The sequence below is a fragment of the Gemmatimonadaceae bacterium genome, from assembly GCA_035606695.1.
Classification (GTDB): Bacteria; Gemmatimonadota; Gemmatimonadetes; order Gemmatimonadales; family Gemmatimonadaceae; genus JAQBQB01.
On the sequence record DATNEW010000039.1, the window covers coordinates 1 to 57,671 of the forward strand.

General features: G+C 63.9%; 53 protein-coding genes and 1 other RNA gene (1 of these 54 running past the window's edge). 19 read left to right on the plus strand and 35 right to left on the minus strand.

All coding sequences use genetic code 11. The features are described 5' to 3' along the window. Window positions 1-207: 207 nt before the first annotated feature. From VN706_20700 to VN706_20745, 10 genes are all read right to left on the minus strand, one after another. On the minus strand, window positions 208-1,611 hold the full coding sequence (locus tag VN706_20700) for a pyridoxal-phosphate dependent enzyme (protein ID HXT18062.1): 1,404 nt from the start codon (window positions 1,609-1,611) through the stop codon (window positions 208-210). Continuing rightward, window positions 1,608-2,021 carry an energy transducer TonB gene (locus tag VN706_20705; protein HXT18063.1) on the minus strand — a complete coding sequence of 138 codons (414 nt, stop codon included), beginning with the start codon at window positions 2,019-2,021 and terminating at the stop codon, window positions 1,608-1,610. Before VN706_20705 ends, VN706_20700 begins: the two co-directional genes overlap by 4 nt. 28 nt (window positions 2,022-2,049) lie before the next feature. After that, on the minus strand, window positions 2,050-4,647 hold the full coding sequence (gene mutS, locus VN706_20710; GenBank protein ID HXT18064.1) for a DNA mismatch repair protein MutS: 2,598 nt from the start codon (window positions 4,645-4,647) through the stop codon (window positions 2,050-2,052). Window positions 4,648-4,652: 5 nt separating this feature from the next. Further along, window positions 4,653-5,522, minus strand: coding sequence for an SPOR domain-containing protein (locus tag VN706_20715; protein HXT18065.1), 870 nt, complete (start codon window positions 5,520-5,522; stop codon window positions 4,653-4,655). A gap of 16 nt (window positions 5,523-5,538) precedes the next feature. Next, on the minus strand, window positions 5,539-6,600 hold the full coding sequence (holA, locus tag VN706_20720) for a DNA polymerase III subunit delta (protein HXT18066.1): 1,062 nt from the start codon (window positions 6,598-6,600) through the stop codon (window positions 5,539-5,541). 81 nt (window positions 6,601-6,681) lie between these two features. Then, the gene (locus VN706_20725) at window positions 6,682-7,224 is read right to left on the minus strand and encodes a zf-HC2 domain-containing protein (GenBank protein ID HXT18067.1); all 543 of its coding nucleotides are present in this window, start codon (window positions 7,222-7,224) and stop codon (window positions 6,682-6,684) included. A 216-nt stretch (window positions 7,225-7,440) separates the two neighbouring features. Further along, window positions 7,441-8,076, minus strand: a complete 636-nt coding sequence (locus VN706_20730) for a sigma-70 family RNA polymerase sigma factor (protein HXT18068.1) — start codon at window positions 8,074-8,076, stop codon at window positions 7,441-7,443. A gap of 287 nt (window positions 8,077-8,363) precedes the next feature. Further along, window positions 8,364-8,924 (minus strand): NUDIX hydrolase, encoded by a 561-nt coding sequence (locus VN706_20735; GenBank protein ID HXT18069.1) that lies wholly within the window; start codon window positions 8,922-8,924, stop codon window positions 8,364-8,366. Next, window positions 8,921-10,303, minus strand: coding sequence for a pitrilysin family protein (locus tag VN706_20740; GenBank protein HXT18070.1), 1,383 nt, complete (start codon window positions 10,301-10,303; stop codon window positions 8,921-8,923). The genes VN706_20735 and VN706_20740 overlap by 4 nt, the downstream gene beginning before the upstream one ends. Further along, on the minus strand, window positions 10,300-11,613 hold the full coding sequence (locus VN706_20745) for a pitrilysin family protein (GenBank protein HXT18071.1): 1,314 nt from the start codon (window positions 11,611-11,613) through the stop codon (window positions 10,300-10,302). Before VN706_20745 ends, VN706_20740 begins: the two co-directional genes overlap by 4 nt. A gap of 66 nt (window positions 11,614-11,679) precedes the next feature. Here VN706_20745 and VN706_20750 point away from each other — a divergent pair, with 66 nt between their 5' ends. Further along, entirely contained in the window at window positions 11,680-12,594 is a 915-nt protein-coding gene (locus VN706_20750; protein ID HXT18072.1) for an alpha/beta hydrolase, read from the plus strand. Here the strand turns inward: VN706_20750 and VN706_20755 are convergent. Continuing rightward, a complete protein-coding gene (locus VN706_20755) occupies window positions 12,551-13,162 on the minus strand; it encodes a YdcF family protein (protein ID HXT18073.1) in 612 nt (203 codons plus the stop codon). The genes VN706_20750 and VN706_20755 overlap by 44 nt on opposite strands. A gap of 94 nt (window positions 13,163-13,256) precedes the next feature. Here VN706_20755 and upp point away from each other — a divergent pair, with 94 nt between their 5' ends. Further along, the gene (upp, locus tag VN706_20760) at window positions 13,257-13,904 is read left to right on the plus strand and encodes a uracil phosphoribosyltransferase (GenBank protein ID HXT18074.1); all 648 of its coding nucleotides are present in this window, start codon (window positions 13,257-13,259) and stop codon (window positions 13,902-13,904) included. A 99-nt stretch (window positions 13,905-14,003) separates the two neighbouring features. Here the strand turns inward: upp and VN706_20765 are convergent, their stop codons facing one another. Next, window positions 14,004-14,657, minus strand: coding sequence for a DUF2225 domain-containing protein (locus tag VN706_20765; GenBank protein HXT18075.1), 654 nt, complete (start codon window positions 14,655-14,657; stop codon window positions 14,004-14,006). Window positions 14,658-14,851: 194 nt separating this feature from the next. On the opposite strand from VN706_20765, the gene VN706_20770 reads away from it, so the two are divergent. Then, window positions 14,852-15,790 carry a DUF2268 domain-containing putative Zn-dependent protease gene (locus VN706_20770; GenBank protein HXT18076.1) on the plus strand — a complete coding sequence of 313 codons (939 nt, stop codon included), beginning with the start codon at window positions 14,852-14,854 and terminating at the stop codon, window positions 15,788-15,790. A gap of 12 nt (window positions 15,791-15,802) precedes the next feature. On the opposite strand, the gene mnmE is transcribed toward VN706_20770, so the two are convergent. From mnmE to rpmH, 5 genes are all read right to left on the minus strand, one after another. Next, on the minus strand, window positions 15,803-17,206 hold the full coding sequence (gene mnmE, locus VN706_20775) for a tRNA uridine-5-carboxymethylaminomethyl(34) synthesis GTPase MnmE (protein HXT18077.1): 1,404 nt from the start codon (window positions 17,204-17,206) through the stop codon (window positions 15,803-15,805). Window positions 17,207-17,217: 11 nt separating this feature from the next. Further along, on the minus strand, window positions 17,218-17,994 hold the full coding sequence (locus tag VN706_20780; protein ID HXT18078.1) for an MBL fold metallo-hydrolase: 777 nt from the start codon (window positions 17,992-17,994) through the stop codon (window positions 17,218-17,220). Between the two features lie 10 nt (window positions 17,995-18,004). Further along, on the minus strand, window positions 18,005-19,714 hold the full coding sequence (locus VN706_20785) for a YidC/Oxa1 family insertase periplasmic-domain containing protein (protein ID HXT18079.1): 1,710 nt from the start codon (window positions 19,712-19,714) through the stop codon (window positions 18,005-18,007). 56 nt (window positions 19,715-19,770) lie between these two features. After that, window positions 19,771-19,983 carry a membrane protein insertion efficiency factor YidD gene (gene yidD / locus VN706_20790; protein ID HXT18080.1) on the minus strand — a complete coding sequence of 71 codons (213 nt, stop codon included), beginning with the start codon at window positions 19,981-19,983 and terminating at the stop codon, window positions 19,771-19,773. 396 nt (window positions 19,984-20,379) lie between these two features. After that, a complete protein-coding gene (gene rpmH, locus VN706_20795; protein ID HXT18081.1) occupies window positions 20,380-20,544 on the minus strand; it encodes a 50S ribosomal protein L34 in 165 nt (54 codons plus the stop codon). A 282-nt stretch (window positions 20,545-20,826) separates the two neighbouring features. Between rpmH and dnaA the strand changes: the two genes are divergently transcribed. The 3 genes from dnaA (at window position 20,827) to VN706_20810 (ending at window position 24,438) form a co-directional block, all read left to right on the plus strand. Then, window positions 20,827-22,212, plus strand: coding sequence for a chromosomal replication initiator protein DnaA (dnaA, locus tag VN706_20800; GenBank protein HXT18082.1), 1,386 nt, complete (start codon window positions 20,827-20,829; stop codon window positions 22,210-22,212). Window positions 22,213-22,555: 343 nt separating this feature from the next. Further along, the gene (dnaN, locus tag VN706_20805) at window positions 22,556-23,668 is read left to right on the plus strand and encodes a DNA polymerase III subunit beta (GenBank protein ID HXT18083.1); all 1,113 of its coding nucleotides are present in this window, start codon (window positions 22,556-22,558) and stop codon (window positions 23,666-23,668) included. Window positions 23,669-23,775: 107 nt separating this feature from the next. After that, window positions 23,776-24,438, plus strand: a complete 663-nt coding sequence (locus VN706_20810; protein HXT18084.1) for a DUF4126 domain-containing protein — start codon at window positions 23,776-23,778, stop codon at window positions 24,436-24,438. A gap of 56 nt (window positions 24,439-24,494) precedes the next feature. Here VN706_20810 and rnpB read toward each other — a convergent pair. Beyond that, window positions 24,495-24,954, minus strand: an RNA gene (rnpB, locus tag VN706_20815) — RNase P RNA component class A. A 145-nt stretch (window positions 24,955-25,099) separates the two neighbouring features. Here rnpB and VN706_20820 point away from each other — a divergent pair. Continuing rightward, complete coding sequence (locus VN706_20820) at window positions 25,100-26,005, plus strand: helix-turn-helix domain-containing protein (protein HXT18085.1); 906 nt, start codon at window positions 25,100-25,102, stop codon at window positions 26,003-26,005. A 39-nt stretch (window positions 26,006-26,044) separates the two neighbouring features. Beyond that, a complete protein-coding gene (locus tag VN706_20825; protein HXT18086.1) occupies window positions 26,045-26,821 on the plus strand; it encodes a hypothetical protein in 777 nt (258 codons plus the stop codon). Here VN706_20825 and pyrE read toward each other — a convergent pair. Beyond that, the gene (gene pyrE, locus VN706_20830) at window positions 26,750-27,307 is read right to left on the minus strand and encodes an orotate phosphoribosyltransferase (protein ID HXT18087.1); all 558 of its coding nucleotides are present in this window, start codon (window positions 27,305-27,307) and stop codon (window positions 26,750-26,752) included. The two genes, VN706_20825 and pyrE, sit on opposite strands and share 72 nt — an antisense overlap. 70 nt (window positions 27,308-27,377) lie before the next feature. Here pyrE and VN706_20835 point away from each other — a divergent pair, with 70 nt between their 5' ends. Continuing rightward, window positions 27,378-28,388, plus strand: a complete 1,011-nt coding sequence (locus tag VN706_20835; protein HXT18088.1) for a HAMP domain-containing sensor histidine kinase — start codon at window positions 27,378-27,380, stop codon at window positions 28,386-28,388. Here VN706_20835 and VN706_20840 read toward each other — a convergent pair. Next, window positions 28,385-29,296, minus strand: coding sequence for a serine/threonine-protein kinase (locus VN706_20840; GenBank protein HXT18089.1), 912 nt, complete (start codon window positions 29,294-29,296; stop codon window positions 28,385-28,387). The genes VN706_20835 and VN706_20840 overlap by 4 nt on opposite strands. A gap of 233 nt (window positions 29,297-29,529) precedes the next feature. On the opposite strand from VN706_20840, the gene VN706_20845 reads away from it, so the two are divergent. The 4 genes from VN706_20845 (at window position 29,530) to VN706_20860 (ending at window position 33,846) form a co-directional block, all read left to right on the plus strand. Continuing rightward, window positions 29,530-29,730, plus strand: a complete 201-nt coding sequence (locus VN706_20845) for a cold-shock protein (GenBank protein HXT18090.1) — start codon at window positions 29,530-29,532, stop codon at window positions 29,728-29,730. A 139-nt stretch (window positions 29,731-29,869) separates the two neighbouring features. Next, a complete protein-coding gene (gene polA, locus VN706_20850) occupies window positions 29,870-32,845 on the plus strand; it encodes a DNA polymerase I (protein HXT18091.1) in 2,976 nt (991 codons plus the stop codon). A 286-nt stretch (window positions 32,846-33,131) separates the two neighbouring features. Further along, window positions 33,132-33,521: a prepilin-type N-terminal cleavage/methylation domain-containing protein gene (locus VN706_20855; protein ID HXT18092.1), complete on the plus strand. Its 390-nt coding sequence runs from the start codon at window positions 33,132-33,134 to the stop codon at window positions 33,519-33,521. Window positions 33,522-33,546: 25 nt separating this feature from the next. Beyond that, on the plus strand, window positions 33,547-33,846 hold the full coding sequence (locus VN706_20860; GenBank protein ID HXT18093.1) for a hypothetical protein: 300 nt from the start codon (window positions 33,547-33,549) through the stop codon (window positions 33,844-33,846). Between the two features lie 15 nt (window positions 33,847-33,861). Here VN706_20860 and VN706_20865 read toward each other — a convergent pair whose 3' ends face one another. Together VN706_20865 and VN706_20870 are read right to left on the minus strand one after the other, a co-directional pair. Next, entirely contained in the window at window positions 33,862-35,244 is a 1,383-nt protein-coding gene (locus tag VN706_20865) for a lysophospholipid acyltransferase family protein (protein ID HXT18094.1), read from the minus strand. 4 nt (window positions 35,245-35,248) lie between these two features. Beyond that, window positions 35,249-36,697, minus strand: coding sequence for an MFS transporter (locus tag VN706_20870; protein HXT18095.1), 1,449 nt, complete (start codon window positions 36,695-36,697; stop codon window positions 35,249-35,251). Window positions 36,698-36,885: 188 nt separating this feature from the next. On the opposite strand from VN706_20870, the gene VN706_20875 reads away from it, so the two are divergent. After that, window positions 36,886-37,734, plus strand: a complete 849-nt coding sequence (locus tag VN706_20875; GenBank protein HXT18096.1) for a hypothetical protein — start codon at window positions 36,886-36,888, stop codon at window positions 37,732-37,734. 11 nt (window positions 37,735-37,745) lie between these two features. On the opposite strand, the gene VN706_20880 is transcribed toward VN706_20875, so the two are convergent. From VN706_20880 to mnmG, 10 genes are all read right to left on the minus strand, one after another. After that, window positions 37,746-38,660 carry an ABC transporter permease gene (locus VN706_20880; GenBank protein HXT18097.1) on the minus strand — a complete coding sequence of 305 codons (915 nt, stop codon included), beginning with the start codon at window positions 38,658-38,660 and terminating at the stop codon, window positions 37,746-37,748. Further along, on the minus strand, window positions 38,657-39,601 hold the full coding sequence (locus VN706_20885; protein ID HXT18098.1) for an ABC transporter permease: 945 nt from the start codon (window positions 39,599-39,601) through the stop codon (window positions 38,657-38,659). The genes VN706_20880 and VN706_20885 overlap by 4 nt, the downstream gene beginning before the upstream one ends. A gap of 1 nt (window position 39,602) precedes the next feature. Further along, the gene (locus tag VN706_20890) at window positions 39,603-40,787 is read right to left on the minus strand and encodes an MFS transporter (protein HXT18099.1); all 1,185 of its coding nucleotides are present in this window, start codon (window positions 40,785-40,787) and stop codon (window positions 39,603-39,605) included. Between the two features lie 44 nt (window positions 40,788-40,831). Continuing rightward, a complete protein-coding gene (locus tag VN706_20895) occupies window positions 40,832-42,301 on the minus strand; it encodes an ABC transporter ATP-binding protein (GenBank protein ID HXT18100.1) in 1,470 nt (489 codons plus the stop codon). Then, window positions 42,298-43,071: a Nif3-like dinuclear metal center hexameric protein gene (locus VN706_20900; GenBank protein HXT18101.1), complete on the minus strand. Its 774-nt coding sequence runs from the start codon at window positions 43,069-43,071 to the stop codon at window positions 42,298-42,300. Before VN706_20900 ends, VN706_20895 begins: the two co-directional genes overlap by 4 nt. Window positions 43,072-43,074: 3 nt before the next feature. Further along, a complete protein-coding gene (locus VN706_20905; GenBank protein HXT18102.1) occupies window positions 43,075-44,094 on the minus strand; it encodes a BMP family protein in 1,020 nt (339 codons plus the stop codon). Between the two features lie 119 nt (window positions 44,095-44,213). After that, window positions 44,214-45,158 carry a ParB/RepB/Spo0J family partition protein gene (locus tag VN706_20910; protein ID HXT18103.1) on the minus strand — a complete coding sequence of 315 codons (945 nt, stop codon included), beginning with the start codon at window positions 45,156-45,158 and terminating at the stop codon, window positions 44,214-44,216. Beyond that, a complete protein-coding gene (locus VN706_20915) occupies window positions 45,155-45,967 on the minus strand; it encodes an AAA family ATPase (protein HXT18104.1) in 813 nt (270 codons plus the stop codon). Before VN706_20915 ends, VN706_20910 begins: the two co-directional genes overlap by 4 nt. 188 nt (window positions 45,968-46,155) lie before the next feature. Then, a complete protein-coding gene (locus VN706_20920; GenBank protein ID HXT18105.1) occupies window positions 46,156-46,878 on the minus strand; it encodes an SIMPL domain-containing protein in 723 nt (240 codons plus the stop codon). Between the two features lie 87 nt (window positions 46,879-46,965). Continuing rightward, a complete protein-coding gene (mnmG, locus tag VN706_20925; protein ID HXT18106.1) occupies window positions 46,966-48,906 on the minus strand; it encodes a tRNA uridine-5-carboxymethylaminomethyl(34) synthesis enzyme MnmG in 1,941 nt (646 codons plus the stop codon). Window positions 48,907-48,957: 51 nt separating this feature from the next. Between mnmG and VN706_20930 the strand changes: the two genes are divergently transcribed. Beyond that, window positions 48,958-49,248, plus strand: coding sequence for a hypothetical protein (locus VN706_20930; protein ID HXT18107.1), 291 nt, complete (start codon window positions 48,958-48,960; stop codon window positions 49,246-49,248). 252 nt (window positions 49,249-49,500) lie between these two features. Here the strand turns inward: VN706_20930 and VN706_20935 are convergent, their stop codons facing one another. Both VN706_20935 and VN706_20940 read right to left on the minus strand, forming a co-directional pair. Then, on the minus strand, window positions 49,501-50,031 hold the full coding sequence (locus VN706_20935) for a hypothetical protein (protein HXT18108.1): 531 nt from the start codon (window positions 50,029-50,031) through the stop codon (window positions 49,501-49,503). A gap of 50 nt (window positions 50,032-50,081) precedes the next feature. Then, window positions 50,082-51,311, minus strand: coding sequence for an alpha/beta fold hydrolase (locus VN706_20940; GenBank protein ID HXT18109.1), 1,230 nt, complete (start codon window positions 51,309-51,311; stop codon window positions 50,082-50,084). Between VN706_20940 and VN706_20945 the strand changes: the two genes are divergently transcribed. Genes VN706_20945 through VN706_20955 form a run of 3 tightly spaced genes read left to right on the plus strand, consistent with a single transcriptional unit; the run spans window position 51,286 to window position 55,717 of the window. Next, window positions 51,286-51,612 (plus strand): ArsC/Spx/MgsR family protein, encoded by a 327-nt coding sequence (locus VN706_20945; GenBank protein HXT18110.1) that lies wholly within the window; start codon window positions 51,286-51,288, stop codon window positions 51,610-51,612. The two genes, VN706_20940 and VN706_20945, sit on opposite strands and share 26 nt — an antisense overlap. Next, window positions 51,609-53,555, plus strand: a complete 1,947-nt coding sequence (locus VN706_20950) for an ABC-F family ATP-binding cassette domain-containing protein (GenBank protein HXT18111.1) — start codon at window positions 51,609-51,611, stop codon at window positions 53,553-53,555. The genes VN706_20945 and VN706_20950 overlap by 4 nt, the downstream gene beginning before the upstream one ends. A 23-nt stretch (window positions 53,556-53,578) precedes the next feature. After that, on the plus strand, window positions 53,579-55,717 hold the full coding sequence (locus VN706_20955) for a hypothetical protein (GenBank protein ID HXT18112.1): 2,139 nt from the start codon (window positions 53,579-53,581) through the stop codon (window positions 55,715-55,717). 12 nt (window positions 55,718-55,729) lie between these two features. Here VN706_20955 and murB read toward each other — a convergent pair whose 3' ends face one another. Continuing rightward, complete coding sequence (gene murB, locus VN706_20960; GenBank protein HXT18113.1) at window positions 55,730-56,686, minus strand: UDP-N-acetylmuramate dehydrogenase; 957 nt, start codon at window positions 56,684-56,686, stop codon at window positions 55,730-55,732. Here murB and VN706_20965 point away from each other — a divergent pair. Continuing rightward, window positions 56,685-57,671, plus strand: the 5' portion of a protein-coding gene (locus VN706_20965) for a pitrilysin family protein (GenBank protein ID HXT18114.1). 465 nt of this gene lie beyond the right edge of the window; the window shows 987 of its 1,452 coding nt (coding positions 1-987); the start codon lies at window positions 56,685-56,687; its stop codon lies off the right edge, out of view. The genes murB and VN706_20965 overlap by 2 nt on opposite strands.

Here is a 57,671-nt window from a genome sequence, read left to right on the forward strand (position 1 = left end):
CTCCGGTCGGAGTTCCGCTTGGTGAGCTCAGTTGCTCCTCCCTTCGGCGCTGCGCACCTCCGGTCGGAGTTCCGCTTGGTGAGCTCAGTTGCTCCTCCCTTCGGCGCTGCGCACCTCCGGTCGGAGTTCCGCTTGGTGAGCTCAGTTGCTCCTCCCTTCGGCGCTGCGCACCTCCGGTCGGAGTTCCGCTTGTAAAGCTAGTAAAGATCATCTCGCCATCAGGTAGTTGAGCATGTCCGACCGCGTCACGATACCCTGCACCGCGCCATTCGAGCGCACGAGCACCGCGGGATTCGACTTCGAGAGCAACTTGGCGACCGCGTCGACCGGCTGCCCAACTTCGACCACCGGGAAAGGCGCGTCCATGATCTGGCTCACCGTCGCGTCGAGCAGTTTCGTGTCATCGAGACTCTTGGCCGACAACGACCAGTCGCTCACCGAGCCCACGCAATTCGTGCCGTCCATGACGGGCAGCTGCGACACATTGTGCAGCGACATCAGTCGGAGCGCCTGACGGACGGTCGTCCCAGGCGCGACACTCACGATCACCGGCGTGTCACCGTCGCCGCGTGACTTGTGCTCGAGAAGCATCGACAACGTCGTGCGATCGGCCTCGAGCAACTGATTTTCTCGCATCCACTCGTCGTTGTAGAGCTTCGAGAGATACCGCTCGCCCGTATCCGGCAGCGGCGCCACGACGAGCGCGTTCGGATCGTCGAGCCGCCGCGCGACGTGCAGCGCCACGTGCACGATCAATCCGCTCGATCCGCCGACGAACAATCCTTCCTCGCGCGTCAGCCGGCGCGCCATCGCGAACGACTCCTTGTCGCTCACCGTCATGAAGTCGTCGATCACGCCCATGTCGAGCGTCCCGGGAATCTTGTCCTGGCCAATCCCCTCGACCTTGTAGGGGACGCCCTCCGGCTTTCCTTCGCCCTTCGTGCGCCACATCTCGGCCAGGATCGACCCGACCGGATCGCCGGCGATGATTTGAATTCTTGAATTCTTCTCTTTTAAATACCGTCCGACGCCGGTGATGGTACCCCCGGTGCCCGCCGCGTAGACGAAGTGCGTCACTTTGCCCTTGGTCTGCTCCCAGATTTCGGGACCGGTCGTCTCGTAGTGCGCGCGCGGATTCGCGTCGTTGTAAAACTGGTTGGCGAGAATCGCGTTCGGCGTCTCGTGCGCGATGCGCTTCGCCATCATCACGTAGTTGTCGGGATGATCCGGCGGTACCGCCGTCGGCGTCACGATCACCTCGGCGCCGAACGCCTTGAGCAGCCGCACTTTCTCCTGCGACATCTTGTCGGGCATCGTGAAGATGCACTTGTAGCCCTTCGCGCGCGCCGCGAGCGCGAGCCCGATGCCCGTGTTGCCGCTCGTGCCTTCGACAATCGTACCGCCCGGCTTGAGCCGCCCCTCGACCTCCGCCTGCGCGATGATCGGCGCGCCGATGCGATCCTTGATCGAGCCGCCGGGATTGAAGATCTCCGCCTTCGCATAGACAGGCGTGCGAATGCCGCGTGTAACGCGCGTCAATCGAATGAGCGGCGTCCAGCCAATCAGGTCGTTGACGTCGTCAAAGGGCGTGAGATTGCGGGGTGGTGTCATTGGTTTAGGATCGTGTCGCCCGGCAATGGCCGCGCCTCGGGATGGCGGAAAAACACCGGAAAGAGCACCGTGACCGGCACCGCCTCTCCGTGCAGCTTGGCCGGCACGAATCGCAACTCGCTCGCTCCGCGCAACGCCGCGCTGTCGAGCGCCGGAAATCCACTCGGCTCCTCGACGCGCGTCGAGTCGGCGGACACACGACCGTCGCGATCGATGAACAGCTTGAGCGTCACATTGCCCTGCACCTTTCGCGCGTAGAGCGCCGCCGGATACTTGAACGGCAGCCCGGACGCAACGAGGGCGGGAAGCTCGTCGGGCGCTGGGCGTTGCGTGCTGGGCGATGGGCGATGTTGGTCGCGCTTGCATGCCATCGTCACGCTCAGCAGGGAGAGAACGGCCCATCGCATCATAGCGGGAAATCTATCCCGCCCCCGACGCTCAGCGCGAACGCTTCGCCTCGTCCGCCAGGCGCGCGAGAATCGTCAGCGCGTCGATTGGCGTGATCATATTGACGTCGAGCGATGCCAGCCGTTCGACAACAGGATGCGGTGCCGCGAACAGGCCGAGTTGGTCCGAGGGCGCCGGCGGGTTTGCGCGGTTCCGAATGCCCGTTTCGCGTTTCCCCACCAGATGCTCGCCCTCCAGCACCGCCAGAATCTCTCGCGCCCGCTCGATGACGCCGCGCGGGAGTCCGGCAAGGCGGCCCACCTCGATTCCGTACGATCGGTCGGCCCCGCCCGCCTGCAATCGATGCAGAAACAGAATCTGATCTCCGACTTCGCGAACCGCGACGTTATAGTTACGAAGTGATACTAATTCGTCGGAGAGTTGGGTAAGCTCATGATAGTGCGTCGCGAACACGGTTTTGCAGCCGACGCCGTCGTGCAGGTGTTCCGTCACCGCCCAGGCGATCGACACACCGTCGTACGTCGCCGTGCCGCGGCCGATCTCGTCGAGCAACACTAGACTGCGCTTCGTCGCCGTGTGCAGGATCGCGCTCGTCTCGCTCATCTCGACCATGAACGTCGATTGGCCGCGTACGAGATTGTCGCTCGCGCCGACGCGCGTGAAGATGCGGTCGCACACGCCGATCGTGGCCGCGCTCGCCGGCACGAAGCTGCCGATCTGCGCCATCAGCACGATCAATCCGATCTGTCGCAGCACGGTGGACTTGCCGGCCATGTTCGGGCCGGTGAGGATGATCATCCGCGCGTCGTCGGTGAGCGAAAGATCATTCGGGATGAACTTGTCGCGCGGCATCATGCGCTCGACCACGGGATGCCGCCCCGCCGTGATCTCGAGCGCAAATTCATCGCTGATCACCGGGCGCACGTAGCCTTCACGCGCCGCCACATCCGCCAACGTGCTCAACACGTCGAGCTCGGCGATCGCGCGCGCGATCTGCTGGAGCCGAGCAATCTCCTTCCCCGCCGCGGATCGCACGGCGTCGAAGAGCTCGCGCTCGCGCGATTCGATCCGCTCCGCCGCGGTCAGCACGCGCTCCTCGTACTCCTTGAGCGCCGGCGTCACGAATCGCTCGCCTGACGTGATCGTCTGCCGCCGCTGAAAGTCCGGCGGCACGAGATGCAGGTTCGAGTTCGTGACTTCGATGTAGTAGCCGAACACTTTGTTGAAGCCGACTTTGAGCGATGCGATACCGGTGCGTGTGCGCTCATCGGCCTGAATGCGTGCGATCGCATCCTTCCCGCCGTCGCGCAAGTCGCACAATGCGTCGAGGTCGGCGTCGAAGCCGCGGGCGATCACTGCATCCTCGCCAATCGCGATCGGCGGGCGCTCGACGAGCGTCGAACAAATACGCGACGCCAATTCTGCCGCATCGTCCCATCGCTCGAGAATGTCGGCGAGACGTCCGCTTGCCGCGACGCGATGCAGCGTATCGGCCACCGCGGGTAACGCACACAGCGAGTCGCCCAGCGCGCGGAGCTCGCGCGGCGTGCTGCGTCCGGCGGCCGCCTTCGCGCCAAGTCGCTCGATGTCGCGCACGTCGTCGATGGCGTCGCGCAGCGCCTGGCACGCGATGACGGTGCCGGCGAACGTCGAGACGGCATCCAGACGCGACTCGATCGAGGTACGCTCGGTGAGCGGCGCGAGAATCCATTGCCGCAGCAAACGCGCTCCCATCGGCGTCGCGGTGCGATCGAGCACCGACAGGAGCGTTCCTTCCGTTCCGCCGCCGCGCAGGGATTCCACCAGCTCGAGATTGCGCCGTGTCATTTCATCGAGCGGCATCACGCCGCCAGGCCGCTCGACGATCGGGCGCGCGAGTTGCGGCACCCCGCTCGGCTGCAGCTCGCGCAGGTAGCGCAGCAACGCACCTGCCGCCCCCACGACGAGCGTGTCGTCCGCGGCGAGACCGAGTCCGTCGAGCGACAGCACGCCGTATTGGCGCGTGAGATCTTCGCGCGCGAGAGGTTCGTCGAATTCCCACGCGTCTCGTTCCGTGACGAGAGCGTCTTGCCGGTAATCGGGAATCGGGAGTCGCGAGTCGGTTGAGACGAGGATTTCGCGCGGCGAGAGGCGCGCCATCAGTGCATCCATGTCGATCGCGCGAGCGAGGATCAACCGCAGCTCGCCCGTCGAGATGTCGGCTGCGGCAACGCCGACGAAATCACCGATCGCCGACTTCAACGCCACCACGAAGTTGTTCCGCGCCCCATCCAGCAAATCATCCGAGAACGCCGCGCCCGGGGTCACCGTCTCGATGACTTCTCGTCTCACCACGCCTTTCGCGACTTTCGGATCTTCGACCTGCTCGCAGATGGCGACACGAAAGCCTTGCTGCACGAGCCGGCGGACGTAGTCGCCCGCTGCCTTCACCGGCACGCCCGCGAGCGGCACGTCGGATGCGCCGCCGTTGTTCCGCGACGTCAGCGTGAGACCGAGGACGCGGGAGGCTGTTTCAGCATCCTCATAAAACATCTCATAAAACTCGCCCATGCGGAAAAACAGGATCGCGTTTTGGTGGCGGCCCTTGATCTCGCGATACTGCTGCATGAGCGGCGTCGGCGACGTCATCGTCGTCACTTGTCGTCGCGGCCGATGTCGGTGACGAACGTCGTGATCTTTTTCTCTTTGAGCACTTTCTGCTCGGTGGCCGCGGCCGCGCGCGTCGGATATCGGCCAATGCGCACGCGATACAACTTCCCGCTCGGCACCACGCGCGCGTCGAGCTTGCGTGCCTTGAGCCGCTTCGCGAGCGCCTCGGCATCCGCGCGCGACGTGTAGGCGGCCACCTGGAGCGTGAACTTCGCTGTCGCGTCCGACCGCTCTCGCCGCCCGGTATCTCGCGACGGAGAAGAGACCGACGGCGGCGCGATCGGCACCGCGCCCCGCGGACTCACGTCGTTTGCGATGCAGCGCGGTGAGTAGTACTCGAGCTTGTTTCGATTTTCAACGTCCGACCGTGGTACTTCGCTCAACGCATTTCGCAGCGCCGAACACGCGCTCGGCAACCGATTCAGATCGAACAGCATCGGCACCAGCTGCATGTGCGCGCGCTGTCGATCCGCGGCCTTCGGATTGTCGAGGAGATACTCCTGCAGATGTTCGGAGGCTGAGATCCGATCGCCGCGCGCGGTCTCGAGCTGCGCCAGCTGGAACAGCGCATCCCCCGTCTTCGATGCCAACGGATACTCGACGACGAGCCGGCGATAGTCGCGCTCCGCGTCCTGCGGCGTCGCGGCGAGCGCGGCCCGCCAGTACAGCGCGTCCGCGTACACGGGGCTGTCCGAATTGTTCGCGGCCAGTACCGAGTCGATGAGCACGCGGCCGGCGGCGCCGTTGCCGCTTACCACGAGCTGTTTGGCGCGCGCGAACACCGCGTCCGCGCCGGAGGATGTTTGCGCGCCGGCGATCGACGCGGCTGCACACAGGAGGACGACGAAACGCATGCGTCTGTTCAGGTGTTCAGGCGGCGCGGCGACGCGATGGCGCGCCGCACAATGAGAGCACGAGATTGGAGAGGAGCTGTTCTTCCGACGACAGGCGCGTCTCCTTGAGCATCGCGTCCGCGTTGAGGAGGGCGTCCAGCGCGTCGTCGATCGCGCGCGGCGACCAGCGCTCTGATTCCCGCGCACACGTCGACACGAACTCGGACCATGATCGGCCCGTGTATACCGATCCGGATTGTTTCAAGAGCTCGAATAGCTCACTGCTCAGCCGCGCGGGATGCGTGCCGCGATCTCGTGCCGCCTGCGCCCAACCCATGACGAGCGTTTGCGCGGCGAGCGCCATCACCGTCGTGACGCCGCTCGCTTTCGGTTGCTGCAACACGACGGGTAACATCGTCAACGCCGACTTCGCGTCACGCCGCGCGACCGCGTCGAGGAAGTCGCCCATCGTTTCACCCGGGCGCACGCCGACGACCGCCGTCACCGCCGCTTCGTTGATCGGACCGCCGCCGGTGTAGCTGATCAACTTGTCGAGCTCCACCTTGAGCTGCGCCAGGTCCGTGCCCGCGGCTTCCTGCAACAGCGTGACGGCGCCTTCGGTGATCGTCGCGCCGAGATCGTGCTCGACGTAGTATGCGATCCACTTCGGAATGCGTGCGCCGCTCAACGGTGCGTACTCGATCGCGACCGACATGTCGGCGAGCTTCTTGTCCACTTTCACGCCGGCCGGCGCGACCATCAGCAGCAGGAGGTCGGGCGCGGGCCGCTTGAGATACCCGTCCAGCATGGCGCGCGCGTCCTTCTTCAGCGCGGTGACGTCGCGAAGCCACACCACGCGGCGGTCCGCCATCATCGGCGGAGTGCTCAGCACGGAGCCCAGCGTTTCGGCATCGACGTCGCTGCCGCGAAGCGTCTCGAAGTTGAAGTCGCGCGTCGCGGCATCGACCGCGACGGCGAGCACGCGCTTCACTTCTTCGTCTTTCAGGTAATCGTCTTCGCCAAAGAAGTAGTACGCCGGCGCGAAGGCGCGCTCCTTGATTGCGGTGCGCAGAACCTTGGCGTCGGAGACGGGCGACATGGCGCTGAATATAGGCTTTCGCGCGTCGATTCACACAAAAAAGCCGGCTCGCGGCCGGCGGTCTTTCGCCCTATGGACGCTCTAGCGTCCCAACTCCGTGTCGCGCGTCTCCATGCTCGCAAAGCGCATCGGCGCCTGACCAACCATCCAGACCGCGGGCCAGACGGGAATGCCAGTCGGCACGGATGCGAGCGCGGCATTGGCCATCGACGCCGTGCCCGGCATCGGATCCTGCGCACCCGTAAACGCCGTCGCAATGCCTACGCTATCGCTCGGCGCGAAGTAGCGCGTCGTCTCGACCGTCATGTACGCAACCGCAACCAAGCTCGCGGCAAGCGCGGCGACCGCGGCGATCGATGTGTAACTGGGCCGCGATTGCACGACGTCGGTCCGCGAAATCGGTCCGAGCTCCGCGAGGCGCGCGTTCAACCGCGCCATGAAATCGGGCGACGTCTCGATCGGCGGAAGATTGTGCACCAGCAGCAAGCTGCGCCGAACCCGCACGTCCTGTCGCGAACAACCGGAACAAACCATCACGTGTCGCCGCATGGCTTCCATCTCGACCACAGGCAGCAGGTCGTCCACGAATGCAACGTGTTTGTTCCGAAACTCACGACAGTCCATCAGTCAGCTCACAACGGTGGGTGATTCGTTCGCCCTTCCGTACCCGGTGTCGTAGATGCGGTTCCAGAATATGCGTTAGGGCCGCGTGGCGGGAGGGGTTGGAGGGGTTGCGTGGGAATCGGCGACCGGGACCCGACAACGAAAAGGGGGAGCTGCCGGCGTCAGCCGCAGCCCCCCCTCGCTACCCCCTCGCTACCCCCGACGATGACTACCGATTCAGTCGATCTTCGGCTCGATGATCGAGGCAAATGCGTTCCGCGCCCGGTTCAACCGCGACTTCACCGTGCCGAGGTTGCAGTCCGTGATCTCGGCGATCTCTTCGTATGACTTGCCCTCGAGCTCACGCAGCACGAAAACCTGGCGATGATGCTCCGGCAGCTTGGCCACCGTGTCTTCGACGAGCTCGCGGAGATGACGCTTGCGGTACATGTCATCCGGTCGCGACGACGAATCCTCGAACTGCAGAGGACGGTCCTCGTCGTCCCAGTTCGCCCTGATCGTCTGGAACAAAACGAGCGGATTGCGCGAGCGATTGCGCAGCTCGTTCTTCGCAAGGTTGGATGCGATCGTGTAGACCCACGTCGAGAATTTCTTCGTCCGATCGAATCGGTGAATATGCCGGTAGACGCGAATGAAGACTTCCTGCACGAGATCCTCGGCCTTTTCGCGATCGCCGATCGTGCGGTATATGAAGTTCACGAGGCGCGTTTGATAGCGCTCTACGAGTTCCTGAAATGCGCGCTCTTCACCGCCGAGGAAGGCAGCGACCACCGTCGCGTCATCCTGCGAACGGAGCCTCTCTCGCGTCGCCGAACCAGGCAACGCTGCGCGCTTCATTGCGAGCTCAGCCATGATAGCCGGTGCCCCCTTGGCACTACAAAAAGGAAAACGCTGGGACGAGTCAGAAGGATTCGGCGTGCCGCCTTCCAGTCCCCGGGCCGTGAAAAAGCAGATCGTATGCCCTATTAGACGCCGGCGATCCAATAGCGTTAAGTGCTTGTTGGTGAATGTTTTAGGCACTCTCTAGCATTCGGCGCGACAGGGGCGGGTGTCTCAAAATGGCGACACCGGCGGGAGACAACTGTCTACCGCTGTCTCCAGTTCGACACGCCGTCCAATGCTCGAGGTTGCTAGTGCTTCTACCGGCCGGCGCGGAACCCGGCGGCGAACAGGATGCCCAATGCCGTCTTCGCGTCCTTGATCTGGCCTTCCTTGATCAACTGGAGCGCGCGCGAAAGGGTCATCGTCTCCATCGTCATGAACTCGTCGGCTTCATGACTGGTCTCGCCATGCTGGAGCCCGCTGGCGAGGAAGAGGTGGATCTTCTCATCGGTAAAGCCCGGCGTCGTAAAGATGGTCGTGAGGAACTCGACCGTCTGCGCCGTACAGCCCGTTTCTTCCTTGAGCTCGCGAACGGCGCACGCCTTCGGATCTTCTCCCGGATCCAACCGTCCGGCGGGAATCTCGTAGACGTACCCATCCGCGGCGTAGCGGTACTGCTTGATCAACAGGATTTGCGGATCATCCCCGGCAGCGTCGCTCAGAAACGGGACGACCGCGCTCGCGCCTGGATGCCTCACCATGTCCAGCTCGCCGATCGTGCCGTTCGGGAATCGAACGGTGTCGCGGTCGAGCGTGATGATCTTTCCCGTGTGTAGCCGCACGCTGCTGATCTTGCCGGGCTCGATTTCGTCGGTCATGCGACGGGCTGTCCCGATGCGTCGTACACCGTCAGCGGTCCGAACTGCATTTTTTCGAGCGATAGACGCACGCTCGATGGATCGCCGACCACGACCATTTGCAGTGCGTCGGGATGCAGATACGTCTGTGCCGCGCGGAGGATCTGGTCGGTTGTCATCGATCGCACGCGTTCGCGATAGCGGTCGTAGTAGTCTTCCGGCAATCCGTGAATGACGAGCACCGACAGCGCGGCCGCGATCGCGGCGGTCGTTTCGAAGCGAATGGGAAAAACGCCTTCGAGATAGCTGGTTGCCAATGACAGTTCGTCGTCGCTCACCGGCGCCGCGCGAATGCGGTTGATCTCGAGCAGAATCTCCTTCGCCGCTTCGTGTGTGATGTCGGACTTCACAGCGGTGTGCACCACAAACGGACCTGCTTGGCGACGCCAGTCGAACCCCGAGAACGCGCCGTATGTGTATCCGTGCGCTTCGCGCAGATTCAGGTTGATGCGCGAGTTGAACAAGCCGCCAAGCACGGCGTTCATCACGTTCGTCGGAAAGAAGTCCGGGTGATTGCGAGGAATACCGACGTGACCGATTCGCAGCTCGGATTGCGGCGCATCGCTTTTGGCGATGAGATGCACCGCGCGCTCGCGATGCCCCGGAAGATCGTCCGCCACGATTCGCACGCGCTCGCCACCGCTCCAGTCGCCGAGCGCGCGTCGCGTGAGCTCTTCGGCGCGGTCCACCGTGATGTCGCCCGTGACGATGACCGTCGTTGCCGCCGGAACGAATCGCGACTCGTAAAACGCGACGATGTGCTCGCGCTCGACGGCATCCACGCTTTTTTCGTCGCCGCCATCGGGTCGTGCGTAGCGAGAAGTCGGCACGTACAGAAAGCGTGAGAATAATTCGTCGGCGAGTCCGCGCGGCTCCGCGCGCAACTGCAGCAGCTCCGCCAACCGCTCGGCCTTGAGTCGCTCGACTTCGCGCACACGAAACGCGGGCGTTCGCACGACCTCGCCGAGTAAGTCGAACGCGGCGGGCAGGTGCTCGGCAAGCGCCGTCATGGTGACGGCGGCGGCGTCCCAATCAGCCGACGCATCGACCGACGCGCCGAGCGACTCGAAGCGCTCGATGAGCTCCGCGCCTTCGCTGCGCTCGGTTCCCTCGAGCAGGAGTTTGGCGGTGAGTTGCGCCGTGCCTTCGCGTCCAGCGGGATCGCAGACGGAGCCGGCGTCGACGAGCACCACGACCGTCGCGAGCGGCAGCTTCGTTACGGGCGCGACGACGAGATCGAGTCCGTTCGCGAGTTTCCGCCGATGAAAGCGAGGGAAGTGATATTCGCCGGGCGGTCCCGGAACCGGTCGCGGCGACTTACTCGTTGCCGGCGCGGTCATTTGGCCTCGCTTGCGGCGCCGCTGCCGACGAGCTCACCCGGTCGTTCTTCGCGCGGGACATAGAGCAGGCTCGCGCGGTTGTTCTCGTCGAGCCGCGCACGCACGAATTCGTTGACACCGTCGGTCGTGACCGCGCGATACAATCCCACCTCGGTGTTGATGCGCTCCGGATCGCCGAAATAGGTCGCGAACATCGACAACCGGTCGGCGCGCTCCGAGGCCTCTTGAATACCGGCAACGAACATCGTTTGAATGACCGCGATCGCCCGCTGGACTTCGTCGTCCGTCACGCCGTCTCGCACGAGTGTGTCGATCTCGTACGCAACTTCCTGCTCGAGCTGCTCCGCGCTGATGTTGGGGCGCGCGGTGACGTCGACGACGAAGAGATCGGCGCCCTTCGACAGATCATACGTGAACGCAGACGCGTCGGCGGCGACTTGTCGTTCGCGCACCAGCCGGCGGCGTAGACGACTGCCGTTGCGAAGACCGAGCACGGCACCGGCAACGCTGGCTGCATAGTAGTCGTCGCTGCCGAACACCGGCGAGCGGAAGGCCATGAACAGACGCGGCAGCATCACATCGTCGGGGACGACTTCGCGCTTCCACTGTCCGAACACGGGCGGCAGCGACATGTCCGGCAGCGGCGGCCGATTCGTGCCGGCGGGGATGTCGCCGAAGTGCTTTTCGATCAGTCGCCGCGCTTCGCGGGGATCGAAATCGCCGGCGATCGACAGCACTGCATTGTCGGGCGTGTAGTACGTCGCGAAGAACTGCGCGACGTCGGTAAGGCTCGCCGCGGTGAGATCCTCCATCGATCCCATCAGCGAGTGATGGAACGGATGCTCGGAAGGAAATGCGAGCGCCGGCAATTTTTCCATCCAACTGCCGTACGGCTGATTGTCCATCGTCCAACGCCGTTCGTTCATCACGACGTCGCGCTGGGTATCGAGCTTTTGCTGCGTCATCGCCGGCAGGAGCTTGCCCATGCGATTCGCCTCGAGCCACAGCGCCAGCTCCAGTTGATTCGACGGCAGCGTCTCATAGTAGTTCGTGCGCTCGAGCCACGTCGATCCGTTCAGCGTGCCGCCGGCGCGCTGTACGAGCTCGAAGTGTTCGTTCGCCTCGACGTCCGCCGATCCTTGAAACAGCATGTGCTCGAAGAGATGCGCAAAGCCGGTGCGGCCTTCGGGCTCGTTCGCCGAGCCGACATGGTACCACAGATTTACCGCCACGAGCGGGGCGGTGTGGTCCTCCGACAGCGTGACGAAGAGCCCGTTCGACAATCGGAATGTTTCGATCGGAATGCGCATCGCTCTAAATTGCACTCGCCCGGAATGCACTGGAACCCTGTCGCCAGGACATCGGCTCGAACACGCGTGACCTCCGTTCTCGTTCTCGTCGCCTGCGGCTTGATGCTGCTGTACGTTGGACTGCTCGCGATGCTCTGGCGAATCCAGGAGCGCATCGTGTTTCAGCCGCCGGCGCACCCGCCTGAAACACATGTCGACGCGACGCGCGTGGACTACCGCGCGTCGGACGGCGTTTCCTTATTCGCCTACGTCGTCGGTGATTGTCGTTCCGCGCGCACCGTACTACTCGCGTTTCACGGCAATGCCGATCTCGCGCGCTGGTTCGTGCCGTGGGCGACCGAGGTCGCCCGCCGCACCGGCGCGTGCGTCATTCTTCCCGAGTACCGTGGATACGACGGCCTCCGGCCATTTCCCTCGTACGCCACGTCCGCCGTCGATGCACGCGCCGCATTCGACTACGCCCGCGAGACGCTCGGCGTTCCCCCGTCCCGCATGGTTTTCTTCGGCCACTCGCTCGGCAGCGCGATCGCGGCAGAGCTTGCCGCGGTCGAGATGCCGCATTCCCTCGTGTTGCAGAGCCCATTCTCGACGGCGCGCGACATGGCGGCACGCATGTTTCTTCCTGGATTGACGCTGTTTTGGGGTGCCGTATCTCGCGTACACTTCGATACAATTGCGCGCGTCCGCGGTCTTTGCGCGCCGGTGTACGTCGCGCACGGCGACGCCGACCTCATCATCCCCGTGCGCATGGGCCGCGAAGTGTTTGCCGCGGCCGCGTGCCCGGGCGAGTTGTTGATCGTGCACGGCGCTGGACACAACGATGTCGCCGGTGTTGGTGGAGGGGCCTACTGGGAATGGCTGGCTCGTGCGATACGCGGCGAGGTCGCCGGCGCTACGGGTCCCGGCGCTACGGGTCCCGGCGCTACGGGTCCCGGCGCTACGGCTCCCGACGCTGCAGCAGAAACGCGATCGGCACCTTGATCGATTCGGCCAGCGTGTACTTCCACGCTTCGCGGCGATTCATCGAGATGGGGCTGGTTCGCGTCGGCGATGTGTGCGGAATGAGTCCCAACCGGCGCGCGAGAATCGATAGGCGCAGCATGTGGAACGGATCACTCACGAGGATGACGTCGCGCGTGGGCTCGGCGTCCATGAGTGACGCGACATGTTCGAGCGATGCCGACGTCGTTCGGCCGGAATTCTCGATCATGATCGCGCGCGCCGGCACACCATGCTCTATCGCGTAGCGCTGGCCGACCGCCGCCTCACTCGTCGTATCGCGATCGCCGAAGCCGCCGGTGAAGATGATCTTCGGTGCCAGGCCGCGACGCCACAAATCGATCGCGTGATCCAGCCGCGCACGCAACACCGGCGACGGCCGGCCAACATACTGCGCCGCGCCGAGGACGACGATCGCCGACGAAGGCTGCGCGGCGTCGCGGCGCTCCCAGACGATGACGCCGGCCAGCGATACGACCCACGCGCCCACCATGAGCGCGCCCAGCAACCAGCCAAGCTGCCACCAGTTCGCTCGTCGTCGTGGACGCATCCGCGCGGCGCGGCGCCTACACCGGCGCCAGCGACATCGTACCGCCGGATGCGTGGGATTCTGTCATGGTCGCGAAATTAGTAGTTTGCGCGCCATGGACACCACCCCCGCATTTCCGACCCTGCGCATCGTCTCGCACCCGCTCGTGCAGCACAAGCTGAGCATTCTGCGCGATCGCGAGACGCCGACCAAGATCTTCAAGGAGCTCGTCGACGAGATCGCGATGCTCATGGCGTACGAGGCGACGAGCGATCTCGCGGTCGAAGACGCGGTGGTCGAGACGCCGCTCGAGCGAACGGTTGGACATCGCGTCAGCGGCAAGAAGCTCACGCTCGTTCCCATTCTTCGCGCCGGTCTCGGGATGGTCGAAGGCGTGTATCGCATCATGCCTGGTGCGCGCGTGGGGCACATTGGTCTCTATCGAGATCATGACACGCTCGAGCCGGTGGACTACTACTTCAAGGTGCCGAGCGATGCATCCGAGCGCGATTTCTTTGTGCTCGACCCGATGCTGGCGACTGGCGGCAGCGCCGCCGCCGCGGTGAGCTCACTCAAGCGCGCGGGCGCGACGCGCATTCGCTTCATGTGTCTGGTCGCGGCACCCGAAGGAGTGAAGCGGCTGGCCGGTGTGCATCCCGACGTGATGATCTACTGCGCGGCGTTGGACCGCGAGTTGAACGAGCATGGGTACATACTGCCGGGACTCGGCGACGCGGGAGACCGGTTGTTCGGAACGCGGTGAGCGATGGGCGCTGGGCGGTGGGCGTGAAATCAAAAGGCGACGGAATCTTCTCCGTCGCCTTTGCCGTTTCGCCCAACGCCCAGCGCCCACCGCCCAGCCCTACCCGAACCACTCCCGCGGACAATCCCGCTGCTGTCGCGCCGCGTCGATGACCCACTGCTGCGTCTGCGGATCCACGATTTCGGAGACCACCCGATTGAACCAGGCGCTTGCGAGCTTCGTGTCCCCCACTCGCCTCCACAGTTCGCCGACGAGATACGTCAGCACCGCTCGCTCGTCGCGCGCCACCCCGTCGAAGCTTCCGAGCGCCTCTTCGAATTTCCAGCCGGCCTTCCGCCGGAAGAACCGCTCCGCTTCGATGTCCCCTTCATCCACACAGCACCACGCGGCGCGCAGCAGCAGATCCGCGACATGTCGCGCTTCCATCCCCTGCCACTCCGCGACCTTCGCGGCGGCTTCGTACTTCTCGGAGCCCGTGAGTGTGCCGCACGTCACACACGGCGCGAGCTCATTCCACACGCGCTCCTTCAGCCCCGTGGAGACTTCAGTCTCATCCGTGAAGTCGCGATCGGAGCCCGAATAGCCGCAGCGATTGCACGTGTGAATGAGATAGGGCAGCGGCTGCGTGCCGGCCGCGCGCTCATGAAAGTCGGTGCGCTTACCACCGAACGAATTCGTCGACACCACCGTCTGCGAGCGGAATCGCGTCTCGCAAATGGGGCACTGGAGTTCAACTTGCTGTAGCGTCGTCATCGGTGCATCTCCTCTTCCACTTCCGCTATCCCCGCCTCCCGGAATGACGTAGAAGGGAAAAACTGTGCCATTTGCCGAATGAGTCGTCGTTTGGTCGCATGTTCTACTTGTTGGGGTATCAGCCGCTTACTATCATTCGCGCGTCCGAGTAACACGGAATTCGTGTCGCGACGCCCTCCCCGCGCCCGGTCGAGATGCTGATCAACCTGCTGCCAGACTTCTTCACCGTTCTCGATAGCACCGACCGACTCGCCGCCTACCAGCGCTACTTCGCCAGCCACCGCAAGCTCCTCGAGTCGTACTGGCACAACTACGTCATCGATCCCGACAGTCCGCATTTCACGGACATCGCGCGCTCGACTGTCAACGCGAATCGCGCGGATCTGCGTACCATGCTCGAGCGCACGGACATCGTATCGCTCGCGCGCAACACCGAGCAGCAGTGCCGGGAATTGCTTGCGATGGATTGTGACGTCGACGTCGTGATCATGGTCGGCGTCGGCGCCGCGAACGCGGGTGAGCTCGTCGTCGACGGCCGCGGCATCGCGTTCGTCTGCCTCGAGCACTTCACCGGACAAACCAATCCACAGACCGAAGGCTTGGGCCTCGATCCGGAGCTCGTTCCTCTGTGGCTCGCGCACGAGATTGCGCACGTCGTGCGCTACACGTCGCCGACGAGCCGCAGCGAGATGAAGGAGATCATCGAGCAGGCTGCCGGTTACTACTCGTACTGGGACACCGGCCGGCGGGCCACGCTACGCGAGCTGCTGGTCAACGAAGGGCTCGCGGTGAACGTCGCGCGCACGATCAGCCCCGGACACGCGGCGTGGGAATACTTCGGGTACGAGCGTCGGCAGTACGCCGACGTCAGGCAGCTCGAGTCGGTGATGTCGAAAGCGATCTCGCCGGATCTCGATCAGTCAGGCTTGGGCCTGCGCCTTCGCTATCTGTCGGGCGGCATGAGCGACGAGGCGCGCACCGTCGATCATTACGTCTTGCCCGAACGCGCCGGGTATTACCTGGGCGCGCGCATGTGTGAGCCGGCGATCGCGGCGAACGGACTGGCCTGGGCTCTCCGCGCCAACGCGCGCGAAATCACCGCACTCGGCCACATGGCGGCAATGACCGCCTAGCGCGGCCTCGCGTCATTTCCCGACACAGAACCTCCGAAAGACTTCGTCGAGCACGTCCTCGACGTCGACGACGCCAATCAAATCTTCTAACGCACCGACCGCCGCGCGCAGGTGAACCGCCGCAACCGGCGCGGGCACGTCATCGTTCGTCCACCGATCGCGAAACGCGCGTACTTCGTCGAGCGCCGCACGAATCGCAAACGCGTGACGTTCGTTCGTCAGGATCGGTGCATCCGGCGTAGCGGTCTCTGCCCCGTGCGCGGCAAGCGACGCGGCGACGTCGATCAGCTCGGTCAAACCTTCGCCGGTTTCGGCGCTAACCGCGACCAACGGGCGCTCGCCGATTTCGTATCCGCCGCCGATCGTCTCGCCCGGGCGCAAGAGATCGCTTTTCGTGCGAACCATCACGACCGGCGTATCGTCGCGCTCAGTTCGCTCGGCAAGCGCTCGTTGGATGTCGCGCAGCGACTGCTCGTCGTCTCCGCAAGCCAGCACCACCGCCGCGCGCGCGATGTATGAGGTGCTGACTTCGACGCCGAGACGCTCCACCGGATCCACCGCCTCGCGCATGCCTGCCGTATCGACGAGCCGCAGCGGCAAGCGCGGCGTGTCGATGACCGCCTCGATCGCATCGCGCGTCGTGCCGGGAACATCGGTCACGATCGCCCGCCGTTCGCCGAGGAGTGCGTTGAACAGCGAGGACTTGCCGACGTTCGGCGCGCCGGCGAGAACCACGAGCGCTCCCTCGCGCACGAGCTCACCGGTGTGCACGGTCGCGGCCAAGCGGGTCAATGCGTCGACGACGCGATCGGTTGCCGCGATTATGCGCGCCGGCGCAATAGGACCGTCGTCTTCCTCAGGAAAATCGATGTCGTACGCGATCAGCGCCTCGAGCCCGACCAGCTCGTCGCGCAGCGCCAGAATGCGCCGGCTCAAACCACCATCGAGTTGCGTGAGCGCCACCTGCTGCGCCGCGCGCGACGTCGCCGAGATCAGATCACCAACCGCTTCCGCCTGCAGCAAGTCGAGCTTGCCGTTCAACAACGCGCGGCGCGTGAATTCACCGGCTCGCGCGAGTCGAGCGCCGCGTGCGATCAGCGCTCCCGTGATCGTCACGGGCACGAGCAATCCGCCGTGGGTGATGATTTCCACAGCATCTTCGCCGGTGAACGAGGCCGGTGCGTCGTAGCGAATGACGATCGACTCGTCGAGGAGAACGCCGTCGGCGCCGTGAACTCGCGAGAGCGTCGCGATGCGTGGCAGGTTCGGCCACCGCTCGACGGCGTTGCGCGCGATGTCGTGCGCACGCCTTCCGGAAACGCGAATCACCGCGAGTGCGCCGCGGCCGCTCGCCGTCGCGTTGGCGACGATCGTGTCGGAGAGATCGAACGGGTTGTCGGTGACGATGGCGGACATGCGCGGGCCGTTCAGGCGGCGCCGATGCTCAGCGATTCACCCGGCTCGATGATCTTGACCGCGGTCGCAAGGTGGTGCGTCGCCAATCGCGCGCGCAGGCGGCGAATGGCGTCGTGCGCGGTCGCCGTCACGTGGCGGAAGGTGCCCCAGTGGTAGGGCACGAGCGTTTTCGCACGAAGACGCTCGAAGAGTGTGAGCGCGTCTTCGTGCGTCAGATGACCCTTTCGAAATCCCGGCTTCCACCAAGGCGCGTACCCGATCGGCAGGAGCGCGAGATCGAGCTCGCGCCCGTTCTTCCACAGCACGCGCTCGACCAGATGATGTGTATCTTCGACCAACGCCGTGTCGCCGGCGAAGAAGATCGTTTCGCCGGCGTCGAGCAAATACATGTTCGCGTCGCTGCGCCAGCGGTCGAAGCCGTAACGATTGCCGCGATGTGTGGCGCTCGCCGCGTGAATTTCGACGTCCTTCACGCGCACCGAGCCACCCGGCGCGATATCGACGGCGTGATCGAACCCCAGACGGCGAAGCCATTTCGCGATCACCGGCGGCGCGAAGAGCGGAATCTTTCGCGACAATCGCTCGAGCGACTCGAACGACAGGTGATCAGCGTGCGCGTGCGTGAGCAGCAGCGCGTCGAGCGACGGCAACTTGTCGAGCGCGATACCGGGCGCCGAGACTCGCGGAAGCAGCCGGCCCAGCTTCGGATCGAAGTTGGGATCGGTGAGAATGGTGGCGCCCCCCAGCTCCAGGAGCAGGGTGGCGTGGCCGATGTAGGTGACTTTCACCCGGCCGATCTCATTTTTTTCCGCGTCCGGGATCGGGCGCTTTGACGCCCGACTTCGCACGCTCGCGCGACAGCACGATCTGCTGCGGCAGCGCCGCGATGTTCTGCACCGCGTAATACAGATTCAACCCCGATGCGAAATTCAGGAACATCATCGTAAACATCGCCGGCATCATGTAGCTCATGACCTTCGCCTGCGGATTCGGCGGCGCAGCCTTCATGCCGATCCACGAGAGCAGGAACATCGATGCGCCCATGACGAGCGGAATGATGTAGTACGGATCACGCAGCGAGATGTCCGGCAGCCACAGGAACGACACGCCGCGGAATTCAATCGTGTTCTGAAAGACGAAGTACAGCGCGAAGAGCACGGGCATCGGCAACAACATCGGCAGACAGCCGAGCATTGGGCTGAGCGGGCTCATGCCGTGCGATGCGTACAGCTTGACGAGCGCTTCGCGCTGCTTCTCGGGCTCGTTCTTGTACTTCTTCTGAATCTCCGTGAGCTCGGGCTGCAGGCGCTGCATGCCGATGCTCGTGCGCATCGCCTTTTGATTGAGCGGCCACAGGATGAGCCGAATGCCCACGCCGAACAGCACGAGCACCCAGCCGTAGTTCACGTGGAAGTTGGCCTTCATCCAAAGGAGCACGCGCATCACGATCGTCGCGAACGGCTGCACGATGCCGTGGAGCCAGCCGGCGTACGGATTCACATTCACGAGATCGTTGTCGAGCGCACGCAGCTCCTGAAACGACTGCGGCCCGATGTACATGTCGAATGCGATCTGGGCAGTGCCCGCGGCGAGCGGATAGCTCGTCGTCGCATAGGCCGTCGGCGCCACTCGACCAACGCGTACACCGCCGCGCATCACGAGGCCGCGAAAAACGCCCACGGGTTTTTGCGCGCCGACGGGCTGCATCAGCGCCACGAGCCAATACTTGTCGCGCGCATTCACCCACTGGAACGACCCGGTGTCGGTGCGCACGGTGTTCACGTCGAGCTTGCTGAACGGAACGCTCGTCGGATCGCGAAGCGGCAGCTTGTAACCGAAGGCGAAGTGCCGCTGATCGTCGAGCGTGTCCGCTTCGTTCGACCGAAAGGTCGAAGGAAGATCGATCAGCAGCGCGGATCCCGGCGGCGCATTCGTCACTGTGCCGCGCACCTCGGTGCGCAACCCGTCGCCGACCGGCGTGTACGCGAGCGTGATCGCCGGCGAGCTCGAGGTAAATGTCGTCGTCGCGCCGCTCGTCGCCGAAGTGAACGACACCGTATCGAGCGCGATCGTATCGGCGCCGAGTGCGAGGCGATAGTGCAGCAGTGCGGAGCGCAGTGGTGCGATGATCAGCGTCCCGCCTTTGCTTCCGGGCCTCAAGCTGTGGAACCCCGTGACCTCGACGCGCGCCGGTGCGGCGCCGGGATTGGCGTAGACCTGCTGCGTGCGCGCGCCCTGGACAGTGACGCTGTCGACGGGGCGCTGCGGCCGCGGTTCGCTCATCGAGGGTCCGACCGTCGCCGTCGTTGTCGCCGTCGTGGCCGACGCAGGTGTCGAGGCGGCTGCCGCGGTGCTCGGCGCATTTGTTGGGGCCGGCGGTTCCGCGGCTGTCGACGGCTGCGCCGACGTATCCGGCTTGACCGGACGTCGTGCGGACGGGAAGAGAATCGGCGTCACGACGATGACGATCGCCATCAACGCGAGTGCGAGCAGAGTGCGTCTATCCATTTATCGAGATGCGATTGGTGCTAGGCGTGCTAGGCGTGCGATGCATGCGATGCGTGCTACGGCACTGGGTCGTATCCACCCGGGCGAAACGGATGGCAACGCGCGAGACGACGAATGGCGAGCCAGCCGCCGCGCATCGCGCCATGCTTTTCCAGCGCTTCGATGGCGTAGGCGGAGCAGCTTGGATAATAGCGGCACGATGGCGGCAACATCGGACCCAGCGTCACTTGATATCCGCGCACGATCGCCACGAGAATCGTACGCATCATGAGGGGCCGCCAGTTTCGTTCGCATGCTCCGCCGACGGTGCGAATCGTGTCGCGACTGTAGCAACGTCGGTCCCGAGTTGTTCCATGGTGGCGGCGTAAGCCTCGCGTCGCGCACGGATGGCGACGTCGGTAGACACACCGGTCGCGCTCGCCGATCGAAGCGCGGGCAGCAGCGCGAGGCGCGCCCATTCGCGCAGGCGGCGCTTGAGCCGATTCCGATCGACCGCGCTGTGTTGGTGTCGAGGGACCACGATGCCAATGCGAGAAATGCCGAGAGGGGAAGCGAGGACTCGAACGTCGAGATGTTCGGTCCGAATTCGCTTCCCCTCTCGAATGACGGTCTGAATATCCGGACCCCGCGTGAGCCGGTGCTGACGCGGAAAGTCGAAGCCGTCGTTATGCGCCTGCGTACTTGTCTGGCAGTTTGACGGTCAGGCGCTTGCGCCCCTTCTTGCGGCGGCGGCTGAGCACTTCACGTCCCCACTTGGTTTCCATGCGTGTGCGGAATCCATGCGTCTTGATGCGGCGCTTGTTCCGGGGACGATATGTCGGCTTACCCATGAGCGACTCCAAAAACGGTGCGTGCGAGCGACGGCGAACAATTTCGAACTGCAATGCAGTCGATAAAGCTATCTAGGGAAGGGAGATAGGGCAACCGGCGATGGGCGTTGGCGGTGGGCGTTGGGCTCGAGCCTGGCATGGCCGTCAGATTTGTGATTCCGCCGCTCGCCAAGCCGCGTTGTTGCGCCCAGCACCCATCGCCCTCCGCCCATCGCAATTGCTTTTTCCACATTGCATCTCTAGCTTCGCTCCCCCGCCTCGTTTTCCACAGTACTACGCGAGATGACGCTGACCGCCCACGACGCCTGGAGCCGCCTGCTCGACCGCGCTCGCCACGAGCTGCCCGAGCAGACTTTCAAGACCTGGCTCGAGCCGACCGAGGCGCTGTCGCTGGAAGGGACGACGATCCTCGTTGGCTGCCCCGACCAATTCGCCGCGGACTGGAACGAGTCGAAGCACGCGGAGCTCTTGTCGGGCCTGGCGCCGATTGCGTTGGGTCACCCGCTGTCGGTGATTTTTCGTGTGACGGAAGAGCGGCGTGCTCGCCCGCAGATGGATCTTTTCGTCGCACCCCCGCCGCAAAAGCAAAACTCGGCGCAGAGTGGCGCCACCATCTCGCCACCACTAAGTGATCGATACACGTTCGACTACTTCGTTATCGGCAAGTCGAACGAACTCGCCGCCGCCGCCGCTCACGCCTGCGCCCAAGCCCCCGGAAAAGTCTACAACCCCCTCTTCATCTACGGCGACACCGGACTCGGCAAAACTCACCTGATGCAGGCCATCGCCCACGAGATCGTCCAGCGAAAGCCCGAAACCCGCATCACCTTCATCGGCACCGAGCAGTTCACCAACGAGCTCGTCGCCGCCATCCAGAGCCGAACCACCGCCGACTTCCGCCGCCGCTTCCGCGAAACCGACCTCCTCCTCGTCGACGACGTCCACTTCCTCAAAGGCAAGGAAGCAATGCAGGAAGAGTTCTTCCACACCTTCAACGCGTTGTACGAAGGCGGCCGTCAGATCGTGCTCACGAGCGATCGCCCACCATCCGAAATCCCAGGCCTCGAAGCCCGCCTCGTCTCCCGCTTCCAATGGGGCATGGTCGCGGACATCGAGCTCCCCGACCTCGAGCATCGCATTGCCATCCTGCGCCAGAAGGCACATCTGGACCACCTCGAGCTCACGATCCCCGAGGAAGTCATCCGCTTCATCGCCGAAAATGTTCGATCGAGCGTGCGCGAGCTCGAGGGCTCGATGATCAAGCTGCTCGCATACGCATCGCTCAAACACCGCGAAATAACGGTCGACGTTGCCCGCGACGCGCTGCGCGACAAGCTCAAATCCGCCGATGGAACTCCCGCTGGCGGTCCGGCCCTCAACACCTACGCCATTCAAACCGCCGTGGCGAAGGAGTGGGGCGTGACCACCGAAGGCCTTCGCTCCAAAACCCGCACCAAGAACCTCACCATCCCGCGCCAGGTCGCCATGCACTTCATGCGCGAGCTCCTCAGCATGCAACTCGTGGAGATCGGCGCCTCCTTCGGCGGACGCGATCATTCGACCGTCATTCACAGTCTCGAGCGCGTCAACGCGATGATGAAAGAAGATCCGGCGTTCGCGCAGCGCATGGGAAAGATTCAGGCGGCGTTGGAAAGCCTGCGCGATTGAGCGACATCGCCTCTTTTTTCCACACCGTCAACCGAGTTGTACAGAGTTGTACAGAGTTGTTGCGGAGTTTTCCTGAGATTTTCTCATCGACTCCACCCGCACGAGGCACGGCATCTGGACAACGTTGCTTCCCCACATGAGATCCACAGCCGGACCTATAGGCGAACTGATTGATCTGGTGTAAGTTCCAGCGGTTTTCCACGCCTCCACAGTCTCTACTACGACTACTAGTTAATAGCTCTTATTTAGGGTACTACTAGGGCCCGCCGTTTTTGCACAATTGGACGAAAGTCCAATGCTCGACTCGCCGACGCACCACGCACAGGACGTTAGAGGAGCCGCGATGCGGTTTACGATCTCCCGGGAAAAGTTGCAGGAAGGTCTGGCCGCGGTCACCGCGAGCATTCCAGCCAAGACGACGCTACCGGTGCTCGCCAATATCATGGTCGAAGCGACGGAAAAAGGAATCCGTCTCTCCGGCACCGATCTCGATATCGCCGTCACGACAGAAGTCGCGGCTGATGTCGAATCAGCCGGCGCCATCACCATCCCCGCAAAAAAATTGAGCGAGATCGCCCGCGAGCTGCCGCCCGCGCCGGTACGCATTGCGGCGGCAGGTGAGCAGCGTGTCACCCTCGACTGCGGCCGCTCACATTTCAAGATTCTCGGACTTCCGCGCGACGAATTTCCCGCGTTTCCGAACGTGCGCTTCAACGAAAGCTGGCGCATTCGCTCCGGTGACCTGCAGAAGCTGATTCAGCACACCTCGTTCGCCGTCTCCACCGAAGAAAGCCGCCCGATTCTTAACGGCGTCCTCTGGGAGCTCGAGCCCGAAGTGATGCGCATGGTCGCCACCAACGGCCATCGTCTCGCGAAGATGGACATGCCCGTGAAGTCCAGCGGCGCTCCATCGGGCAACTTCATTGTGCCGCCAAAGGCGCTCGAACAAATCCGCCGGCTGTTTCCCGAAGACGAAGAGCTCGAAATCGCCAGAGGCGAAAATCATCTTGGCTTCCGCTCGCCGTTCACCGCGGTGTACACGCGATTGATCGAAGGACCCTACCCGCCGTACCCGCAAGTCATTCCGAAGGACAACAATCGAGTGGCGATCGCGGACCGCACTGCGCTGACCAGTGCGCTGCGCCGCATGTCGATCATCGCGTCCGATCAGACCCATCGCATCCGGTTGTCGTTCAATGCCGGCATGCTCAAGCTGAGCGTGCAAACTCCGGATTTGGGCGAGGCGAACGACGAGCTCGCAATCCGCTACACCGGCGACCCGCTCGATATCGGCTTCAATGCCAACTACCTGCTCGAGGTTCTGCGCTACATTCCAACAGAAGAGGTTCGAATGAGCTTCAAGGCGCCCGAGCGCGCCGCGATGCTCGAGCCGGAAGGCTGGGCCGATCCGGCGTCGTACCTCTGCATCGTCATGCCGCTACGGCTGCTCGACTGAGCTCGGCGACGCTCCCGCCGAAAGGGAGCTAGCTACGCGGAATTCCGAGTAGAAGCGCGAAGCGCCGAAACGAGGAAGACCCGGCGTAGCAAGGGAGACCGGTCGAAGTGTTGAGTCTGATCACGCTCGTACAGGGCCTCGGACTAGCGTACGCGGCCGGTCTCAACCTATACGCCGCCGTTGCCATCACAGGCTTGGCCGTGCGATTCGGGTGGGTGCACAACGTTCCAAGCACGATCGACGCATTCGGCAATGTCGGCGTCATCGGCGTTGCGCTCGCGCTGTACGTCATCGAGTTCGTCGCGACGCTCATCCCCGGCGTCGCCTCCGCGTGGGAAACGCTGCACAGCCTCATTCGGCCGCCCGCAGCCGCAGTGCTTGCCGCCGCCACCGCGTGGCACGCCGACCCCATCATCGTCCTCATCGCCGCGCTCCTCGGCGGCGGCCTCGCGATCACGACGCACACCACCAAGCTCGGCCTCCGCTACGCGATCGACGCGTCGCCGGAGCCCGTAACCAACGGCGTCGCGAACATCACCGAGCTCGCGCTCGTGAGCACCGTCGCCATCGCAATCTGGTCGCATCCGATCATCACGCTCGCCGTCGCCGTCGTGTTGCTCGCGTGCCTGGTGATGATGGTGCGCCTCATTTGGCGCGCGCTTCGCCAGGTGTTCTCCGGCCGCTGGATGCCAGCGCCGGGTCTCATGCAGGCCCCGCGCGTGATGGAGCAGCGAGGCCGCGGCGCCGCTTCGCCCGACGATCTGGATTGACCACGGACAACGCCTGAGACGTGCAAAGAGACGGCGCGCCCCCGAGAGAGCGCGCCGTCGATCGCGAACCTGTAAGCCGGGTTCTGTGCGGCGAATGTGCGTTACGCTGATCGTTCCTCGCTCCGGCGCGTTGCACCATCGCTCGGAATTCCGCATACCACCTTCCGCCCGGTAGTCATTCCTCTCGGAGCGCGGTCGCCCGCGCCCTCTAGCAGCCTACCCGGAGTGTCTTGGTCGAGGTGGGCACCTCTCACTCCCTATTTGGCCTTGCTCCCGCTGGGGTTTACCCTGCCGCGTCTGTTACCAGCCGCGCGGTGAGCTCTTACCTCACCTTTTCACCCTTGCCGTCACCGAAGCGTACCAGTGAGTAGGCGGTGTCTTTTCTGTGGCACTGTCCGTCGCCGCTCGGCCGAAACCGCTCGACGCCCAGGCGTTACCTGGCAGCGCGCCCAATGGAGCCCGGACTTTCCTCGATCAGCGTTCAAGAACGCTAATCGCGACTACCCGGTAGGCGATCTCAGCGAAATATAATCGTTCCGCCGCATCCGGCATCGCATTGCTTCGACGCATGACGAACGCATGACGCCGCGTCGCTACTCTCGCCACAGTCGCGACCGCCGCAGGTCCCACCTTGTCGTCTCCATGCTGACCGAGGCTCGTCATGCACACCACCCACCCACACTCGCCGGCGACGCACTGTGCCGTCTCCGTCGCCACCATGCTCACACCTGCCGAGCGCATTCGCGTCGACGCCGCAGGGGAAGGATCGTATCGCACCCTGCACCGCGACACCGTCGCCGAGCTCGTGCAGGATCTCAAGAGCAATCGCGCGAACGCGGTCGTGGTCTCCGTCACGCGATGCGACCAACAGTCGCGAGCGGCCGTCGCCGCGCTGGTGCGTGAGTTTCCGCGCATTCCGACGGTCGCGCTCCTCACCCAGCTCGATCGCGGGACGCCGCATGCCATGCTGTCGCTCGGCACGACGGGTGTTCGCCAAATCGTGGACGTGCGCGAGGCCGAAGGGTGGCGCGAGCTTCGTGGCTATCTGCTCGGCAGTCGCAGCGACGACATTCAGCGCGAGGCGATCGGCCAGCTCGCGATCGATCTCAACAACGTGCCGTCCGACTGCTGGCAGTTTTTCGAAGCGCTGTTCATGCTGCCGGCGCGCGTTACGACGGTGCGCATGCTGGCGCGGCGCCTCGACGTCCTGCCCAGTACCCTCATGAGCCGGTTCTTCCGAGCGAAGCTGCCGCCGCCGAAACGCTATCTCGCAACGTCGCGACTGGTTCGCGCGGCCCGCTTGTTCGAGAACCCGGGCTTTTCCATCGCGAACGTGTCGAACCATCTCGACTATTCATCGCCACAAAGCTTTGGCCGTCATGTGCGCACGTTGATGCAGCTGACCGCGGTGCAGTTTCGCGCACGCTATGACGGCGAGTCGATGCTGCGAGAGTTCCGCGAGGTTCTCGTCGTTCCGTACATCGACAAGCTGCGACAGCTGCATCCGCTTGCACCGACCTGGGGTGCGTGGCCCACACGCCTCGATTCGCATCGAGTCGACTGCTGAAGAAACGTTTGGCAGAGTTGGTGCATTTACGCGGTAGACATGACGGACAACGATGCACGGTTCGAACGGGCGGTGGTGCTGGCGGCGCTGTGGGCGGCGACTCGTGGATCGCAGAACGAACGCGTTCGGTTGTCGGTGTTGGCTGCAGCCGCCGGCTCACGACAGGCCGAGGCCGAAGGGTCCCTGGCCGCGCTGCTGCAGGAATACGATGCGATCGAAGGGATAGTGCTCGAGAAATTGGCAGACACCGCGGAGAGTATCGCGAGCACGACGATCCGCTCGGCCGTGTCTGATGCACGGCTCATTCACGACTGTTGCGCTCGCATGCGTGCGGCGGCGACGGCGGGTTTCGCGCACGCCGCCGCGAGTGCCGCGCGCAAGCGGGCTCGCGCCGCGCGTCACGACATTGTGAACAACATCGGTACCGTGCGAAACGCGATTCTCTTGATGGACGATGAGCCCGATGATGCCGCGCGCGAACATTTCCGCGCGATCGCGAAGCGCAACTCCGTCGCGTCGGAGCAGCTCGTGCGCACGCATCTCTCGGACGAGTCGGCCTGCAACGGCGCGCGAGCGGCGTCGCCAGGCGATGCTGAATTCCTCATTGCATCGGAATTGACGACGTGCGCCGACCGCGGCATAGGCGCCGATGCGGCGGATGCGCTGCGTGAGTTGGCCGCGCTGACCGGCGTCGCGCTTCAACGCGACGAGGCCAGCGGTCAGTTTACGATCGCGGGCGCGGGGTCACGCCGGGATCAACGGCACGATGTCGGACGCGCGCGCCAGGGCGATGACGCCGACACCCTCAGCCTCTAGCGCCTCGCGACCACCTTCTTCGCGATCGACCAAGGCTAGTACGCCGATGACCTTGCCGCCCGCGGCACGGACCGCGTCGATGGCCTTCTTTGCGGATCCGCCGGTGGTGATTGTGTCCTCGACGACGACAACGCGGTCGCCTTCGCGGAATGGCCCTTCGATCAGCCTTCCGGTGCCGTGTGTCTTCGGTTCTTTCCGCACCGAAAAAGCGCGCAGCGGCGCGGAGCTCGACGCGCTGGCGTAGCTCACCGCGCACGCGATCGGGTCTGCCCCCATCGTGAGGCCGCCGATCGAATCGGCGCGCCACCCGGCATCATGCAGCGCGGTAAATCCGAGCGGCCCGATCAACGCGAGGCCGTCGGGGCTCATGGTGGTGATTCGCGCGTCGATGTATAGCGAGGACTGTCGTCCGGATGCTAACGTGAACGTCCCGCGTATGGCGGAGCGTGTGGCGAGGAGTTGAGCGAGTTCGTCTCTTCGTGACATGGCGAATGCGTGCGATGGCGATGAAGTCGTCGCGAGGAAATAACTGCCAACAGCCCCGGCACGAAAGGCGATGCGCGAATTCCCGCCACAATTGATCGTCAGCAACGGCGTGTCGCCGGCGGTGCTCGGCGTCGTGTTGCTCGTCGTCGCGGGGTTCGTGGGTTTCTTGCTCGCGCGCGAGCGCCGGCGTCGCCTGCGCGCTTCCGAACGTTCGGCCGAGCTCGAGCGCTTGTACCACGAAGTGGCGCGGGCCAATACCGCGAAGAGCGAGTTCCTCGCGAATATCTCGCACGAGCTTCGCACACCGCTCAACGCCATCGTCGGCTTCGTCGAATTGCTGAAGGACGGTGTTTACGGCGAGCTCTCACCGCGACAAGTGCCGCCGGTCGATCGCATCGCCGCGTCGGCGACGCATTTGCGACATCTCGTCGATCAAGTCCTCGACATCGCCAAGATCGCCGCCGGCCGCCTGGAAGTGCATTCGGAGACGCTCGTGCTGCGGCCGTTCGTGCTCAACGTCGCGAGCGAGCTCGAATCGCTCGTCAACGAGCGCGGGCTGAGTTTTTCGATCGCGGTCGGCGCCTCGTTACCGCGTATCCGCACCGATCCAACGCATCTGCGGCAGATTCTCGTGAACCTGATCGGCAATGCCGTGAAGTACACACCGTCGGGTGGCGTGGCGGTTCGCGCGCGTCTCGTCGGTGCTACGGTGGCGAGGTCGTCACATCGGCCGACGCCCGACGATCCCGTGCTTGCGCGCCAATCTCCCGACATGCGACAAGTGTGGATCGCGCTGCAGGTCGTCGACACAGGCGTCGGCATCGCACCGGCGGATCAGGTGCGTATCTTCGACGAATTCGAGCAGGTCAATGCGGGCCCGCGCAGCGAATCCATGCAGCGCGGTACCGGGCTCGGGCTCTCCATCTCGCGGCGGCTCGCCCAGCTCCTCGGCGGCGATATCGGCGTGGACAGCCAGCTTGGAAAAGGATCGACGTTCACGCTGTGGCTGCCGGTGCACCCGACGGACCTGGAACCTTCGGGCACGGATGCGGCCGCGCCGGCGGCCGTCAACGACGCCTAGTCTTTCTTCTTGAACATCGACGCGAGCTTCGAGACGAAACCCGTTTGCTCCTTCGCGGCCGGGGCGGACGCCGATTCACAAAACTCTGATGCGAATGCGATCACGTCGGCATAGCGCTTGGATGGTTCCTTGCTCAAGCCGCGCATCACGACCCCCTCGACCGCCGCGGGAAAACGCAGACCGGGTTTCGCGACGTTGAGCGCGATCGGCGGCTGCGACAAGAGTTGCGAGAACATTTCGCGCGGGGTCTTGGCTGGGAAGGGAAGACATCCCGTGAGCAGGAAGTACGCGATCGTCGCCAGGCTGTACTGATCGGCGAGCGGCCCGACCAATTCACCCGACAGCGCCTCGGGCGCCACGTACATCAACGTGCCGACGAAGAAGCCGGCGCGCGTCAGCCGTTGCTCGGGTGCGATGTCCGTATCCGTCGCGATGCCGAAGTCCAGCAGCTTCACGAGACGTGTCGCCGGATCGTACATGACGTTGTCCGGCTTGAGATCGCGGTGGACGATACCAACCGCATGCGCGGCATGCACCGCGTCGGCGATCTGCTTGACGATGGCACACACTTCGTCGATCGGCAGCGGCCCTTGCCGCTTCGCATACTTCTCGAGGATCTCGCCCGTCGCCCATTCGATCGCCAGGAAGTGCATTCCCGGTCCGGCTTCGCCGATCTCGATTGTCTGCACGACGTTCGGGTGCTGCACGCGTTCGCCGTAGCGCGCTTCGCGAAGAAAACGCGCGACGGCCGTGCGATCCTGACGCAGTTTCTCGCGCAACACTTTCACGGCAACCGTCCCGTGTTCCGCATGTTGCGCGCGAAACACGGCGGAGGTTCCGCCTTCTCCCACTTCACTCTGCAGCGAATATCCGGCGATCGTCTGTCCGACGAGATTTTCCCGAGGCACGCGGCGAACCTAACCCGAAGGGCCGGGGGCGGGAAGAGGCACGGTCCCGCGCGACGCATCGGTGCGGTGCACCATGAGCACTTCTCATCGATTACCGCGCACGGCGCATGCGCTCCCGAGCTTCGGTTTTCTTGACAAATTGACAAACTGTTCCTATATAGGGCCCCGCAAGTCGGGTCGGCTTGCCCAGCACCGCAGTGCAGGATCGATTCACCCCGTAGGAGGCAGCTCGAATGGCCAGAGGGAAGGTGAAGTGGTTCAATGATGCCAAGGGGTACGGCTTCATTGAGCAAGACAGCGGTGAGGACGTGTTCGTTCACTTCTCCGCGATCAGTATGGAAGGCTTCAAGACGCTCGCCGAAGGTCAGGAAGTCGAATTCGAAATCCGTACTGGCGAGAAGGGGCTTCACGCCGCGAACGTGACCCGGGTCTAACCGCCCGCCTCCACGCACGAGTCCCCCTGCATCCGCCCGCCCGCAATGGCGGGCGGTGCTGTTTTAGCGATGGACGTTGGACGGTGAGCGATGGCGCGAGCAGTTGAATGCGACTCGACATTGCCTGACCTTACTAACAATGACCACGCCCATCGCCCAACGCCCATCGCCCAGCGCGATCGAGCCGCCTCCACCCCCAAGACTGTTCCTCGTGGACGGTTACGCGCTGATCTATCGCGCGTTCTTCGCCCTCATCTCGCGCCCCCTGACAACCAGCCGCGGCGAAAACACCTCCGCGGCATGGGGCATCGTCAATTTTCTGCAACGATTGTTGCAGACCCATAAACCTGACTACCTGGGCTGGGTACACGATTCCGGCCTGTCGTTCCGCCACGAGCGGTATCCTGCATACAAAGCCACCCGCGAGAAGCTCACCGAAGAGCTGCAGTCCGACTTCGATCGCGGCATGGAACGCATCTGCGACATCCTCGATGCGTACCATATTCCAATTCTGGCATTAAAGGGCTATGAAGCCGACGACGTCATCGGCACCCTCGCGCGTCAGGGCGTCGAAGCGGGCATGAACGTCGTCGTCGTCTCCGGCGATAAGGATTTTCAGCAACTCGTGCGGCCGGGCCTCTGGCTCCTCAATCCGGGCCGAGGCGGACCGGCGAGCGTCGAGGAACAATGGGTCGGCGTCGAGAACGGCAGCGAACGCCTCGGCGTTCCACCCGCGCTCGTCACGGATTACCTCGCGCTGCTCGGCGACGCCTCGGACAACGTTCCCGGCGTGAAGGGCATCGGCGAAAAGACGGCGCAGGAGCTCGTCAACTCCTTCGGCAGCGTCGAGAACATTCTCGCGCACGCGTCGGAGATCACGAAGAAGCGTCCGCGCGAAGCGCTGCTCGAGCAGGGTGACATGGCGCTGCTCTCGAAGGAGCTCGTCACCATTCGCCAGGACCTGGCCGTCGATCTCGACCTCGATTCCATGCGCCTGTCGCCGCCCGACCTCGCGCGCCTCCGCGCGATGTACGTCGAGCTCGAGTTTCACACCCTCGCCAAGAACATCGCGGCGGTCGAAGCCGCGGCGCCGGTGGCTACCGACGATGCGTCGTCCGCGCCGCCCGAGCCGGCGATCAAGACGAACTATGTCACGGTGGACACCGTCGCCGCGCTCGAGAAAGCCGTCGCGCGCGCGCGGCGGGCGCCGTACATCGCGGTCGATACAGAAACTGTAATCGATCCAACCGCCCCGCAGGACGTCGACCCGCTGCGAAGCTCACTTGTTGGCGTCACGATCGCTGTGGCGCCAGGCGAAGCCTACTACTTCCCGCTCGCGCATCGGCACCGCGCCGACACGCAGGTCGGTCTCGACCTGGGCGACGAACCGCCGTCCTCCGACGATGCACCGCCCAAGAAGAAGGCGCGCGCGAAGAAGGCAAGCGAGCCGGCCAGCGTTGCCGCACGCTTCTTCGCGGCGGGTACGGAACAACGCGTCAAGAATCTTCCGCCGATCGACAGCGCCGAAACCGTACCGCTCAAGGCATTGCTCGAGGACCCGGCCGTGAAGAAAACCGCGCAGAACGCGAAGTACGACATCCTCGCGCTGCGCGGCGCCGGCGTCACTGTGCGCGGACTCGATTTCGACACGATGATCGCCAGCTACGTGCTCGATCCCGGCCGGCGCACGCACGGCCTCGATCTGCTTGCCCTCGAGTTCCTCAACCACAAGATGACGAGCTTCGAGGAACTGTGCGGCAAGGGCAAAGAGCTGATTCCCTTCGATCAGGTGCCGATCGAGTGCGCGCGCGATTACTCATGCGAAGACGCCGACATGACGTGGCGGCTCCGCGAGATGTTCGAGCCGCAGCTCGAAGCCCTGCAGCTCGCGCGGCTCTTTCACGACGTCGAAATGCCGCTCGTCGAAGTGCTCGCCGAAATGGAATGGCAGGGCATCACGATCGACGTGCCGTGGTTCGCCACGCTCAAGGAACGCTTCGAGCGCGAACGTAAACGCGTCGAGCAGGAGATCTACGTGTCAGCCGGCGAGGAGTTCAACATCAACTCCAACCCGAAGCTCCGCGAGATCTTGTTCGAGAAGCTGCAGTTGCCGGTGCTCAAGCGCACGCCGACCGGCCCCTCGACCGACGCGAGCGTGTTGCAACAACTCGCCGACGAGGGACACCAGCTTCCCGTGTTACTCATGGAATACCGCGAGCTGTCCAAGCTCGAGAGCACGTACATCGACGCCCTCCCGACGTACGTGCATCCCCGCACCGGCCGCGTGCACACGTCGTTCAGCCAGACGACGGCGGCGACCGGCCGTCTATCGTCCAACGAACCGAATCTTCAGAACATTCCAATTCGCCGAGAGCTCGGGCGCGACGTGCGCCGCGGCTTCGTGCCGCGCAAAGGCTGGACGCTGCTCGCGGCCGACTACTCGCAGATCGAGCTGCGACTGCTCGCGCATCTGTCGAGCGACCCCGCGTTCGTTCAGGCCTTCCAGTCAGGCGGCGACATTCATCGCCAGACGGCCTCGGTGATCTTCGGCGTGCCGGTCGAAGACGTCACCAAGGACATGCGCGCGCGGGCGAAGACGATCAACTTCGCGACGATTTACGGACAGGGGGCGCACGCACTCTCGCGCCAGCTCAAGATCGCGCACGCCGAAGCGAAGCAGTTCATCGAGTTGTATTTTCAGCGCTTCAGCCGCGTACGCGAGTATCTCGACTCGATGGTCGAGTTCGCCCGCGAGCACGGCTACGTGCAAACGATCTTCAACCGCCGCCGGTACATCCCTGAGTTGCGCGAACGCAACTTTAACATCCGCGCGTTCGGCGAGCGCGTTGCCTCGAACGCGCCCATTCAGGGCTCCGCGGCCGATCTGATCAAGATTGCGATGATTCGGATTCATAACGCGCTCATCTCGCGCGGACTGAGCACGAAGATGCTGCTGCAAGTCCACGACGAGCTCGTGTTCGAGGTACCGGGGCCCGAGCTCGACGAGATTAAACAACTGGTGAAGACCGAAATGGAACATGCGGCGCAGCTCTCGGTCCCCCTTGTGGTCGACATGGGCCAGGGCAACGATTGGCTGGCTACGAAGATGGATTGACCGCGAAACCGGACGTGACCAGGGTCACGCTCGGTCAGTTCGTCGGAGTCGCAGCTTGCGAGACTCGCCGCAATTCGTCGCTCTACGACGCTGGAAATTTGTGATAATTGGTGTACATATACATCGATAAGTCATTGTAAATCTTCGTGTTCGGCGTTTCAGGCAAACCCGGCACCGCCCTTGCTTTTTCTCGGCGGTCGGCGACGCAGCCGGGCAAGCACTTTGACCGATGTCGACTGGCCCCTCGTCGTTTCAGCACGACCGACCCCCCACCCGGTTGATTGCGATGGCGCGTACAAGACTCCGCCAAGGATTCACGCTGATCGAACTGTTGATCGTCGTCGTGATCATCGGCATCCTCGCCGCAATGGCGATCCCGAAATATCAGAGCACCAAGGGCAAGGCATATTTCGCCGGCATGCGCAGCGATCTGCACAACCTGACGACCGCGCAGGAGTCGTACTTCTACGATGCCTCGAAGTATTCGACCGATCTCGACTCACTGCACTTCACGCCGTCAAAGGGCGACGTTGTGACCGTGACCGAAGCCACCAAGACTGGGTGGTCGGCGACATCGTCCAATCCCGACTCCTATCCGCACTTCTGCGCCATGTTTCTCGGCGACGCCTCGGCCGTCGCACCCGCCACCGCCGCGGGGGTCGTCGCCTGCCAGTAAGCGGCGCTCTCGCAGACGCGCTCACGTGAGTCCGTCGCGAGAAGTGCCGCTCTTTCGTGAATTCGCCAAACGCCGCGACGGAATGATCTACGCCATGGACGGCGGCCTCTGGTTGCACCGCCACGTGTGGAAGGGTCGACGAATGGCGCACCTCGTTTCGACCGACAAGCCCAAATTGCTGGCGTACGGCGCCGCCGCTGGATTACCTGCCGAGCGGCTGCAATTCAAACCGCTGAAGGATCCGCGCACCGGTGTGCGCCGTGACGCATGGCATTGGGATCTCGGCGGACCGGTGCTGCCGCCACCGTCCGATTCCATCTACTGAGCGCGGGATTCGAAACTACACTGCCGTCAGCGTCGCACTCGAACGTAATTCGCGATCGATTTCGACCACCTCGTTGCGTAGGAACGCCAATTCATCCAGCAATTGCTGACGCAGCTGGGGATCGCGACGGAACAGCAAGAACGCGCGCGCGCGACACACCGCGCGTCGAAGGCGATCGCCGAAATAGAGACTTGTTTCCGCGGCGATTGGAAGACCGATGAGATACACGCCGCCGGCGATTCCTCCCCACAGCGCGGCAACGACCAGCGTCTGTACGAGATACGCGAGTAGCACGAACGCGGTCCCGCTCACGAGCGTGCGCATGGCGGGATCCGCGGCACTGTCGACGTTGCGCAGAGCAACTGCGCGCGCGGCGCGAAATGGAATCCAATGGTTCAGGCGTCCCCACAGCGCGACCGGTCCGGCGGTGAGCAATAGCAAACCTTCGCGCCCCACGAACCGCGCGCCAGACCGCGCAGTGAGCGAAATGCGCGCATCCTCGAGCAGCACGCCATGGTTCGTCGCGGTGCGCTCCGTTGCTTCCAATCTCAGAACGACGTCGTCGATGCGAGTGCGCAGCGCAGCGTCGGAGCGCGCGAGTGACGTCGACAACGCATCGATGCGGCGTGCGATTGCAATCTCGGCGCCGAGGGCGCGATCGACGACGCCGATTTCCGGGACTGGCTCGAATAGCGCGGCGATAACACGCGCGAGACGAATCGCACGCGCGGCGTCGTCTGGGGTCGCATAGTTCGAGGTCACCGCGCGGAGTCGTGCATCGATCTCGTGCGTGAGCGCCTCCGCCGCGGGCGCATTCTGCGGTGCTCGCCATTCATCCATGAAAATCGGTTCGCCCACTTGCACGAGCGCGCGCGAACGCGGCGCATCCTTGCGCTCGAAGGTCAACCCGATCGGAACGACGGCGGGGCCGGGTACGTCACCCGCGTCGCGCGCGTGCAGCGCCATGCGGGCCGCACCAGTCTTGAGCGGCGCGAGCGATGGTTCGTCGTGCGTCTTCCCCTCCGGGAAAATCAGAACGCAGCCGCCATCCCGCAGCGCGTCGTGCACGGCACGAAACGTCCCGAGGTTGCGCGCCGGATCCAGGCGTTGAGGCGCACCGCTCGCCGATTCGTCGCTCGCCCGGCGCAGAGGCACGACTCCCAACCATCGCAACGCGCGATCGGCGATCGGATTCGCGAAGAGCGTGGACTTCGCGGTGATCAGGACGCGCCGCGGGACGACCCATCCCACGAGCAGCGCATCGACCAGCGCGTTCGGATGATTGACGACGAGCAGCAGCGCGCGATCGCGAGGGATGCGTTCGAGGCCGTCGACCTGGATGTCGCGGTAGAACCATCGCAGCGCCATGCCGGCGATCGCGCGAATGAGCGCGTACATCGTTTCACGCCGCGGCGCGCATCGCTCGCGCCGAACGATCCGGCACGCCGCGCAGAATGAGCGCCGCGATCACGAACATCAACGCCACGGTCATCACCGCCGCACGATATGCGATCGCGGTTCCCATCCTCGACTCGAGACCGTCCACAGTGAGTCCCCAGATGAGCGGGCCCGCAATCGCCGCGGCTCGCGACGACAGAAGCATGAGGCTGAAGTAGCGCCCCGCCTCGACGTCGGGGACGAGCCCGAGCAACACCGGTCGCTCCGCTGTCGGCACCCCTCCAAAATTCAGTCCAATCGCCAGACCAACGAGCCAGAACGCTTGCTTGCCCGGCACCGCGATCATGAGCGCCAGCAGCGCGATCCACAGCAGCAACGTCGTCATGAGGCTGCGCTTCGCGCCAAACCGATCCACGAGGTGACCGTAGATGTAACTGCCGAAGATCGACGGAATCGTGAGCACAAGAAACAGCGTGACCTCGGACCCCTTCTCGAATCCGACGGCCTTGACTGCGTAGAGCGTCATGAATCCCACGATCGTTCCGATCGCATCCTGATACACGAACGACGCGATGATGAACCGCAGCGTACCGGGATGTTGTCGCGCGTCGCGAATGGTGTGGAACACTTCGCGAACCGCACGCCGCCAATCGACGGGCGTGCCCTTCGGCGCCGGGTTGTGGTCGCGGCAGAAAATGAATAGCGGCAATGAGAAGATCAGAAACAACACGCCCGTCGGCAAAAACGCGGAGACACGTCCGCCGTGCGAGGTGAACGGCATGACTGAATGGAGCGCAGCGAGCGTTCCGCTGCTCAACTTGCCCAACCCTGGCAGCTCACCGTTGAAGAACGGCTTGACGAGCATGACACCAACGATCGAGCCCACGTAGCCAATCGCGGTGCCGACCCCCGAGAGACGTCCTTGCTCCTCGGGCGGCGCGAGCTCTGGAAGCATTGCGTTGTAGAACGGCTGCGCTGCCTGATAGGCGAAGTTCGCGAGCACGAACGCGGCGAGCACCCAGAACAGCGGCGCCCCTGACGCATGCCAGCCCGCTGGAACGGGCGCCTGAACGTCGACGGCTTCGCCGCGCAGCGGCAGCATGGTCTGGCCGAATATCCCCATGAGGGCACAGCCGAGACAAGACAGCAGGGTGAAGCCCACGACCCATGGCTTACGACGGCGTCGAACGTCCGACAGCGCGCCGAGAAACGGAATCGCGACGACGACCAACAAGGACGCAACCGCTCCCGCCGCGGCGTCGAGCGTGTTGGATACTCCCAAGTCGTCGACCAGCCACACCGTGAAATACAACGTGGCGATGTTCATTGAGAAAATGGTATTGGAGAAATCATATAACGCCCAGCTCGAGCGCTCGAGCGTTGGCGCACGCTCGACGGCGCGGATCTCGCCGTCAGCCAATACCAGGGGAATCGCGTGTTGTGGATGTGCCATGAAGCGAGCTCCGGAGGTGCGTGTCACGAGCGTCTGCGCAACATCCTACCCGAATCGTTGTCGAACGGGGATACGTCGCCTTACGTAGTTGGCGGCCCGTAGCCGTTGACGCGTGGGCCTGGCCGTCCAAATTACGACAGATGAACGCCTTCCGCCGCGCCGCTTGGGGCTTTGCCTTGGGTCTCTGCATGACCGCATGCGAACGGGCCAAGGCGCCGCCGCCGATCGATTCGGCGAGCGTAAAGCCGGCGGCCGCCGTGGACTCGTCTGCCGCCACCGCCGCGCGTGGTTGGAATCCTGACGTCGGGCCGGTCATTCTCGTTGCCGCGGGCTCGCCCATTCAGGCATACGTCCTTCTTCCGGGCGACTCGGCCAGCCGCGCGACCTTGTCCGGCCTTCCCAGCCCCGCCTCCGCCACGCTCCTCGGACGAACGGGGACCGTGCAAACGGGCGAGGTACCATCGATCGCGGACTCCGGTTCGTGCGTGACCGCAACCATCGGCGGAGCGCCGCCGCCGCGCGCCTGGAACGTCGGTTTCATCGGTGGTGTCGTTGCACCGCTCGCGGTCGACTCCACCGAGTCGTTCACTTCCGCTGACTCTATCTCCGCCGTCACGTGGCTGAATCGATTGGCCTCGGCGCTCCCCAACGACTCCGCGGGCCGCTTTGCCGGATTGCCGTTCGTCGTCAGCGGCATGTGGCGATTCAACCTGCCCGACGGCGCTCAGGTTCTGGCGGCGAATCTGACGCGACAGATCAACCAGGAAGCGACGCCGCTTCAGGAGCACACGTTCCTGATCGCCGAACGTCGAGCGAGCGACACGACGTTCGCGACGGCCTACTCAGACCGATCGTACGGCGACGAAGAGACGATCGAGAACCATGATCTCCTCGCCGCGATGCTGCTCGGCGGAGCTCGTCAACCGGCCATCGTCGTCGCGCGCGACTTCGGCGATGCGACGTCGTTCGGCATCATCGAGCGGGCGACGCCAGGACATTGGCGGATCGGTTGGTTCAGCCCCAAGCGGCACTGCTGAGGTAATCGCAATCAGTTGACCTCGTCCTCGCGCGCCAACTCGGCCGGCGCACGCACACGCCCGGCCATGCCGGCCAGCGCGGCGAGCGTGAGGACATAGGGAATCGAAAGAAAGAGCTGATACGGCAGCGCGAGCCCGAGCGACTGCAGCAGAAACTGTAGCGCGCTCGCCGCGCCGAAGAGCAGCGAAGCGAGGCCGACACCGACCGGATGCCAGCGTGCCAGCACCACGATCGCGATCGCGATGAAGCCGCGGCCGGCCGACATGTTTTCAGCGAACGTGCCCGTTTGCGCCAGTACGAGAGTCGCGCCGGCGACGCCGCCCATCACGCCACCGAATAACACGGCAGCGAAGCGCGCGCGATCGACCCGCAGCCCCGCCGCCGCGGCAGCCTGTCGAGACTCACCGATCGCCCGCAGGCCCAAACCGGCGTGGGTGCGGTACATCCAGAACCACAGCAGCGGAATGGCAGCGTACGCCACGTATGTGACGATTGGCTGATTAAAAAATCCTATCCCGAGAACTGGAATCGACGCGAAGCCGGGCACTCGGATCGGCCCGGTGGTCGGCAGCGAGAGCGCCGCCCCCGCCGCGCCGTAGAGCGACCGGTAGAGCGCGCCCGTTCCGCCGACGGCGAGCAGCGTGATTGCCGTGCCGGTGATGATCTGATCCGTGCGCAGAAACACCACGAACCAGCCGAAGATCGCCGCGATGAACACGCCGCTCAGTATCGCGACGATGTACCCGCCCGCGGCTCCAAAATGCGTCGCTCCGACGAGCGCACCGAATGCACCGCCGAGGATGATTCCCTCGAGGCTGATGTTGATGATGCCCACGCGTTCCACCACGACCTCGCCGAGTGCGGCGAGCGCCAAGGGCGTCGCGGTGCGCACGGTAGCCTCGACGAATGCGCTCGCGACGCTCATGCCGGCGACGCCACGATGCGCGCGCGCCGAATGCGCTCGAACGCGAGCACCGCGAGAATGATCGCGGCTTCGACGACCGAGACCACGACCGAGGGGACACCCGCGTCGCGCTGCATCGCCGACGCCCCCGCCTCCAGCGCGCCGAACAGAATGCCCGTCGCGATAACTCCGAGCGCGTTCAACCGCGCGAGCAGAGCGACGGCGATCGCGGTAAAACCATACCCTGGCGAGAGATTCTCGTACAACGCGTAGGTCACGCCGGCTACCTCCACAGCGCCGGCGAGGCCGGCAAGCGCGCCGCTTGCCACGAATGCACGCACCGTCACCCGGTCGACGTCGATCATTCCGGCCGAGCGTGCGGCAAATGGATTTGCGCCCGCGGCTCGGAGTCGGAATCCGGCAGCCGTGTAGCGCATGATCCACCACGTCACGACACACGCAACCACCGCTATCGCGAATCCGAGGTGCAGCCGGCTCGCGTCCGAAATTCGCGGTAGCTGCGCCGCGTTCGTGATGGTCGACGTTTGCGGATATACGTGCGTCGGCTCTTGCAGCGGCCCGCGAACGAGATAGGACACGAAGTACTCCGCCACGAAATTCAACATCAGCGTGCTGATGACCTCGAGCACGCGAAAGCGCTGCTTCAAGAGCGCGGCGATGCCCGCCCAAACGGCGCCGGCGATCGCGCCGGACGTAAGCACGGCGGGAATCATCACCACGGCCGGCAGCCCGGGCACGAGCAGCGCGAACGCGGCAGCGGCGGCGGCGCCCATCAGGAGTTGGCCCTCAGCGCCGATGTTGAACACGCCGGCGCGGAACGCGATAGCGACCGCAAGCCCGGTGAGGATGAGCGGAGTCGCTCGGACGAGCGTGCCGGAGCCAAACGCATACCACGAACCAAACGCGCCATTGAACAACGCGCGCAACGCGTCGCCGATCATGTCACACCGTCAGGAGATCGCGACGCCGCAAATTCAGCAAACGCTTCGTCATCGCGATGCCAAAGACCGGTCCAAACGCCAATACGGGAAACAGCCACTTCCAGCCGACGAGACTCACCACGGGATTCACCAGCAGAATCGACACCGACGTGAGCAAAAACCCGAGCGACGTCTGTATCGTCAGCGCCGTGCCGACGGCATGCGGCGGCACCGATTCCGTCACGAGCGCGCTGAATTGCGCTGAGTCGGCGATGACGAAGAATCCCCAGGTCCAGGCGAGAGGCCCGAGAATCCACAACGAGCGCGCGAAGACGAGCGGCATGAGCAACGCACAACTCCCGCTCACAATCAACGCGAGAATGACGAGCCGCTCGCGGCCCCAGCGATCTGCCGCGAGTCCACCCCATACGCACCCAATTCCACCGACGGCGATCGTTCCAAACGCCGATATCGAAGCGAGCGACGTTGTCGCGGGCCCTCGCGCCATTCCACCGGCGACCAGGCTTTCAGTGAGGAACAACGGAATCCAGGTCCAGAACGAATACAGCTCGAACATGTGCCCCAGATATCCCCCCGTCGCGAGCCGCCACTCTTTGCGGTCGAAAACGGTGCGAATCAATCCCCACGAAAACGGTCGCGGCGGAAACGGATATGGACCGTCGTGGTACGCCACCGCGATCAACACGGCCGCGATCAACGCACAGACCGAGGCGGTCAGAATCACGGCGTTGGGTGTTGCGTCCGGCAGCGCGTGAACCAGATACGGCGTCGCCTTTCCCACCGTCAGCGCGCCGACGACCGTGCCAATCGCGAATCCGCGCCGCGCGCGGAACCACGTCGCCGCCATCTTCATCGCCGGCGGGTACACACCCGCGAGCGAGAACCCCGTCGCGAATCGCAGCGCGAGCGCGATTCCGAACGAGTTCGTGAAAACGAGTGATGCATTGGCCGCCGAGCCGACGATCGCCGCGACGGCAAAATACCGACGCGCGGGAATCAGGTCGGCAAGGTTCAGCACCGCGGCGATCGCGGTGCCTACGACGAAGCCGAGCTGCACGACCGGCGTCAACCACACCGCTTGCTGGGCCGTGATCGAGAATCGAGGTGCGAGCTGCAACGCGACGGCGCTCGCCGCGAACCAGAGCGACATGCCCAGTAGTTCCGAGACCGCGAGCAGTCCAAGCATTCGCCAACGTCCTGGATCTACATCGGCCGTGGGGTTCGGAGTGCTCACGCCAGCCCCAGCATCGCGCGACCAACTGCGTCCCGTGTTCCCGACGTCGCGATCACCTTCCCCGAGTGAACCGCCACGACGCGCGTCGACAGCGACAGCACTTCGTCCAGATCGGTCGAATAGACGATCACGCCGCCGCCGCGTCGCGCGACACCGCGAAGCAAGTCATGTACAGATCGCGTCGCTCGAATGTCGAGGCCCCGCGTCGGGTTCTCGGCCACGAGTAACGACGGGTCGCCGTCAAGCTCGCGCGCGACCACCAGCTTTTGTTGATTGCCGCCCGAGAGCGCACCCGCTCGTCGATCGGGCGCGCCGCCGCGAACATCGAACGCCTCGATCAGCCGTGTGGCGCGCGCGCGCTCCGCACGCCACCGCATCACACCACGTCGAGGTCCCGCGTCGCGCAACGCGACATTCTCCGTCGCGTCGAACTCGAGCACGAGTGCGTCGCGATGGCGATCCTCCGGCACGAAGCCGATGACCGGTGGCAATTCGGCCGTACCACGTGTGATCTCAACGCGGCCGGCAAGGGCACGCAACAACTCGTGTTGGCCCGCGCCTTCCACCGCGGCCACGCCAACGATTTCGCCGCCATGCACGTCCAGAGAAACATCGTACAACTTCGTCGCGCCACGAGAATCATCGACTCGTACGCCGCGCAAACTCGCAATGATGTTGCCGCGAGTCCGCTCGCCGGGACCGACCGATTCACCGGCGATTTCCCCACCCAACATCGCTCTAGCGAGTTCGTGCTCCGTTGCGCCGCGCGCATCTCGTTGCAGTACTACACGCCCGTGTCGAAGGACCGTCACGTCGTGTGCGACCGCGAGGGCCTCGCGCAGTTTGTGCGTGATGATGACGACGGCGTTGCCCTCGTCCGCGAACCGGTGCAACCAGCGCAGCAGTTCCTCCGACTCGGCGGGTGCGAGCACCGCGGTCGGCTCGTCGAGAATGAGAATGCTCGCGTCGTGCGCCAGTGCTTTCACGATCTCTAAACGCTGTTGACCGCCAACCGACAATTCATCGGCGCGCGCCGACGGATCCAGCGGCAGCCCGGCGCGCATCGAGATGTCGGAGACACGCTCGCGTGCGCGCGCGGCATCGTAACGCCCCGTGCGTCCGAGCGCGACGTTCTCGGCGACACTCATCGCCGGCACGTTTGTGAAATGCTGATGCACCATTCCGATGCCCGACGCGATCGCATCCGCGGTCGACGTGATCACCCGCGAACGCTCGCCGGCCCGCACCACGCCGCTGTCGGACCGCAACAGGCCGAATGCCACACGCATCAGCGTCGTCTTGCCGGCCCCATTCTCGCCGAGAAGGGCGTGTACGGTGCCACGACGCAGATCGAGCGACACGTCGTCGAGCGCAACCGTCGAGCGAAAGCGCTTCGTGATGTGCTCCAGCGACAGCACCGTGTTGCCTCGCGCGCGCGCGTCGGCCGCGATCGCCGCGCCGGTCACAGGCCGGTCGGCGCGTCGACGAAGGTCGACGTCACGCCGAATCGTTCGGCGAGGAGGTCGCCCAACGCACGAACGCCGAGCGTTTCAGTGGCATAGTGACCGGCATACATCACGACGATGCCGAGCTCCCGCGCCTCGACGCCGGTATGATGCGGCCCCTCACCAACGATCAACGTGTCGATGCCGCGCTCCGCAGCTTCGGCGAGTGAAGCGGAGTCGGCGCCGGCCCCAGTGCAAACGGCCCATCGCCGTGTAAGGCGGTTCGCATCGAACGCCGTGGTTACCAGCGATCCCCCAAACTCGCGCGACAATTCGCTTGCTCGCTCCGCGAGCGTGCGCGTCGGCAGATCACAGTCTCCACTCAGTCCAACGTCGATCGTCTTGTAGCGCGCGAAACCGGCGCTCGGTGAAAGTCCGAGCCGCTTTGCCAGCAGCGCGTTGTTGCCAAGTGTGGGGTGCACGTCTAGCGGAAGGTGCGACGAGTATACGGCGACGTCGTGCCCCATCAGTCGCGCCAACCGGTGGTATCGATGCCCCGTGATTGGCTGCGCGCCGTTCCAGAACATTCCGTGATGCACGATCAGCAATCGCGCATCAGCGGCGATCGCGCCTTCGATCGAGGCCGTCGAAAAATCGACCGCCGTTGCAACTCGCGCGATGTCGCCGGTGTTCGCGAGTTGCACGCCGTTCACCGCGCCCCCGTAGTCAGGAACGTTCGCGACGTCGAGTGTCGCGTCGAGGAATCCGGCGAGCGTCTCGAGAGACGGCATTCGTCAGGATTTTGTCGCGCGTGCGCTGTCCGTCGCGGGAACGGTGAAGCGTCCCGCGACCATCTCGTTCTGCAGCGAGTCGAGCTTCGTTCGCATCGCGGCCGGCACAACCGACTCGAGGGCGGGATTGCGCACGAGCATCACCACACGCGTTCCGGTTCCCAGCTCGACGATGCCCGGCTTGAACGTTCCGTCCTTCACCTCTTTCGCGACGATGTAGAACGCCAGTGGGAGATCGATGACGACGCTCGCCAGCGTGACGTCGGGCGCAACGGTGTTCTGATTGGAGTTCGAGCCGATGACATACGCGTTCTTGTGTTCGCGCGCGGCTTGAAAAACTCCGAGGCCCGCGGCGTCGGCATTTTGAAAGATGACGTCGACGCCGTGCGCGAGTTGTGCGAGTGCCTGCTCCTTTCCTGCGCTGACGTCATCCCAATTGCCGATGTACGACACGATGACGTTGATCTTCGGATTGACGGCGCGCGCGCCCTCGGTGTACGCCCGAAAGCTCTCGGCGACCGGTGGAATCTCTTGCCCGGCGATCGCGCCGATCTTTCCAGTTTTTGAAACAGAGGCCGCGAGCATGCCGGCGAAGTACGACGGCGCGGCGAATCCGAACGAGATGCCCGCGAGATTCGGCCCGGTGGTCGCGCCCGACGTCGTCAGATACATCGTATGCGGGAATTGAGGGGCGACGCGCTTCGCCGCATCCTGGAATTCCGAACCGTGCCCGATGACGAGCGTGTAGCCCTCCGCGCCGTACTGGCGAAAATTCTCTTCGAATTCCGCCGGTGTCTTCGTCTGGATGTGGCTGATCTGGGCGCCGAGGCTGTCGCGGATCCGAAGGAGGCCCTGGTAGGCGCCGCCGTTCCAGGATTGGTCGGAGATCGGCCCCGGCGTCAGAAGGGCGACTTTGAAGGCGGATGGTTTCGCGGAGTCGGTGGCTGACTTCCCGGTCGAGCACGCGGCGAGCGTGGAGGCGAGCAGGGCGAACGTTGTGGTGCGAAGCCGTCGGCGGTGCATGGGCGTGATGGTCAGATCCGTGAAGTCGGTCAGTGGCAGTGGTTGGATGACATTGCTTCCCGTCGCTGTCGTCCTGGTAAATGGTGGGTCAAAGAACGTTATGGTGTCGTTATTCTGGCTTAGAAATCCGCCCTGCGTTCGCGAAGGATGAGTTCGAGAACACGCTCGAGGTCATCGCCGGAATAGAACGCGACCTCGATCTTCCCTCTGCTTTCACTGCTGAGCTGGATCCGAACATCCGTCTGAAGATACTTCCGCAAATCATCTTCGAGACGCCGAACCGCAGGGTCCGCCGCGCGGCTGGGCTCTACACGCCTGGGCCCGCCAAGCGCTGGCGAGCTCTTCGTCGCGTCGGCAGCTGTGCTCTGACGCGTGACGCTCACTTCGCGAACCAGCTGCTCGAGCTCGCGCACGCTCATACCGCGCTCAACAGCGGTTTTGGCGAGCTCCTCCGCTGACCGACCGGCCGCAAGCGCGAGAAGCGCCTTGGCGTGCCCGGCTGACAACGTCCCGGTCTCGACCATACGCTGCACCGTCGCAGGAAGCGACAGCACGCGCAGCAGGTTCGTGACCGTCGTTCGATCCTTCGCGACGACGTCCGCCACCTGCTGCTGCGTCAGGCCGAACTCATCGATGAGACGCCTGTATCCGCGCGCTTCATCGATCGCGTTGAGGTTCGCTCGCTGCAGATTTTCGACGAGCGCGAGCACGAGCATTGTCTGATCGTCGAATTCGCGCACGATCGCGGAAATCTCAGTCCAGCCCAGATTCGTCGCGGCGCGGACCCGTCGCTCGCCGGCGATGAGCTCATAGGCGTCGCCGCGGCGGCGCACGCTGATCGGCTGCAACAGGCCGCTCGCTTTCAGCGACGCTTCCAGCTCACCGAGCTCGACGGGGTCGAACTCGCGGCGTGGCTGAAACGGGTTCGGACGAATCCGCGACAGCGGCACCCGCTGCATGTCGTTTGACGGCGCGGTTGTGATGGGCGCAATGGTTGGACTCGCCGCCCCCGGAATCAGCGCCTCCAGCCCCCTCCCCAACCGCCTCGGCTTCTCGGCACTCATTTGCGCCTCGCCATAAGTTCTTTGGCCACATTCATATACGCTTGCGCACCCACCGACGCCACGTCGTACAAAATGATGGGTTTCCCGAAACTCGGCGCCTCGGCTAAACGAACGTTTCTTGGAATGACCGTTTCGAAGACCTGATTGCCGAAGTACTCGCGCGCCTCGTCAGCGACTTGTCGGGATAGGTTCAGTCGAGCGTCGTACATGGTGAGAAGGACCCCGTCGATCGCGAGGCTCGGATTCACGCTATGCTGGATCAGGTGTACCGTGTTGAGCAGCTGTGAGAGTCCTTCGAGCGCGTAGTACTCGCATTGAAGCGGGATCAACAGTGCGTCGGCTGCGGCCAGCATGTTGAGCGTGATCAAGCCCAGCGAAGGCGGACAGTCGATCAACACCCAGTCGTAGCTGTCTCGAACGCCGTCCACGGCATTCCGCATCAGTCGTTCGCGATCTTGGCGCTCTACGAGTTCGACTTCCGCTCCGGCGAGGTCTGGCGTCGTGGGAATTACGTCCAGGTGCTTGAACTGGACACTGTGAATGGTTGCGTCGGCCGCGGAACGACCGCCGATGAGGACATCGTAGACCGTGGCGTTGAGTTGGTCTTTTGAGACGCCGATGCCGCTCGTCGCATTCCCTTGCGGATCGCCGTCGATCAGGAGCGTGCGTTGCTCTGCAGCCGCGAGACTCGAGGCGAGATTGACTGCGGTCGTCGTCTTGCCGACACCGCCCTTTTGATTCGCGATCGCGATTACGCGGGCCACGGCAGAAGCGCTGGGGAATGGCGAGTTAGGACTGGAGGCGGCCAATCTACCCCGCCTGGTTCTACGAGACAACGCTTCGTGGCATTGGCGAACGACTGTGCCACGTGGCACGTCGTGGGATCTTCTCCGCTCAAGGTGCCACGTGGAACCTCGCCCAAACTTCACTCACTGACCCCCCGACACGCTCGGCGCGCAGCGAAGTATCGACGAACTATCGACGAACTCTCGGCGAACTATCTCGGAATGAACGACCAGCGCGCGGTCACGCTCGCGGACACGCTCTGCTCCCCCGGCTCCACAGGCGTCGGAGACGCAGCCTTGGCCATCATCGGTGCTGACACCTGCATGACCGGGCGAATGGAGGCATTTGCGGTCGAGATCTCAATCAGCGATCCCAAAGACCCTCCAGCAGCCCTCGCGAGCGCCTCTGCGTCACTCCGCGCATTGGTGACAGCTTCCGCGAGTGCAGCGCGACGAACGGAATCTGCCTTCGAGGATGTGAACTCGAGGCTCGAAATCTCATTCGCGCCCTTCGCGAGCGCCGCGTCGATGGCGCGGCCGACATCGTCAATCCGCCGCAATTGCGCTCGCACGGTGTTGTTCACCACGTATCCCGTGACGCGCGGTGATCCGCCGTTCGGATTGTACTGCATTTCGGGCGACACACTGTAGTTGATCGTCGAAAGCTGGTCGCTCCCAAGCCCGAGAGTGCGCAGCGTGTCCAGAATGGCCTTCTGGCGGCGAGCATTGTCAGCCCCGGCCGCCGCCGCGGTCGCAGCGCGGCTCTGAACGCCCAGATAGATCGTCGCGCGGTCCGGAACAACATGAGCTTCCCCGGTCCCGGTGGTGATGATCTGCGAAACGTTTGGCGGTGCGGCGGTCGTCGCGACCTGCGACCGCGCCGGCGCGGAAGCAAACAGCACGACCGCGATCGAAACAAACAATGATTTGTGCATAGGACGTGGGTTGGGTTGAGGAGTTCTACCCCACACACGCCGCAAACGCCGTGCTTAGCATTAGTAGCAATACGCTACTATATAAGTCTACGCATTCGCGCCCTGACGCCGGCGCTTCTCTATCTCCAACACCAGATTCTGCAAGTCCGTCGGACTCACACCCGGAATGCGCGCCGCCTGCGCCAGCGTCGACGGACGAATCGCCGACAACTTCTGCCGCGACTCGAATGACAACGACGGCATTTCCGCGTACGGCGTGTCCGTGTCCAGCGCGAACTGGCCCATGCGTCGCAACTTCGCGGCTTGGTCGCGCTCGCGCGCGAAATAGCCCGCATACTTCAACTCCAACTCCGCCGTGACCACGGCAGTCACGTCGAGGTCGCCGCCGACGTCGACCGCAGCGAACAAGTCGCCGAGGGCGATACTCTGTCGCTTGGCGACGTCCGCGATCTTTACAGAATGCTCAAGTGGCGCACTGTTCACTCGCTCGAGCACATGCGACGCTTGCGCCGGCGAAATGCTCGTCGACACGGCGAGATGAATGGCCGCATCCTCATCAGCGAATCGACGCGCGATGATTGCATGCTCGGCGTCATCGTACAAATTCATCTCGAGACCGATCGGCGCGAGACGTCGCAGCGAATTGTCCTGCCGCACCGTCAGCCGAAACTCCGAGCGCGAGGTAAACAATCGATACGGCTCATCGACGCCGCGTGTCACGAGGTCGTCGATCAATACACCGATGTACGATGTCTCACGGCCAAGCACGACGCCGGGCTTGTCCTGGGTGTGTCGCGCCGCATTGAGGCCCGCGATGACGCCCTGGCCGGCGGCCTCTTCGTAGCCGGTCGTTCCATTGATCTGCCCCGCGAAAAACAATCCGCCGAGTGCCTTCACCTGCAGCGTTGCGTCGAGCTGCGTCGGCGGATAATAGTCGTACTCGATCGCGTATCCCGCGCGCGTCATGCGCACGTGCTCGAGGCCGGGCACCGAGTGGAGAATCTCCATCTGCACCGGCGCGGGCAACGACGTCGACAATCCGTTGACATACAGCTCCGTCGTATCGTGCCCCTCCGGCTCCAGAAAGAGCTGATGCCGCTCGGCGCCCGGAAACTTTACGATCTTGTCTTCGACGGACGGACAGTATCGCGGACCGCGCGACGCGATCGCGCCGCCGTACATCGCCGAACGCGCGATGTTTTCCTGAATGATTTGCTTGCCCGGCTCGCCGAGGAACGTGATCCAGCACGGCAACTGATCCGGATGACGCGTTGCCGAGCCTTGGCGTCGCGGCGACGCCCAGAAATGGGACCACGAATAATCGAAGGCCTCGATTTCGCTGTCCTGCCGCTCGAGCCGCGCGAAATCAACCGTGCGTCCGTCGATGCGCGGCGGCGTTCCCGTCTTGAATCGCTCGACGACGAGCCCAATACGCTCGAGTTGATCGGCGAGATGCGTCGCCGACGATTCTCCCGCGCGGCCGCCCGCGATCTTCGTCTCGGTGCCGATGTGAATGCGGCCGCGCAAAAACGTGCCCGTCGTGATCACGACGGCGCGCGCGCCGAAGCGACGACCCTCGAGCGTCTCCACGCCGAGCACGATTTGCGACGGCTCGTCGATGATGAGTCTCGCGACCGTGCCCTGCACCGTCTCGAGACTGGCGTGCGCCTCGAGCAAGCCGCGCACGGCGCGCCGATAAAGCCCGCGATCGCATTGCGCGCGCGGCGCCCATACCGCCGGCCCCTTGCTGCGGTTCAGCATTCGGAACTGCAGCGACGCCAGATCCGTCGCGCGCGCCATGATGCCGCCGAGTGCATCGACTTCTCGAACGACGGTGCTCTTCGCGACGCCGCCGATCGCGGGATTGCACGACATCTGGCCGATCGTCTCGAGTGCGCTGGTCACGATCGCGACGCGGGCGCCGCAGCGTGCGGCCGCGACAGCAGCCTCCGTTCCGGCGTGTCCCGCGCCGACGACGATCACGTCGAGGACGGCTTCGAAATCTGATGCGGCGGCTCGCGCGGTCATGGCGGAAAGCTAGGGTATATTCCACGCCCAACCAACGAACCGGGGCGATTCGTGGCTCTCTCCATAGCGGGCGGTGCGCCGACGCTCTTCATTCGGCGCGCGGCGTATGAGAAGAGTGGGCTCACCAGAGCAGGATTGGACGAACGGCTTGGGCTGACACCGGACGAATTTCGCGTCGAGGGCGATCTCGTGGCGATCGGTCCCATTTACGGCAGCGACGGCGACTCGCTAGGCGAGCTGATCACTGAGCTCGAAGGGCTGGGCCTCGCCTATTTCGATGACTTCTTCGAGCTGACCGGCAACTGGCCCGATTGGATCAAGCTGCTCGCCGCGGCGTCCTGAGGAACTTCGCGCAACATGCCGTGCCACCCGCATTCGAAGCACCAACTCGTGCGAAATCGCGGCATCAGGAAGTTCAATTTCTTTGACTGAACGCGGAGCGTGATTGCATCACAGTTCGGGCAACGCACGCCTTCGGGCAACAGATAAAAGAAGAAGATCGTCGCGAGAACTGCGCGAAGGATGAAGAATCCGCCGATGATCAGAATCCACAGGACGACGTCCCACACCGCGCCTTCTCCTTCGCGCCCCGGCTTACAGACGCTTTTCGACTTCCGCCCACGACTCGACGTACGCGACATCGTTCTCGATGCGTTCGATGACGACGTCTGCGCCGGCGTCGAGGATGGCGTCATCGATGGTGCGGGCCGGCAAGACCCGCCGCTGCTCACCGACCTCGAATGCTACCTCTCCGTCAACACCCGCGCCTATGGATTTCGTCACCCGGGCCAAGTGTCCCTGGAGGACGTACCGCTCGTCATCCACTTCGTGTTCTGGTGTGACGGCCCACCACTTCCGCACGAGATGCGCCGTGACGGCGGCGGCGATGACGGCGAGCCCCGCGGCCCATATGATCCCTGTCACGACGCTGCCGGGTTGGCGCCGCGTCATCAGGTAGCCGACGAGGCCAAAGACGGTCCCAAATGCCGCGATCACCGCGGGCGACAGCTTGAACGTGCGCTCGCCGCGTGGATCGTCTTCACGGGGTCGCTCGACGCCCGCGATCATGATTCGGACGCCGAGCAGCAGTCCCGCGATGAAGCAAACCAGGTAAACAACAGTCATTGAACGCTTGATTCGAGAAAAAACCCGGCCATGGCGACCGAGGGCGAAGTCTAGTTTGGAAGCGCGTCTGCAAGAAATTCACACACTCGCCATTCGGCGTAATAGAACGGTCGCCACGGCAGTTTGCCTGATACAAAGCCGACGTGCCCGCCGTGCGCCGGGAAATCGAGTGTCAGATATACGTTCGACGAGGCGATGGCGCGAACCTCGTCCAACACTTCGGGTGGCAGAAATGGGTCGTCGATCGCGGCCAACAACAGGGTCGGAATGCGAAGGCGACCAAGGAAACCGAGTGAGCTCGAGCGTGAGTAGTAGTCGTGCGCATCGGCAAAACCGTGGACAGGTGCGGTCACCGTGTCGTCGAAATCGTAGATTGATTGCGCGCGTTCGAGCTCGGATCGGTCAAATAACTCCGGATATCGCTCGAGCTTGGCGAGCGCCTTGGCGCGCAGGGTTCGCAAGAAGTGGCGGTCGTACACTTTCGAGAAGCCACGCGAAATGAAGCGGCAACTGCGCTCGAGATCGAAGGGTACCGAGATCGCTCCGGCTGCGACGACGTTTCTCGGCAGCGATGAGCCCGATTCTCCGAGGAACTTCAGTAAGACGTTGCCCCCGAGAGAAACTCCGGCAAGAACGATTGAGGCATCCGGGTTCTCGGCCCGGATTCGATCCAGGACGAAGGCCAAGTCGCCCGTTTCTCCGGAATGATAGAACCGAGGAGCTCGGTTCGGTTCGTCGCCGCAGCCGCGAAAGATTAGAAGGTCGGCGGCCCAACCACGGCGCTTGGCTTCGGCGAAGAAACCGGCGACATAATGTGAGCGAATCGTTCCTTCGAGTCCGTGCAGAAAGAGAAGTCGCGGCGCACCCGGTGGGGCTGCGAGACGATGCACGTCGATGAAGTCGCCGTCCGGCGTGTCCCAGCGTTCGACGCGCGTCGGCGGCGCCGAGCGCTGGCGAAAAAACTTTCCCCAGAGCGTTTGCGCGTGGCCGCCCCGTACCCACCATGCGGGTCGGTAGATATACTCGCTCTTTCGATTCACTGACACGAGAAGAACATACAGGGGCGTTCCAGGCGGAATTCCGAGCGCAGGTGCGAAGCGCCGGAGTGAGGAACGATGATCTTTGAGAGCGGAATTCCGAGCGCAGGTGCGAAGCGCCGGAGTGAGGAACGATGATCTTGAAGAGCGGAATTCCGAGCGCAGGTGCGAAGCGCCGGAGTGAGGAACGATGATAACAGAAGTCCAAATCTTCGGCGTGAAAAAAAGCTCGGAAACCCGCAAGGCCCTGCGATTCTTCGCGGAGCGGCGAATCAAAACGCACTTCGTCGACTTGAACGAACGCGCTGCCTCGCTCGGCGAACTGCGGCGTTTCGTGCAGAAGTTCGGGCTCGACCGGCTCATCGACAAGGACTCGAAACGGTACGAGGAGCTTGGGCTTCGCCACGCGCGGTACTCGGACGACACCTGGCTGGACAAGCTCATGGATGAGCCGCTGCTTCTTCGCATGCCGCTCGTGCGGAACGGCAATGCGCTGACGGTGGGCCTGGCCGAGCAAGAGTGGAAGAGCTGGACGACGAAGTGACACAGGTCTCCGCATCCAGCGTCGCCGTGGAGTTCGGCGCGATGACGCTGTTCAAGGACATCACGTTCTCCGTCGGCGCCGGCGACCGATGGGGCATCGTCGGACGAAACGGCACGGGGAAGACGACGCTGTTTCGCTTGCTCACCGGCGAAATGCCGCCGACCCGCGGCCAGATCTCGCGCCAACCTGGCCTGCGCGTGTCGCTGCTGGAGCAGCATCGCGACTTCGGGGACGCCGCGACGATGTGGGAAGCGGCCGCCGGCCAGTTCGCCGAGCTGCTTGCGCTCGAGAAGTCGCTCGTGGAACAGGCGGAGCGCTTGCAGCACGACGCGAGTAACACTGCGCTCGAAAACTACGGCAAAAATCTCGAGCGCTTCGAGCGTGAAGGCGGCTATACGATCGCGCCGCGCGTCGACGCGGTGTTGCACGGGCTGGGATTCGATCCCGCCGAGGCGCGAACGAAGTTGGTGGCGCACTTGAGCGGCGGCGAGCGCGGGCGCTTGGGACTCGCGCGACAACTTGTGAGTCCAGCGGACGTCCTCCTGCTCGACGAGCCGACAAATCATCTCGATCTCGAGACGACTCGATGGCTCGAGGAATATCTGGCCAGCGTCGCCACCACTGTGTTGCTCATCAGCCACGACCGCGCGTTTCTCTCCGCGGTGGTCGATCACGTACTCCACTTCGAGGGAGACAGCGCGACGGCGTACGCGGGGCGATACGAAGCGTTCGTCGAACAGCGGACGCTTCGCCGACTCACGCAGCAGCGCCAGTTCGAGCAGCAGCAGAGAAAAATCTCGAGCGAGCAAGACTACATCGCGCGTAACCTCGCGGGGCAGAACAGCAAGCAGGCGAAAGGACGCCGCAAGCGGCTCGCGCGTATGCCACGACTCAGCGCGCCAGTGGGCGACGACGGCGTGATGGCTGTTCGCTTCGAGGTATCGGAACGCGGCGGCGATCGCGTCGTGTCCGCGGAACACGCGACGATCGCGATTGGTGAGCGCGTGCTCGTGAACGATTTCACCGGAACGCTCATGCGCGGTGATACGCTGGGGCTCATCGGTCCAAATGGCTCAGGCAAGTCGACGCTGATTCGCTCACTGCTTGGCGAGCATCCGATTGCGGGCGGCGAGCTCCGCCTCGGCGGTGGCGTCACGGCGGGGTACTATCGGCAGGATCTTGCACAGGTGCCGCTCGACAAGACGTTGTTCGACGTCATCAACGATCTGCGACCGACGTGGGATCGACGCATGGTTCAAGGGCACCTGGGGCGGTTCGGTTTTTCGGGCGATGAGGTGCAGCGACGCGCCGACACGCTGTCGGGTGGTGAGCGCGCGCGCGTCGCGCTCGCGATGCTCATGTTGAGCGGTGCGAACTTTCTCATTCTCGACGAGCCGACGAATCACCTCGACGTGGAATCGATCGAGGTGCTCGAGGACGCGATCGAGCAATACGACGGCACCGTATTGCTCGTGAGTCACGACCGCGAGTTGTTGCGCACGTTGACGAGTCGTGTCTGGGTGCTGCACGAGCGACACATCACCGACTTCGACGCGAATTTCGCCGAGTGGGAAACGGCGTCCCTGGAACGCCAGCATGCGGCGTCGGTGAAGGCCGCGGAGGACGAGGCACTCCGCCGCGTTCAGGAAAAGAAAAAAACGACACGTCGCGCCGACGGTGAACGCGAGTCACGAAACGCACTGCGCGCCGCACAGAAACGCGTGGCCGATCTCGAAGCCGCGATCCTAACGCTGGAAGCAACCATTGGCGATCTCACGAAGGAGTTGGAGGATCCTGAGCTCTACACGCGACCCAGCGGCGTCGATCGTGCGCGGTACCTTGGGGGCGAGCTCGAGCGGCGCAAGAAGGAATTGGAACGCGCGCTCGAGGATTGGGGTAGCGCCAGCGACGCCCTCGACACTTTCGGCGCCGGCAACGCGTAGGTGAACGCACTCCTGCCGCTCGCATGCTGCCCATTCTCTTCGCCGCGCAGATTGCCGTCGCCACGACCAGCGTCGATTCGACGTACGCATCGCCCGCGCTCCGTGACTTCGTAGCGGCTGCTGCGGCCGCGAATCGCGTCCCGCCGCCCGAGCTGCGCTCGTACAACAGCCGCATCGAAACGGAAGCCGCGCTCATTCTGCGCGACACGCTCGGGCGCGAGCACACCGGCGAAGTCGAGCAGCTCGCCACCACCGCGAAGTGGAATCGCGCCGGCCACTACGATCTACATGTCGTCGGCTACCGCTCTGAAAGCGTCGGCGTTCCGTATTCGACGTTGAGCATCGTGCGCGCGTGGACCGTGCCGTCGCTGTACGGCAATCGCCTCTCGCTTGGCGCGTACTTCACCGAATCGAATCGCCGCACGGATACACTCCTCGCCGTTCACCCATTCGCCGCGGATCGCGACAAGTTCTACCGATTCAGCGGTGGAGACACCATCGCCGTGCTGCACGCCGGTGCGCGCGACATTCCGCTCGTTCGATTGCGCGTGCGTCCGCAGTTTCACGGCGCGACGCGTCTCGGGGCGTTCGACGGCGAGATCGATGTAGACGCCGTGAGACATCAGATCGTTCGCATGCGAGGCCAATTCGTCGTCCTGGGGGGAGCACCGAGCGCTCGGGAGAAGTTGGCGACGCGCGTGTTCGGCCTGGTCGCTGTCGCGTACGTAGAATTCGTGAATGCCGAGGTGTCCGGCAAGTACTGGCTCCCCGCATTTCAGCGCACCGAATTTCAGGCCAGCATTCCGCTCTTCACGCAAACGCGGCCGATCTTCAGGCTCGTGTCGACCATCCACGACATCGCGGTCAACGACACGGTCGGCGCGCCCACGGATTCGGTTGGCCCGCTACGCGTGACCATTTCGTGGGCGCGCGGCGACAGCATCAGCCGATTCGACGATTGGCAGCGGCCGATCGGAGAACAGGCGGGATCGGTCCACTCCGACGACTTCGCGGACATGGCCCCGGACCAGTGGAAGGCGGACGGTCCGCCGCGTTTGAATCTCTTTCCGAATAACACCAGCCGAATCCTGCGGTTCAATCGTGTCGAAGGCGCGTTCGTTGGTCTCGCTCCGACCGTCGACTTCAGATCTTTCATGCCGGGCGTGTCCGCTGGGATTTACGGTGGCTGGGCGTTCAGTGAAAAAACTGCTCGCGGCGGCGGCTTCGTCTCGTATCATCGTGGCCAGTCGATAGTGGGCATTCGCGCCGAGCGTGAGCTGGCGTCGACGAACGATTTCGCGATCCCGCTCACCGACGATCCGGGCTTCGGTGCGTTGATCGGATCCGTCGACGACTACGACTACGTCGATCGGCGCATGGCTAGCCTTTCAGCGACACGAGTATTTCGATCCGTCGACGTCGGGTTGCTGACGACGCAGATCGGTGTCGGCGGAGATCGGCCAGAGCGCGCGCGGTTGGAGCATGGACTCTTTTCGGCGACATCGTTTCGCCCGAATCGCGGAGCGCGCGGCGGTGACTACGTCATCGGCACCGCGGATCTCGAGATTCACCCCAATGTCACTGGCGACTATGTGCAGCCAGGTGTTGGCGCACACGCCCACTACGAAATTGCCAACGGTGGCTTGAGCTGGCAGCGGATCGAATTGCGCTTATCGGCTCGCCGCTATTGGGGGCCAGTGTCGTTCGCCGCGCACGCCGACGGCGGCCTTCTGCTCGGTGACAATCCGCCGCCGCAGCAGCTGTTCGAGCTCGGCGGCGCCGACTTGCTTCCGGGCTACTCGTACAAACAGTTCGCGGGCGACCGTGCCGCACTCCTACGATCGTTCGCCAGCTATCGGTTTGGAATCTGGCAAAAGCCCGTACGCTTCATTCGAAATTACTATCTGCCGGGTCTGAGTCCCGGTGTCGCGGCGAGCGTCCAGGGTGGTTGGACCGAGATTTCGTCGACGGGCGCGGCGCTGGCCGTCCGCGACTTGGGCGTCGTGAACGGTCTGCCGATCTCGACGGCGACTGGTGGCGCACGGGCAACCGCCGGAGGCGGCTTCACGTTCTTTTCGGACTTGCTCCACGTGGGCGTGGCGCGGGCGATCGATCGGCCGGCTCCGTGGAGGTTCGTCGCGGGATTCGGCGCGAGCTTCTAGTCTCGCGCGATTTTAGAATTCTCCAATGAACCCGATCTCGGGCTCGAGATGAACGTTGCAGTTCTTCTCGACCGCCTTCTGCGCCAGATCGATCAGCTCGCGCACGTCCTTCGCCGTGGCGCCGCCCAGATTCACCATGATGTTGGCGTGAATGTGCGAGATCTGTGCGCCGCCGTGGCGATACCCTTTGAGCCCACACTGATCCACCAGCCGTCCGGCGCCTACCCCTTCGATCTTCTTGAAGATCGATCCGGCGCTCGGATGCCACTCGAGCCACGGATGCTTGCCGCCGCGCCAGCTCAAGTTCTCCTGCAGAATGCGATGAAGCACCGCTTGATCCGCGCGCGCCAACTTGAACGTCGCCGACAGCACGATGTCGCGGCGATGGTGAAATACCGTGTCGTCGTAGCCGAACTTCACGTAGTCGGCGCCGACCGTCTTGCGCTCGTTCTCCGCGGAAAGGATCTCGCAGGATTCGAACGCTTCGGCGATGAACATCGTGCGCTCACGCTCGGGCGCCGGCGACAGAAAGTGCAGGTTCTGCCAGATCGCGCCGCCAACCGTGCTCGGAATTCCGACGTAATGCTCCAATCCCGACCAACCGCGGCTCACTGATTCCTGAATCAGATCCTTGATGATCGCTCCGCTTTCGGTCCACAGCCGGCAGACGTCACCCTCTTCCCGGAACTCGTGTGCCTTCGCGGTGTTCCGGATGATGAGTCCGCGAAAGCCGCGGTCGCCCATGAGGACATTGGCACCCAGTCCCAGAACGAAGTAGGGTACTTCGTTGCGCCGAGCCGCGAGCACGGCATTCGCTAGGGCATCGGCAGACGTCGCCTCAAAAAAGAGATCGGCAGGTCCGCCGATCTTGAACGTCGTGTAGGGCGCCAGAGGCTCGGCGCGTCGCGTGTGCCGCGCATCGAGCTCAGCCGCTACTCTTTCGATTGCTTGGGAATTGGATCCGGACATGATCAACGTGAAAGAAACAAGGAACAGTTCGGCGACGCTACGGCGCCGCGGGCGCTCGTTGCGCACGTTTCGAGCGAGCGCGCTGACCGCGACTCTGCTCGCCGGCGTCGCGGCATCGCCGCTGGCCGCGCAACGAGCCGAGCTCGAGCGACACATTCAGCGCACGACGCTGCCAAACGGACTCGACGTCATCGTCGTCCCGAATCACGGGGTCCCGCTCGTCACGATCGAAGCCGACGTAAAGAACGGCTCGTTCACACAGGGCCCCGAGTACGAGGGGCTGTCGCATTTGTACGAGCACATGTTCTTCAAGGCGAACACGCTCTATCCAAACCCGGACGAATTCGTCGCGCGGGCATCGGAGCTCGGAGCCGTGTTCAATGGAACGACGAGCGAGGAGCGCGTCAATTATTACCTGACCGTACCCGCCGACAGCATCGACGGCGGCATGCGGTTCCTGGCCGCCGCGCTCATTCATCCGTTATTCCGCGCCGACGAGCTGGCGCGCGAACGCGAAGTCGTGATCGGCGAATACGACCGCAACGAGTCGAGCCCAACGTTTCCGTTCACGACCGCGATGAACAAGGCGCTATGGACGACCGCCTGGAGCCGCAAGAATCCGCTCGGCGAGCGCGCCGTGATTCAGGCGACGACACCGGAAAAGATGCGGGTGATTCAACAACGGTATTACATCCCTAACAACACCGCCCTGATCATCACCGGGGATGTGACGACCGAGAAGGCGTTCGCACTTGCGCGGCAGCTCTTCGGTGATTGGCAGCGGGGTCCCGATCCGTTCACCGCGGCACCCATTCCGCCGATCCCGCCGCTCGTGAAAGACACGGCCGTCATCGTCGAGCAACCGATCGGCTCGGTGATCGTGATGCTTCAATGGCAGGGACCGGGCGCGCACAAGGATCCCGCGGCGACCTATGCCGCCGATGTGTTCTCCGACGTGCTCAATCAACCCGGCTCGCGCTTTCAA

What these genes read in the sequence shown, in the direction of transcription:
- VN706_20700 (HXT18062.1), bottom strand. Translation starts at nt 1,611, where the DNA reads ATGACACCACCCCGCAATCTCACGCCCTTTGACGACGTCAACGACCTG.
- VN706_20705 (HXT18063.1), bottom strand. Translation starts at nt 2,021, where the DNA reads ATGATGCGATGGGCCGTTCTCTCCCTGCTGAGCGTGACGATGGCATGC.
- mutS (HXT18064.1), bottom strand. Translation starts at nt 4,647, where the DNA reads ATGACGTCGCCGACGCCGCTCATGCAGCAGTATCGCGAGATCAAGGGC.
- VN706_20715 (HXT18065.1), bottom strand. Translation starts at nt 5,522, where the DNA reads ATGCGTTTCGTCGTCCTCCTGTGTGCAGCCGCGTCGATCGCCGGCGCG.
- holA (HXT18066.1), bottom strand. Translation starts at nt 6,600, where the DNA reads ATGTCGCCCGTCTCCGACGCCAAGGTTCTGCGCACCGCAATCAAGGAG.
- VN706_20725 (HXT18067.1), bottom strand. Translation starts at nt 7,224, where the DNA reads ATGGACTGTCGTGAGTTTCGGAACAAACACGTTGCATTCGTGGACGAC.
- VN706_20730 (HXT18068.1), bottom strand. Translation starts at nt 8,076, where the DNA reads ATGGCTGAGCTCGCAATGAAGCGCGCAGCGTTGCCTGGTTCGGCGACG.
- VN706_20735 (HXT18069.1), bottom strand. Translation starts at nt 8,924, where the DNA reads ATGACCGACGAAATCGAGCCCGGCAAGATCAGCAGCGTGCGGCTACAC.
- VN706_20740 (HXT18070.1), bottom strand. Translation starts at nt 10,303, where the DNA reads ATGACCGCGCCGGCAACGAGTAAGTCGCCGCGACCGGTTCCGGGACCG.
- VN706_20745 (HXT18071.1), bottom strand. Translation starts at nt 11,613, where the DNA reads ATGCGCATTCCGATCGAAACATTCCGATTGTCGAACGGGCTCTTCGTC.
- VN706_20755 (HXT18073.1), bottom strand. Translation starts at nt 13,162, where the DNA reads ATGCGTCCACGACGACGAGCGAACTGGTGGCAGCTTGGCTGGTTGCTG.
- upp (HXT18074.1), top strand. Translation starts at nt 13,257, where the DNA reads ATGGACACCACCCCCGCATTTCCGACCCTGCGCATCGTCTCGCACCCG.
- VN706_20765 (HXT18075.1), bottom strand. Translation starts at nt 14,657, where the DNA reads ATGACGACGCTACAGCAAGTTGAACTCCAGTGCCCCATTTGCGAGACG.
- VN706_20770 (HXT18076.1), top strand. Translation starts at nt 14,852, where the DNA reads ATGCTGATCAACCTGCTGCCAGACTTCTTCACCGTTCTCGATAGCACC.
- mnmE (HXT18077.1), bottom strand. Translation starts at nt 17,206, where the DNA reads ATGTCCGCCATCGTCACCGACAACCCGTTCGATCTCTCCGACACGATC.
- VN706_20785 (HXT18079.1), bottom strand. Translation starts at nt 19,714, where the DNA reads ATGGATAGACGCACTCTGCTCGCACTCGCGTTGATGGCGATCGTCATC.
- yidD (HXT18080.1), bottom strand. Translation starts at nt 19,983, where the DNA reads ATGATGCGTACGATTCTCGTGGCGATCGTGCGCGGATATCAAGTGACG.
- rpmH (HXT18081.1), bottom strand. Translation starts at nt 20,544, where the DNA reads ATGGGTAAGCCGACATATCGTCCCCGGAACAAGCGCCGCATCAAGACG.
- dnaA (HXT18082.1), top strand. Translation starts at nt 20,827, where the DNA reads ATGACGCTGACCGCCCACGACGCCTGGAGCCGCCTGCTCGACCGCGCT.
- dnaN (HXT18083.1), top strand. Translation starts at nt 22,556, where the DNA reads ATGCGGTTTACGATCTCCCGGGAAAAGTTGCAGGAAGGTCTGGCCGCG.
- VN706_20820 (HXT18085.1), top strand. Translation starts at nt 25,100, where the DNA reads ATGCACACCACCCACCCACACTCGCCGGCGACGCACTGTGCCGTCTCC.
- VN706_20825 (HXT18086.1), top strand. Translation starts at nt 26,045, where the DNA reads ATGACGGACAACGATGCACGGTTCGAACGGGCGGTGGTGCTGGCGGCG.
- pyrE (HXT18087.1), bottom strand. Translation starts at nt 27,307, where the DNA reads ATGTCACGAAGAGACGAACTCGCTCAACTCCTCGCCACACGCTCCGCC.
- VN706_20835 (HXT18088.1), top strand. Translation starts at nt 27,378, where the DNA reads ATGCGCGAATTCCCGCCACAATTGATCGTCAGCAACGGCGTGTCGCCG.
- VN706_20845 (HXT18090.1), top strand. Translation starts at nt 29,530, where the DNA reads ATGGCCAGAGGGAAGGTGAAGTGGTTCAATGATGCCAAGGGGTACGGC.
- polA (HXT18091.1), top strand. Translation starts at nt 29,870, where the DNA reads ATGACCACGCCCATCGCCCAACGCCCATCGCCCAGCGCGATCGAGCCG.
- VN706_20855 (HXT18092.1), top strand. Translation starts at nt 33,132, where the DNA reads ATGGCGCGTACAAGACTCCGCCAAGGATTCACGCTGATCGAACTGTTG.
- VN706_20865 (HXT18094.1), bottom strand. Translation starts at nt 35,244, where the DNA reads ATGTACGCGCTCATTCGCGCGATCGCCGGCATGGCGCTGCGATGGTTC.
- VN706_20870 (HXT18095.1), bottom strand. Translation starts at nt 36,697, where the DNA reads ATGGCACATCCACAACACGCGATTCCCCTGGTATTGGCTGACGGCGAG.
- VN706_20875 (HXT18096.1), top strand. Translation starts at nt 36,886, where the DNA reads ATGACCGCATGCGAACGGGCCAAGGCGCCGCCGCCGATCGATTCGGCG.
- VN706_20880 (HXT18097.1), bottom strand. Translation starts at nt 38,660, where the DNA reads ATGAGCGTCGCGAGCGCATTCGTCGAGGCTACCGTGCGCACCGCGACG.
- VN706_20885 (HXT18098.1), bottom strand. Translation starts at nt 39,601, where the DNA reads ATGATCGGCGACGCGTTGCGCGCGTTGTTCAATGGCGCGTTTGGTTCG.
- VN706_20890 (HXT18099.1), bottom strand. Translation starts at nt 40,787, where the DNA reads ATGCTTGGACTGCTCGCGGTCTCGGAACTACTGGGCATGTCGCTCTGG.
- VN706_20900 (HXT18101.1), bottom strand. Translation starts at nt 43,071, where the DNA reads ATGCCGTCTCTCGAGACGCTCGCCGGATTCCTCGACGCGACACTCGAC.
- VN706_20905 (HXT18102.1), bottom strand. Translation starts at nt 44,094, where the DNA reads ATGCACCGCCGACGGCTTCGCACCACAACGTTCGCCCTGCTCGCCTCC.
- VN706_20910 (HXT18103.1), bottom strand. Translation starts at nt 45,158, where the DNA reads ATGAGTGCCGAGAAGCCGAGGCGGTTGGGGAGGGGGCTGGAGGCGCTG.
- VN706_20920 (HXT18105.1), bottom strand. Translation starts at nt 46,878, where the DNA reads ATGCACAAATCATTGTTTGTTTCGATCGCGGTCGTGCTGTTTGCTTCC.
- mnmG (HXT18106.1), bottom strand. Translation starts at nt 48,906, where the DNA reads ATGACCGCGCGAGCCGCCGCATCAGATTTCGAAGCCGTCCTCGACGTG.
- VN706_20935 (HXT18108.1), bottom strand. Translation starts at nt 50,031, where the DNA reads ATGACTGTTGTTTACCTGGTTTGCTTCATCGCGGGACTGCTGCTCGGC.
- VN706_20955 (HXT18112.1), top strand. Translation starts at nt 53,579, where the DNA reads ATGCTGCCCATTCTCTTCGCCGCGCAGATTGCCGTCGCCACGACCAGC.
- murB (HXT18113.1), bottom strand. Translation starts at nt 56,686, where the DNA reads ATGTCCGGATCCAATTCCCAAGCAATCGAAAGAGTAGCGGCTGAGCTC.